Raw genomic sequence first — 53,823 nt, forward strand, 5'->3', positions numbered from 1 at the left:
CGGGGTCGGGACCCTCTGCGTGGGCGAAGTGGATGGCAAGATGCCCGCCGGCTTCGATTTCGGCAACTCGCCCCATGAGCTGTCAGACGCCGACATCGCCGGCAAGACGCTGATCCAGTCGACCCGCGCCGGCACGGTCGGGGTGACCTCCGTGACGAAGGCCGAGGCGATCTTCACCGCCGCCCTCATCAACGCGCGCGCCACGGCCGACGCCCTCCTCGCGATGAATCCGCCGCTGGTGACCCTCGTGGCCATGGGCTATCAGGGGCGCTATCGGACCGACGAGGACGAACAGTGCGCCCTCTACCTGCGCGCGCTGCTCGAAGGCCGCCAGCCCGAGCGCGACGCGGTGCGCTCCCTGCTCCTGACCGGCAACGAAACCGACAAATTCCGGGATCCCTCCAAGCCCTATCTCCACTGGGAAGATGTCGATCACGCGCTGCGCATCGACGAGGTGCCCGTTGCGATTCGGGTGCGCGACGAGGCGGGGCTGCTGGTGGCGCGACGGGTCTGAATCGGGAGGACGCTCAGATCTCCTTGAATCGCCCCTCCTTCTCCGAGTACGCGTACAGGCGCGAGACGCGTTCGGCGTACGAATCCATGTAGGTGATACGGAACTGGAGCATCCGGAGCGAGGCGGCGGCGTCCCGGATGTCGATGCGTCCGGTCTCCCCGTTTTTCAACTGGTCCCGGGGGGAGATGGTGGCCTTGAAAGGGCCGATGGGGGTGACCTCCAGCGCTTTCGCGGTGCCGCCGTCGTTGATGAAGAGGCAGGTGGTTTCATGGTCTGCGCGGCCGGCGCGCAGCATGCGGATCTGCGGCGCGCGCATGGCGACGTCGCGTTTGATCCGGTCCAGTTCGTGTTCGTTGCGGACGAACTGATCGTAGAGTTCTGCTGCGCGTTCCTCGGCCTGTTTTCGATTGGATTTTTGCGCCTTCCGCATCATGGGCAGCAGGATCTCGAGCCCGAAATAAAGCGCAAAGAGGCCGGCGGCGATCACGCCGATGAGCGCGACCAGGTTGTTGCCTGCGGCGAAGTCCATGTCGGGTTTCGGTGCTGATCGTCAGAATCAGCCGGCAAGATAGGCAATCGGGTCGAACCCGTGCGGCGGTACGTCAGGGCGTGTAGACGTAGTGCGGGTAGGTCTGGGCGAGGACGGAGTCGACCATGACGCGGTGGAACTGCTCGGGCTTCTCGAACTCGGGCATGTGGGCGGCGTCCTCGAACCAGATGAGGTGTTTGCCTGCCGGCGCGTCGAGTTGATCGAAATATTTCCTGACGAGTTCCGACGGCGTGTTGTAGTCGTGGCGGCCGGCGATAAAATAGACGGGCACGTTGACGCGCGGCACGTCCTCGAAGAGGTTGATCTGGCCCAGGTCGTCCCACAGCGTGCGCACGGCGAAGTTGGGATCGGAGCTGATTTCAAGGATTTCGAGCAGGGTGTACTCCGGGCTCAGCAGCATCCGGCCCATGAAATCCGACAGGAAACTGCCGGGCGCCTCGCGTTCCTTGTAGATCGTTCCGCCGAACCGGCGCAGCCACTTGCGCTGCTTGTTCATGGTCCGGTAGTCCCAGGGCGGCGGGCCCATCTCCTCGAGCTCCCGGATGGCCTCCCGGTTGCTGGTGTTGCGCGCCTCGCGCAGCGTGAATTCGTACGACAGCGCCTCGGAGCGGGCCGTATTCACCAGCTGGCCGGTTCCGACGAACGCGTAGAAGGATTCGGGGTAGCGCTCGGCCACGAGCATCCCGAGCGCCGAGCCCCACGAGTTGCCGGCGAGGTAGATCTTGGGCACGTTGAAGCGCCGCTTCAGGACCTCGACGAGTTCATGGGTGTCTGCGATGAATCGCTCGATATCCATCGACTCGGCGGAGAGGCCGGGCCGGTAAGATTTTCCGGAGCCGCGCTGATCCCAGTAGACCACGACAAAATCTTCCTCCAGCGGAAGACCGAAATCGCGCGCCCGCGGGATGACGAACGAACCGGGGCCTCCGTGAAGATAGAGGAGGACGGGATTGGTTTGCTTCTGACCGCGGATCAGGACCCACTGTTCTTCTTCGCCGAGCGGCACATTGCCCAGGAGGTCGATGCCTCCGGGCGTCGAGATTTTGGTGAGCTGGGTAACCCGGTTTTGCTCGTACATGCGGTAGAGCAGTCCCGTGGATACGAGCGCAACCAGCGCCAGGAGCGACAGGAGAAAAAACTTCAGAACCGATGTTATCGGATGTTCTTCCATGGCCTGCGCGCGTACTAAGCTTGGGCTGTTGGGGGAATCAAGGTGCTAACCATGGCCTTCGTTCACTACGAGGACGGTCATGCCCAGAAAAATGGGCCTCGATAATTTATCTAAACGGCAATTGGATGCGAGCGATGGCGCGACGGACGTGGATCGATCAAGCGCAACGGACGCGACGAAATGCGCGGTTTCATGCGGACGCTATCAACGTCCTCTTGATCACGCGGCGTATAAAATGTTCCTGATTACTTAAAAATGCACGGGTACGCCGGCTCAACAGAACAAATATAATGCCCTTCTGGATTCGCCGCCGAGATAGCGGGAATCGTTCGCGAACCTTCCGCGTACGATCCAGGGCATTCGCTTTCCATCCGATCAAACAGACCACCATGAAACGTTCGCTTTCCGTGTTCGCTCTCCTCGCCGCCGTGGCGCTCGGAGCCCCCGCCCTCTTCGCGCAGGCGCCGGCGCATTTCGCCGAAGCGTTTCTTCCCAAGTTCGGGTATTCATCGCAACGGCTCGTATCGCTCGCGGAGGCCATCCCCGCGGACAAGTTTTCCTGGAGCCCGGGCGAGGGGGTGATGTCGGTCGAGCAGGTGTTCACGCACATCGCGCACTACAACTACATGTATCCGGTCGAGAACATGGGCGCCGAGGCGCCGGCCGGGCTCGACCTGAACGCCATCGAATCCATCACCGGCAAGGAGGCCGTCGTCGACATGCTCAAGGCGTCGATCGCCTTCACGACCCGTCTGGCGGAAACCATCACCGCGGAGGAACTCGCCATGACGACGACCCTCTACGGCCAGACCACCCAGAAGTGGGATGTGCTCTTCCAGCTCCAGTCGCACCTCGGCGAACACATGGGTCAATTGATCGCCTACGCGCGCATGAACGACATCGTGCCGCCCTGGTCGCGGTAACGAGGTATTCAAGGCTAAGAAACGGTTGGGATTTTCAAAAATCCTTCTCGGTACGTCATCCTGAACCGCCCTCCGCTTGCGGTGGGCGTGATGAATGCCCGTCCGCGCGAACGCGGGGAGACCTCTCGAACCACCGTGAGACGCTCATGCGAGCCATGCGCGAGTGATTCGGGAGGTCCCCCCGCGTTCGCGGGGGCAGGCTTTCGACAACCCCGTCGCAAGCGCCGGGGGCTCAGGAAGACAACTCTTTTTTATTTCTCAACAGTTTCTAAACGCGCCATCGTCCAGATAAGCCTTCATTGGACCTGAAACCGGCAACCTGAAGCGGCAAAGTCCAGCATTCTGCGGAATGCTGGGCTTTGCCTCTACCCATCCACCTCGTGGCCGGCGTTTCGCAGCGTCGCGATGGCTGCGTCGAGGCGATCGGACCGGACGAGCAGGTAATCGGTGTCGAAGGTGGAGACCACAAAAACCGGCAGGCCGGCGTCGGCGAGCGGCACGGTGAGGCCGGCGACCACGCCGGTGAGCTCGAAATCCATCGGGCCGGCGACCTTGAACATGCGCCAGCCGAGCTCGGCTTTCCAGCCGGCTTGCGCCCTACGGGCCTCCAGCACGATGGATAGCTCGTCCGTCGTGCGGGTTACGCTGCAAAAGGGGGCGTCGAGCACGCCGGCCGGCAACGGGGCATCCGGGGGGAGCCGGCATACGGCCATGGGTTCAGGCAGAAGGGTCAGGTGCATGCGTCGGGTGCGTGTTCAGGGCTGCGGCGGGCGTTCGGCTTCGCGGATGGCTTTGAATTCGGTGCCGTCGTTCCAGGTAGGCCAGTGGTCGGTGTTGGCCACCCGGTACCCGACCGTCAGCAGCAGCCTCAGGTCCTGGACGGCGCCGGAAAAGTCCCAGTTCGGGTCGAATTCGTCGGCCGGCTTGTGGTACCGGTTCGCCGTATAGTCTTCGCGCATCTGGATCCCGTAGGCTTCCCCTCGCGCCACATCGTCGATGCCCGGGTCGGTGTACAGGGCCGGCACCCCCTTTTTGGCGAAGCTGAAGTGGTCGGACCGGTAGAAGAACCCCTTCTGCGGCTCCGGATCGGGGCGCACCACGCGGCCCTGCGCCTCGGCGGCCTCCGTGAGATACCGGTCCAGCTCCGAGTTGCCGTAGCCGACCACGGTGAGGTCTCGGGTCGGACCGGTGAGGTTCACCCCGTCGATATTGATCGCGGCGGCGGTCTGGGCGGTGGGGATGATGGGATACTCGGCGTAATAGCGGCCGCCGAGCAGGCCCTGTTCCTCGGCCGTGACCGCGAGAAACGCGACCGACCGTTCCGGCCGTTGCGGAAGCGCGGCGAAGCCCCGGGCGATTTCGAGCAGGCCGGCCGTGCCGGAGGCGTTGTCGACGGCGCCGTTATAGATCTGGTCCCCTTCGAGGCTCGGATCGATCCCGAAATGATCCCAGTGGGCCATGTAGATGACGTATTCGTCGGGACGCGTACGCCCGGGCAGGGTGGCGATGACGTTGCGCGACTCGGAGCGGCGGATGGTGTTGGCGATGTCCATCGACGCGGTGAGGCGGAGCGAGACCGGCGAAAATGCGCGGGTCCGCGCGCGCGCCTTCTCGGCGTCGAAGTCGAGGCCGGCGCGCTGGAACAGGGCGCGCGCCGTGTCGATATGCAGCCACCCCTCGGCCGTGACGCGCGACATGTTGTTGTCTTCCGGCACGAGGTCGAACTGCGGTCCCGACCAGCTGCCGCTGACGACCTCCCAGGGATACGAGGCCGGCTCGGTCTCGTGCACGATGAACGCCGCCGCGGCGCCCTGGCGGGCGGCCTCCTCGAATTTGTAGGTCCACCGCCCGTAATACGTCATGGCGTTGCCGTTGAACAGCGACGGGTCGCCCGAGCCGAAGCCGGGGTCGTTGATCAGCATCACCACGGTCTTGCCGCGGACGTCGAGGCCGGCATAGTCGTTCCAGTCGTATTCCGGCGCCACGACGCCGAAGCCGACAAACACCATCTCCGAGGCGTCGAGGTGGACGGATTCCACGATGCGCGTCGTCCAGGCCATGAAGTCGTCGCCGTAGGCGTACGTCGAGCGCCCCGACTCGTCGGCTACGCTGAGCTGCATGTCGGGGTTGGCCGTGATGGCGACCAGCGGCACCTGCTGGAAATAGGAATCGCCGTTGCCCGGCTCCAGGCCGATCGTGCGGAACTGCGCTTCGAGGTAGGCGACCGTTTTTTCCTCTCCGGGCGAGGAAGGCGCACGCCCCTCGAAGGCGTCGGAGGCGAGGGTGGCGATGCCGTCGGACAGCCCGTCGGCGGTGATGGCATCGAGGGCGGCTTGCGGGACGTCGTCGCCAGGAGCGGCGCAGCCGGCGGACAGGACGAGGGCGGCGGAAAGCAGGATATAGCGAAGCATGTGCAGGGGTGTCATTCAGGGAACAGGGGTCGGGCATTAATCCCGATCGTATCGTAACTTAGCGTTTTCAACCGTCGTTTTCACCAACCCTACCCTCCCATGAAATCGTGGATCGCTATCGCGACATGCGCCCTCCTCATCGCCGGCTGCCAGCCGGATACTACCCCGGATACCGCCGGCGCCGAGCCCATGGCGATGTCGCACGCTGACACGCCGGTCGGCGAATGGATCAGCATCTTCGACGGCGAAACCCTCAACGGCTGGACGGCCAGCGAAGAGCCGGGCACGTTCCGGGTCGAGAACGGCGAGCTGATCGTGAAGGGACCGCGCTCGCACCTGTATTACACCGGCCCCGTCGGCGGACACACGTTCAAGAACTTCGAATGGAAAGCCGAGGTGATGACGAAGCCGGGCGCCAACTCGGGCATGTACATCCACACCGAATTTCAGGAGGACGGATGGCCGGCCAAAGGGTATGAGGTGCAGGTGAACAATTCCCACACCGACTGGCGCAGAACGGGCGGCCTGTACGCGATCGATGATGTGCGCGAGGCGCCGGCGAACGACAACGAGTGGTTCACCGAACACATCATCGTAAACGGCAAGCGCATCATCACGAAAGTGAACGACAAGACGCTGGTCGATTACACCGAGCCGGAAAACGCCGAACGCCCGGACGACATGCGGGGCCGCCGGCTTTCGAGCGGAACGGTGGCCATCCAGGGGCACGATCCGGAGAGCGAAGTGCACTACCGGAATATCATGATCAAGATTCTGCCCGATTGAGCATTCGGACTGAGAGGTAAGGAGGAGCGGGTTCGTCAGGGTGGTTTCGCCCGGACGCGCCCGTCCTTACCCTCCTGTCCGCATCTACACTGAAACCGGAAGCGACGTATGGCGACTGCGGTTCAATCGTTCATCAAGTCCGTCGCTTTCTTTTTGCTCGCCGGCTTTCTGGGGCTTTTTGCCGGGCTGGCGGTGGGTGTGCTGTTCGGCATGCCGGACGGCAGCGGGCTCACCGGCCCTCCCCTGGCGTTCGGTTACGGCTTCATCGGCCTCGCCAGCGGGATCATCCTGGGCATCGTGGCCATGAATCACCTCTCCCGGGAAGCCCTGCAGCGCATCACCATGGTGATGGGCATCGTCACGCTCGTGGTGCTCATCTGGCTCACCCACCACGTCCGCACCACCCGTCGCCACTACGCGACGCCGCCCGGCATCCCCGTGAGCGCGCCGGCCGATCGGGTGGCCCCGGCTGCCGGCCGGCTGCCCGTCTGAGCGACGATCAGGCGTCGGGCGCCGTCGTGCGCGCGCCCAGCTCGCGGTCGAGCAGGAACAGGTTGGCGCCGTCGTTGCCGACCAGCTGCAGCGTGTCGATGATCGATCGGGCATTGTCCTCTTCTTCCACCTGCTCGTCGATGAACCAGTGGAGGAGGGACTGGAGCGGGTAATCCTTGTGCTCGCGGGCGACCTCGTACAGTTCGTGGATGCGGCCGGTGATGTACCGCTCGTGTTCGAGCACCTGTTCGAAGGCTTCCGTCGGCGTCTTGAACTTGACCTTGGGTTTGGGGATCGCCTCCAGCGCGATGCCGCCATCGCGTTGCAGCGTGAAATCGAACAGCTTCATCGCGTGCGCGGTCTCTTCCTGCCACTGGAGGCGCAGCCAGTGCGCAAATCCCTTGAGGTTCAGCGCCTCGAACTGGGCCGCCATCTGGAGGTACAGGTACGCCGACTCGAATTCGGCCTGAATCTGGTCGTTGAGGGCTTTCTCGACGGCAGGGGCCATGCGGGAACGATGGGAGGGTGTTTTGGCCATGGGAGGTATCTCTGTATGGAAGCAAGATCGAAGGAGAAAGGCGGAACGTTCGATTCTGAAACCGATTAACATCCCGGCTCTTGTAGCCGTCCAGCCGGCGAGACGTTCCGTCGCGCGCCCGGCAACGACCGAACACCTCACCGCACCAACCGGTACCTTATGCCATCGCCACACATCCTCTGGGCCGACGACGAGATCGATCTGCTTCGCCCGCACATCCTGTTTCTCGAATCCAAGGGGTACCGGGTGACGAGTGTGACCAATGGCGCCGACGCCGTCGAACAGGTTCGGCGCGACCGGTGCGATGTCGTGCTGCTGGACGAGCAGATGCCCGGGATGGGCGGCCTCGAGGCGCTCTCCGAAATCAAGCGCATCGTGCCCGACATGCCGGTGGTGATCGTGACCAAGAGCGAGGAGGAGGACCTGATGGAGCAGGCCCTCGGCGACCAGATCAGCGACTATCTGACGAAGCCCGTCAACCCCAGCCAGATCCTGCTGACGATCAAACGGCTGCTGGAGCGCTCGCGCCTTCGCCATGAGAAGATGTCGCAGCAGTACCTCCAGTCTTTCGGGCAGATCAGCGCCATGCTGGCCGACGCCCGATCGCACCAGGAGTGGGTCGATCTCTATCTGCGGCTGATGGCGTACGACCTCTCGCTCGGCAGCGACGAAGGCGTCCGGCAGGTGCTCGTGGATCAATACCAGGAAGCCAACCGCGAATTCGGGCGGTTCGTGGAGGAGTCGTACCGCGGATGGGTTTCGCAGCTGGGCAGCGCCCCGAACGACGCGCGCCCGATGCTGTCGCACGAGGTCGTGCCCCGGACCGTGCTGCCGGAAGTGGGCAAGGGCCGGCCGGTCGTCTTTTTTGTGATCGACTGCATGCGTTATGACCAGTGGCTCGAATTCGAGCACCTCCTCGCTCCGTTGTTCTCGATCGAGAAGTCGTTTTATTATTCCATCCTGCCCACCGCGACGCCCTATGCCCGCAACGCCATCTTCAGCGGGTTGATGCCAAACGATCTGGAGCGTCGGTACCCGGCCCTGTGGTCGGAGGGCGAGGAAGACGAGCACAGCCGCAACCGCAACGAGGAGGCCTTTCTGGGCGATTTGATCGAACGGAAGAAGCCCGGGTTGCGCATGCGCTACGAGAAGCTGGTGAGCACCCAGCACGGCCGGGACTTCGCGCAGAACATCGTCGAATACACCCAGAGCGACCTGAGCGCGATCGTGGTGAACTTCGTCGACATTCTCGCGCACAGCCGTTCGGACTCGGCGGTGCTGAAGGAGATCGCGCCCGACGTGCCGGCGTATCGCTCGCTCACGCGCACCTGGTTTCAGCACTCGTGGCTCTTTCAGGCCTTTCAGACCCTCGCCGAACGGGAATGCACGATCGTCGTCACGAGCGACCACGGCGCGGTCCGCAGCCTCCGGCCCACCAAGGTCCTCGGCGACCGCGAGACCTCCACCGCGCTGCGCTACAAATACGGCCGCAACCTCAAGTGCGACAGCAAACACGCGATCTTCGTAAAGAACCCCCAGGAGTTCGGCCTGCCTGGGCGGGGCATCAACACGAACTATATCATCGCCAAGGAAGACTACTATTTCGTCTATCCGACGAACTACCACCACTACGTCAATTTCTACCGCGACACCATGCAACACGGCGGCGCGTCGATGGAGGAGATGATCCTGCCCATCGTGAAACTGCAGCCGAAATAACCCCGGGACGCGCCGGCCCGATGCCGTGACCGCGCGAACCCGGAACCGCGAACGTCTTACGCCACATGCCCTCCAAAACCACGATAGGACCCGCCGAAGCCTCCTTCGATGCCCTGGACGCCATCGAGACGATCAGTCGGATGCTGCTCGCCTCCCATTTCGATCCGGAGGCGCTGCTGAAGGCGATCACGGACGTCACCGTGCGCAAGATGAAGGTGAAGGGATGCGTCCTCCGTATGCTCAACGCCGATACGGGCGAACTGAGCATCCGCTCGGTGACGGGGCTGAGCGAACGGTTTTTGTTTTCGGCGCCGGTGATCGACATCAAGAACCGATTCCAGTCGCTGATCCAGCAAGAGGGCGTGTATTCGCTGTACGACGTGCGGGCCGGGAGCGACCTGCAGTTTTCCGAGGCGGCGCTCGAGGAAGGCATCTCGTCCCTGCTCGCGGTCGGGTTGTTCGAGGGGAAAAAGGTCGTCGGGAGTCTGTCGATCTATACCGATCGCCCGGTTCGGTTTACCCGGACGCACACGCAGACGCTGCGCGTCCTGGCGCGGTACGCCGTCATGGCGCTCGAACTGGCGCGCCTGCATCGGAGCGAGCTCCAGCTCAAGCTCCAGTCGCGCGACCTGGCCATCGCGGCAAGCATCCAGCAGCGGATGCTGCCCTCGGTGATACCGGATGCGGACGACATCCAGCTCGCCGTCCGGATGAGTTCGTGGTATGAAGTGGGCGGCGACTTTTACGATGTGTCGAAGATCGACCGGGACACGATCGGGCTCGCGATCGGCGAAGTGGCCGGCAAGGGGATGCCGGCGGCCCTCCTGATGTCGGGCGCGTTGATGGCCTACCGCTCCCAGATGGGCAACAGCCGCCAGCTCCCCGAAATCGTCGGCGCTGTCAACGACCTGCTGACCCGCGACACCCGCACCGAGGAGTACGCCTCCCTTATTTGCTGCCGGCTGGATCTCGACGAGTTCATCCTCTGTTATGTGAACGCGGGCCATATGGCTCCGCTCCTGTTCCGGAAAGGCCGCGTGACGACCCTCACGACCGGCGGCATGACGCTCGGCATCTGCGCCGGCCTCACCTACGAACAGGGGGTGCTCCAGCTCGAAAAGGACGATGTGGTCGTCTTCCGTACGGACGGCTGCACCCGGGCGACCCGCGCCGACGGCCAGGTGTTCGGCGAACGGCGTTTCCGCCGCGCGATCCGCAGCCAGCTCGACGCGAGTGCGGCGCGCATCGCGGACTCCGTCCAGGCCGCGCTGCGCAGCTTCGTCGGAGACGCCGGCCTGCGCGACGACCAGACGGTGATTGTTCTGCGGGTCGAGTGATTCCCATTCGGCGCGCCACCCACCCAAACTCCCAATTCCACCATGGCGACGTTCCTGTTTCTTGCAGGAGGGTTGCTCCTCCTCTACTTCGGCGCTGAATTCCTCGTTCGAGGCGGCGCGGCGCTGGCGCTCAAACTCGGTATCGCTCCGCTCATCGTCGGGCTGACCGTCGTGGCATTCGGGACCAGCGCGCCCGAAATGGTGGTGAGCGTGAGCGCGGCGGTACACGACGCCGGCGGGATCGCGCTCGGCAACATCATCGGCTCCAACATCTGCAACATCGCCCTGATCCTCGGGCTGGCCGCGGTCATTCGGCCGATGAAGGTGCAGGTTCAGCTCGTCCGCCTCGATGTGCCCATCATGATCGGCGCGTCCCTCGCGCTGGTGGTCATGCTGGCCGATGGCCAGCTCGGGCGGATCGACGGAACGCTCCTCGCGGCCGCGATGGCGACCTACCTCTGGTTCTTGATCTCGGCCGCTCGCCGCGACCGGGAAGCGCTGGCGGCCAGCATGGAGGACACCGTCCATGCGACGCGGGTGCCGACGTTGAATGCCGTGCTGATGGTAGGCGCCGGCCTCGCGCTGCTGGTCGTAGGCGGTAATCTGTTCGTGCAGGGCGCCGTGGCGTTGGCGGAACGCCTCGGCATGAGTCAACGCGTCATCGGGCTGACCATCATCGCCGTTGGGACCAGCCTGCCTGAACTGGCCACCTCGCTGGTGGCGTCGTGGAAAGGCGAGGGCGACCTCTCGATCGGCAATGTGGTGGGGTCGAACATCTTTAATGTCCTGGCCATCCTCGGGGTGAGCGCAACCGTGCACCCCCTCGCCGGCGCGGGGTTCACGACGCTCGATTACGGGGCGATGCTACTCGCCGCCGCCGCGCTGCTGCCGCTGGCGTGGACCGGCTTTCGGATCAGCCGCTGGGAGGGGGGCCTGCTGCTGGCCGGGTACGCCGTCTATGTGGCGGTCCTGATCCAGCCGTAACGCGCTCGCGTCTCCTCCCTGCGATCAGCGCGGCTGGGCCCGTGCGTTCTTGACCAGTTGAACGGTCCATGCCACGGCGTCTTCCGTCGAGTCGAAAAGCGCGATTTTCAGGTATCTGATGGCGATCTTGCGCTCCAGCTCACCGATCCTGTAGGGATCTCCTTTGGGATGAACGACGGCGAGGCTGGCCAGCACATGTGTATACTCCGACAGGATGCGGTAAGCGGACAGGTCGCGGCTGTGATCGTGTGTTCGAACCGAGATGTATCCGAAAGGCTCGCGGTAGTGGGGCTGGGCCCAGGTCAGGGTCGCACGCAGTTCCGCTTCGCCGAAATGCACCCCGAAATGGGCTTCGCCAATCAGGTAGAGGTCGTAAAGGGTAACATGGCCAAAATCAAACGCATGCTCGATACGCATAGTGAATGTGAGGAAGGACCACGGGCACCGCGGGCTGCCGAGAAGAGGGCTCTGAGGCCTGTGAGCCGTAACTGGACAGGTCGCGGTATCCACGAACGTCGCATCGATCAGTAAGCCAATCGACCGAGTACGCCTCAACGTAACGCCGTTTTACCGAATTTCAAACGGCTCTTCGCGCGCGTTCCACCTGCTCCTCCGTCCAGGCCACGGCGGAGGCGAGGTCGGCGAAAATCTCCACCGGCACCGACCGATTCCCTACGCGCTGTTCGATTCGCGCCATCGCGCGCGCATGCGGCCTGTCTATGACGAGGGCGATACAGGCCAGGTTCGGCGCTTTTTCCTTGATGAGGCGATACAGACCGTAGTCGCGCGAATAGTCGTTTATCCGATTGGAGATGTAGCCGAACGGCTGCTGGTACCGCGCGGCGATCAGCTCGATGCCGGCTTCGCTGTTCGCCGGGTCCAGATGAACGCCATAGGCCACTTTGGCTATGACGTACCGCTCGTGGAATTCGAGGCCGGCCACGTCCATTTCATGGGTGATCGTCATCCTGGGGCCCGGTTGAGTGAAAGGAAAAACCGCCGGCGCGACCCGTCGTGCTTCGGGTCGCGCGCGGCGGCTTATGGAGGTTGATGCCGAATGGGCTACGGAGAGGCGATCAGATAAAGATGATATGGGTGTTCTTGCCTTCGGCGAGGGCGTACATTTCGCCGACGGTGATGATGTCGTCCAGCTGATCGATGAAGTCTTCCCGTTTCAGCTTGAACATGTCGACGGCGAGCCGGCACGCATGGAGCTTGCCGCCGCTTTCGGAGATGATTTCCAGGAATTCGGAGACGGGCGGGATATCCAGCTTTTCCATCTCCTTTTTCATCATCGTCGAGACCAGCGCCTCGAAGCCGGGCAGGCCGGCGAGGAGGGTCGGCATCTGCCGCATCAGGGCCGGGTTGCCCACGGTGGCGGTGTGCAGATGATCCTGGGCGTCTTTTTTGATCGCCTCCAGGCCGAAGAACGTGAAGAACATCTCCGCTTCAATCCCTTCCATCAGGGCGCCGTTGGCCATGATGAGGGCGGCGTACACATCTTCCAGGGTGCCTTTCGAGCAGATGATGAGCACCTTCTGGATCGGATTCTTTTCCGCTTTCGGGGTGGTCATCGATTTGGCGAGTTCAGAGGTGGCTTCCATGGCGGTAGCGCGGTTTGCGTGAACGTAGGGGGGAGCGGGATCGGCGTGTGGGGAGGCAGGAGTACGGGGTTTTCGACGCCCATACTCCCCTCCCACATCGTCCGTCACACACAGCTGACCGGTTTCGGGATGCCGGCGATGCGGCTGGCTTTCTTCAGCGGTCCGCCGGGGAAAAGGTCGTAGAACTCCTTGATCGTCACGAGGCCGGATTTGCCGACGCGGCGGATGGTGAGTTTTTCTCCCGAGGCGTTCTGTTCGCGGAGGTAGTTGAGGACGTCGAAATGCCGGTCGGTCAGGACGATGCCTTCTTCGCGTGCGATTTCGTTCGCCAGTTCGGGCGTCCACTGGGAGGGATCGGCGAGGTAGCCTTCGTTGTCGAGGTCGACGGACACGCCGGCGAGTACGGTGCTTGTCATGGTCGTGGTCGGTTTAGGTCAGGCGATGGCTTCTTCTTCGAGTTCCTTGCCGGCGAGCGACATATGCGCCGGGACGGGGAGCTCCTTGCCGGTCAGCAGCATGTGCCAGTAGACCCAGCGGAAGAAGAGTTTGCCCATGTGATTGAGACGCGATTCCTTCAGGAGGCTCATCGGGCCCAGGTGCGGCAGGGGGAATTTGCCCGGCAGCGGCTCGGTGCTGTAGTTGAAATCGATCAGCGTGGCCTTGCCGAAACCCGTTTCGATGAAGCAGTTGGCATGGCCGTCGAAAGACGGTTCGAGCGCTTCGCCGTTGATGTAGTGCATCACGTTTTCGATCAGCGTTTCGCTCATGAAATGCACCACGGAGCCGGCTTTGGACGTCGGCACGTTGGTCGCGTCGCCGATGATGAACATATTCTCGAAGGTCTTGGACTGGAGCGTATGTTTATCGGTCGGGATGAAATTCAGGTCGTCGTCGTCGCCCATGTCGCTGGCATCCACGAAGTCGGCGCCCATGTTGACGGGGATGGAGACGAGCAGGTCGAACGGCACTTCCTTGCCGTCGTACGAAACGAGCTTTTTCTCGTCCTCATCGACGTGTTCGAGGTAGAAGTCCGGGATGACGTTGATGCCTTTTTTCTCAAGCAGGCCGCTGAGGACTTCCGTAGCTTTCGGTTTCGTGAAGGCGCCGGCGAGCGGGGTGACGTAGAAGATATCCACCTTGTCCCGCATCCCCTTTTCCGTGAAGTAGGCGTCGGACAGGAACGCAAACTCGAGGGGCGCCACGGGGCACTTGATGATCGTTTCGGCCAGGTTGATGACCAGCCGGCCGCCTTCCCAGTGTTCGAGCTTCCGGGCGAGGCGCGAGGCGCCGTCGTGCGTGTAGAAGTCGAAAATATCCGTGTACCAGAGTTTCCCCTTGAGCCCCGGCGTTTCTTCCGGGCGCGGGGTGGTGCCCGTCGCGACGATCAGGACGTCGTAGGAAAGGGTGTCGCCATTGGTGAGTCGGACGAGGTTTTCGTCGCCCTTGACCTCCTCGACCTCGCCCCAGACGACGTTCATGCCCTCGGGGAAAAAGTCGGTCTTGGCGCGCATCACTTCGTCGGGCTTGTAGATGCCGAACGGGATGAAGAGGAAGCCCGGCTGGTAGTAGTGAACGTGTTCTTTATCGACAATGGTGAGTTCCCATGCCGTGAGGTCGAGCCGGTGGTGCAGCTTATTGAGCATCATCGTGCCGGCGGTCCCTGCGCCGAGGATAAGCAGCTTTTTCATGCCCGTTACCGATTGAGTGGATGGTTGTCCGGTGCGCTTGCAGTCGCAGATCTATAGTAGCCCGCGCCATGCCGGGGCTGTGAAGGGGCGGCTTGTCATGACAGGTAATGGGAGTGCGGCGCGGCGTGTGAGGGGTGTCCCTACGCGGGCGTAGGCAAAAAGAGAAGGGCTGCCCGCGCGATGCAGGCAGCCCTTCCAAACCGGGTGTCGGTGTCGGTCAGTGCGCCAGGGGATCCGGGCGCAGCTGGAATTTCATGACCTTGCTGGACGTGCCTTTGCCGCCTTCCATGTGGAAGGGGGCCCGGGTGCTGATGGTGGTCCACAACCCGCGCCCTTTCCAGCCGGCGTTCGGGTCGTCGATGCGGCCGTCCATCCATTTGGTATAGAAGCCCAGCGGATACGGAACGCGCAGCACGACCCAATTCCCATCCTGGAGAGCCAGCAGCGCTTCGGCGCCGTTGCCGGTGTTGATCGGGGTGTTGGCGCCCAGGCCGAAGGTGTTGAACTGATCCACCCAAGTGTAATAGCTCCCGCCGGCGCTGCCTTCGTAGTCGACGCCTTCGAGCTGCGGGAGCGGTTCCGTGTAGAACGCCCACCCTTCCGGACAGTGCTGACCGGTCGCCTCCGGGCCGTTGAGCGGTCCGGTGCACTTGCGCCGGTCGAAGCTGGCCAGATGCCCGCTGGCGAGCGCCACCCAGGCGACGCCGTTGCGGTCGATGTCCATCCCGCGCGGCGACCAGCCGTGCACGGGCTCGCCGCCGGCATCGAGCGGCGGTTCGAACCGCTCGGCCAGGGCCGTATGCGTGGGGTCGTCGCCGGGTGTCAGCCGGACGACCGAGCCCGGGAATCCGAGCGACGAGGCCCAGACCGATCCGTCGGGCGCCGGCGCGACGGCGTAGAAGCCCGACGTGATACGCATGTCCTTGTTCGGGTCCATCGGCTCGCCCGGTTCGGTCCACGCGTCCCGCCGGCCGTTGCCGTTGGTGTCGAGGATGAGCGGCGTCCAGCCCTGCGCGGCTTCTTCGTCGCCCGTCTCGTCGTACAGCTTCCGATTCAGCCAGCCGACGACGGGTCCGCCGCCGCTTGTCCACAGCGTGTGGTTTTCGTCCTCGGCAAACATGAGGTGGTGCGTGCTGAAGCAGGTGCCGACGGGCGTATAGACATCGGTGGCCGGGTCGTAAAAGCCCAGATGCCGGTACGAACGGTTGAGTGGGAAAACCTGGGCCGAGGGATGGTCCGACCCTTCCTTGCAGAAGTCAGGGTTTTCCGAGGGCCGAATGGCCGCCGTCAGCCAGACACGTCCGCGCTCGTCGAGCATCGGGTTGTGGACGTTGGTCTTGCTGTCCCAGAGCACCTCGTCGCCCCAGTACATCGAAGGTTCGAGCATCTCGGGGCCGGACGCCGGCTGGGTGTTCGGGTCGCGGACGGTGAGCGGGATCCGGCGGGACGCGTTCTGCACCGGGTCGACGACGGGGATGTAGTCGGAACTCAGCTCGAGCGCGCCGTACACGGGGCCGTTCGCGTTGACGGTGGGGTCGCGGCGGTCGGTGGAGACGACGTCGTGGAGGTAGTGTTTCGGATCGGCCCAGTCCCACTGGGTGATGACGACGTTGCGTTCGAGGCCTTCGGGCCGGCGCGGCGCCTCCGGGTACTCGCCGGCGGCGATGCGGTCGGTCCAGTCGGCGAACATCTCATACACGCGCTTGCCGCCCAGCCCGGCGATGGCGCCGGTCATCTGGCCGCCGGCCTGTCCGGATTTCAGCCGGCGCTCCCAGGCTTCCTCGGTGCTCGGGTACTCGGGAAACGCCGGATGGAAGGTGCGCGTGCCGATGCTGCCGAGCGCATGGCAGGCCGTGCACGTGCCTGATTTGATGGTGCGGAGAAAGTCGGCCTGGTTTTTTACGTTGGGCGAGAGCCCGTTGCCCGTGGGGCCCGTGCCGGGGAAGTCGCTCCTTGGCGGCACCCGGAGCAGCGAATACCAGTGGCCGGCGGGGTAATAAAAGGCCGCCGCCCGTTCGTCGGGCGCCGGGACGGCCTCGAGGTCGAGCGTGGCGCCCGGCTCGGCGCGCGTCTTCGGCGAATCGACCAGGCCGTAGCCGCGCACCCAGACGTCGTACGTGGCCGCCGGCAGCTCGGGCAGGAGGTAGCGCCCCGCGTCGTCGGTGACGACGATCTTGACGTATTGCGTGGCCAGATCCTGGGTCTCGGCGATGACCCAGACGCCGGCCTCCGGCCCGTCAGGACCGGTAACGACGCCCTGGATGATATCGGACGATGTCGTGCCGCCCGGCTGGCAGGAGGCGAAGAGGATGGCGGAAAAACAGAGTGCGAGGTAGTGTCGTGCGGGCATGACGGTTCTCGGACACGGGTTGCGGCGACGCGGCTCCCGCCCGGGTGGAGGCGGCGCGCGGCGCGACGAGGACAACACCAAAGTAGCCGATCGCTTACATACTCTCAAGCGCACGCCGGCGCGTCACCGGTTCACAGGCCTCAAAATACGCTGTACAACGTGGCGGGCCAGTGCGCGTCCCTGCCGTTTGCCGGCCTCTGTCGCGAACCGGAAATGGAAGCCGTTGTAGATGCGCGAGTCTGCACAATCGTCGGCGGCGGCGTCGAGGCTGGCGTACGTCCGGTTCGGCTGCCCCTCCGGCGCCGTGACGGAGGCCATCGTGAAACCGACCATCGGCGTTCCATAAACTGCCGCGACGATCTCCGCGCCGCCGGCGCCGACCGCCGCATGGGCTGACGGGTACTCCGGCCAGGGGGGCGTGACCATCTCGGGCTGCCAGTCCGGATCCTTCTCGGTGGCGGGGTTGCCGTCCTCGTCGGCCTGGCGAATGGCCGTGTACGGGCGCCAGGTGTCGTACGCGTATTTGCTCTCGAAGGACACCAGGTAGAGGTCGTACAGATTGACGTTGATCAGGGCGAACATCCGCACGGTTTCCCAGAGCGGCAGGTTGCGTTCCTGCGCGGTGATGCGGCCGATCCGGTTCCAACCGTGCTCGCCGAACTCGGCCCACCAGTGCGCGATGTGGGTTTGATCGGCCGACCGGACCGTGCTGCCGGCTTTCCCGTACGCCTTCACTTCGTTCAGGGATCGGGCGTACGCCTCGGAGGTGAGCGGCGGGGGCGGCGGGGCGTGAAATTGGGTGAGGGAGTCGAGCGTGAAAGGCCTGGCGTAGGAAAAATCCGGCTTCCAGACGTAATCGAAACCGGGCGTGTACTGATAATCGCCCGGCTTGGTCATCGGGGTGTAGTCGCCGTTTTTTTCGTGGCCGTCGCCGTCGCGCAGGCGGATCAGGGCCGCGGCCGTCTCGTGACCCAGCGCGACCCCGCGCGCTCGTGCGCCGGCGTCGTCGACCGTGCCCAGCCAGCGTTCGAGTTCGCCGCGCAAGGTGTCCTTCCGCGCCGGATAGGCCGCGGCGAGCACGTCGTACGCGGCCTGAGAGATGGCTGCTATGGGGTCGGCGTCGGGCGCGTCGGTGCGCGTGGCATACGGCTCGAACCGCCGATCGATGCCGTTGAGGGCGTCGTGCATCGCGAGCGACGACATGGCGAGCGCGCGGACGCCGATGAAGGAATTAAACTGATCGTGCTGATGGGCGATCGTATAGGCCGTCCGGTTCCAGGCGATGGCGGCTTCGTTGGTTGGATCGGGCTTCACGGCGTGGATGGCGAAGCCGGGCACGAGGTTGAGGATGAGCAGGATGCAGGGTATGAGCGGGAAGATCATGTTTCGTTCGGGGCTGATGCGCGCGCGTCGCGGACGCTGCGGATGGTGGGTGCGGCGATGCTCCACGCGAACCAGGACGGGAAATCGCGGCGGTACGCCGGCAAGGCATCCAGCCGGATCAGGCCGGCGCCGACCGCTGCTTCGTAGTCCAGCCATCCCATCCAGACCTTGTAGTAGATGGCCAGGTCCGCTTCCACGAACACATCGACATCGAACCCGGGGTGTTGAACGCACAGAGACACATCGCCGGGTTTGACGACAAGCCAGTAAAGATCGCGCGACGCGGTGCGGAAGTTGAATTCGATCACGATGCGGTCCGCAGGAAGCCGATCGGTGTGGACCCGGTCGTGCATCCACCACATTAAAAGCAGCGGATCGAGCGCTTTGGGGTCAGGCTCACCGAAACTCCAGTTGGCGCCCCAGACCATGAGCGCCCCGATGACGGGGCGCAAGGCGAGGCCGGCTTCCGTCAGCACGTACGTGGTCGCGGTTCGTCCGCCCGCCGATTCCTCTTTTTCCAGCAGCCCGGTATCCTGCAGGCGCTGCAGACGACTTGCCAGCAGACCGCGCGATATCCCGGGCAGGCCGCGGGCGAGATGATTGAAGTGCCGCGTTCCACTCAGGAGGTCGCGAACGATCAGCAGGGTCCATCGGTCGCCGAGGATCTCGAGCGCCTGCGCTACGGGGCAATACTGGCCATACTTGAACATGCGTGGAGGCGGTTGTTTACGACTGCAATCGCATGATAAACATAGCCGGTCGGTTTGTCGCCGACAAGTTCAAAAAACGAACTGCCTCCATCGCTGAATTGTCGGAAAGAGCGGCCGATACTACTTCAAAACGTCCAATTCCCTGGCATTTCGAGTACTGAACGCCTTATGGCCCGTCCAACGGTTACGCCTCTCAACGAGGAACGCCTTTTCGAATTCCACGAGCTGTTCTTTTCCGTAACGGACAAGCGCGGGGTCATCGAGTTCGGCAACGACGTGTTTGCCCGTATCGCCGGCTACTCCCTCGACGAGATGGTCGGCGAGCCGCACAACATCATCCGGCACCCCGACATGCCGCGCGCCGTGTTCAAGGTGTTGTGGGATTACCTCGACGCCGGCCGCACGATCGTCGCCTACGTCAAGAACATGGCGGCTGACGGGCGCTACTACTGGGTGCTCGCCCTGGTCCTGCCCTCGGGAGACCGGTACGTTTCCATCCGGCTCAAACCGTCGAGCGAGCTGTTTGCGGCCGTCCAGGAGGTGTACCAGAAGGTGCTCGCGTTCGAAAAACAGCGCGAGCAGGAAACGGGCAGCCGGAAGATCGCGCTCGAGGAGAGTATGCCATACCTCGTGAGCCTGATCGAGGAAGCCGGCTTCAACTCGTACGACGAATTGATGTGGTCGGCCCTGCACCAGGAGATGGATGCCCGCCGCGCTGCGCTCAAGAACATCGTCGTCAAGAAAAAAGGCCGCATCGCGGTGTCGACGTCGTCGCCGCTGTGGAAACTCGCAGCCAACTGCAAGAGCATGGCGGAGCATCTCGACGCGCTTTTTGCTTCGCTGGGCGGGTTTACGGATCTCAACAAGAGCCTTGCCGGCCAGGCCACGTTCCTCAAGCGCCTGGCCGAGTCCATCCGGCGTTCGTCGCTCAACGCGGAGATCGCGTCGAGCCATCTGGGCGAACGCGGGCTGGCGCTCGCGGAGATCGCCGGCCAGATGAGCGCGCAGACCGCGGCGAGCATCGGGCTCATCGCGTCGCTCCATACGTCGATATCCGACCTGCAAGGCCCGCTGCTCCGGCTCGTGTTCGACGTGCTCGTGGCGACGCTCGATATCGAGATGGCCAGCCTTTTCATCGATGAAGTCACCGCCGTCGGTAGCGAGGTGGAGGAGGTGGCGGAAGAAGACCAGGTCATGACCGAATACATTACCGCGCTGGTCAGTCTCTTCGAGGAACGCGCCACCACGCTCATCCCCAACCTGTTCGATATCAGCGGAAAACTGCAAACCATCCGCGATCTGCTCGTGCGCCTCCAGCGCTACATGCGCATGCTCAGTGTGGTGCAGTTCTCGGGCCAGGTGGAAGCCGTGCGCATTCCCGATTCGCTCAACTTCCTGGCCATCTTCGAAGAGGTGCTCGAACAGCTCAACGAAGCGAACCGGCAGGTGAGCGGGTTCGGCAAGCTGGTCGGAGACCGGCTGCAGGAGAACGCAGCGCTGCAGGCGTCCGCCCAGGGGATCAGCTCGCTGCTCGAACAGACGCACGAACACATGACGGCCCTCGCGCAGACCGAAGCCGCCTGATCGAGGCTTGCTTTCCGGCCTGGCGGTGTTGAAGTTTAGGGGGTTATCCGGTACACCATCCGATGCCTCCCATGCGCTCCTTCACCGTACCGCGGCGCGTCGTGCGCTGCTGCGTCGCGTTGCTCGTTGCCCTGTCGATTCTCGTCTGTGGCACCCCGTCCGTCCTCGCTCAATCCGCCGGCGATGCCCTGCGGGCGGGCTTTGAATCTCCGCCCGACGCCGCCCGACCGCGCGTCTGGTGGCACTGGATGAACGGCAACGTCACCCGGGAAGGGGTTCGGCTGGATTTCGAGTGGATGAAACGCGCCGGCATCGCCGGCATCCAGAACTTCGACGCATCGCTCGCCACCCCCCGCGTCGTCGACACCCCGCTCATCTACATGACGCCGGCGTGGAAGGACGTCTTTGCCTATACGGCCTCGCTGGCGGACAAGAAAGGCCTGGAAATGGCGATCGCCGGTTCGCCGGGCTGGAGCGAAACCGGGGGGCCGTGGGTGATGCCCGAGGACGGGATGAAGAAATACGTCTGGTCCGAAACCGGCGTCGCCGGCGGCCGGCGGTTTGCCGGCGTCCTCCCCGCACCGCCCCAGACCACCGGGCCCTTTCAGGATGCGCCGTTCACCGATGAACTCGCCGCGCTCGGGGGAGCCACCGAAGAGGCCGGCGAGGGGCCTCATTTTTATGCGGATGCCCGCGTCATCGCGTTCCGCCTGCCGGACGGCACCCGGCTGCCGGCCCCGGCGGTGACCTCCAGCTCCGGCGCCATCGATGCCGGCCTGCTTTCGGACAACCGGGTTTCGGAGGGGGTCGTGCTGCCCGTCGCCGAGGACGGCGAGGCCTCCTGGATCGCCTTCGACTACGGCCGGCCGGTCGTCGTTAACGGCGTCACGTACGGCCTCGCCGGCGCCGCGAAGCCGTTTTTCGGCCAGGAGGCCGCGCCGCGTCACCACCTCGTGATCCAGGCCAGCGATGACGGCCTCACCTGGCGGGATGTCGGCGAGCCCGCTACCGGCTTTCCGCAGCGCACGACGGCGCTGCCGCCAACCCGGGCCCGCTATTTCCGCTTTGTCGCCACGCTGCTCGCCAACCAGCCGCCGCCGGCCGAGCTGATCCCGGGCGTCCCCATTCCGCCTCCCCCGACGGATCTTCGCATCGGCGAACTGGCCCTTCGCGGCGTCGCGACGGTCCATCGCTTCGAGGAGAAGACGGCGTTCGCGCTGAATGCCGATTATTTCAGCATCGCCACGACCGCCTCCGCGCCGGGCGCCGCGATCGCTCCGGGCGATGTGGTCGATCTCACCGACCGGCTCCAGCCGGACGGCACCCTGCGCGACTGGACGCCGCCGGCCGGCGACTGGCAGGTTCTTCGTTTCGGCTACTCCCTCCAGGGCACCACCAACCACCCGGCCTCGCCGGAGGCGACCGGCCTGGAGGTCGACAAGCTCGACGCCGGCGCCGTCCGCCGCTACATCGACAACTACCTCGACCAGTACAAGAGCGCCACGAAAGGCCTCATGGGCGCCCGCGGTCTCCGTGCGATGATCTTCGACAGCTACGAAGCCGGCACCGGCAACTGGTCGCCCCATCTGCTCGACCTGTTCCGCGAACGGCGCGGGTACGACCCGACGCCCTATCTCCCGACCCTCGCCGGCTATGTCGTCGGCAGCGCCGCCGCCAGCGACCGCTTCCTCTGGGATTTCCGGAAGACGATCATGGACGCGCTCCAGGAAAACCACTACGGCGTGCTCGCCGACGCGCTGCACGAACGCGGGATGATCGCGTACGTGGAGGGCCACGAATCCCTGCATGCGACCCTCGGCGACGGGATGGAGATGAAGATGCACGGCGACATCCCGATGGCGGCGATGTGGACCAAGGCGGATCCCGGCGTCATCGCCACCGATTTTTTCAGCGACATCAGGGAATCGGCGTCCGTGGCGCATCTCTACGGCCAGAACATCGTCGCCTGCGAGAGCATGACCGCCTTCGGCCCCGTCTTCGCCTACTCCCCCTGGATGCTCAAGCCGACGGCCGACGCCATCCTGCTGGCCGGCGTGAACCGGTTCGTCATCCACACGTCGGTCCATCAGCCGCTCGTCGATCAGGGGCCCGGACTCACGCTCGGTCCCTTCGGGCAGTACTTCTCGCGCCACGAAACGTGGGCCGAACAGGCGCGGCCCTGGATCGACTATCTTGCGCGCTCGTCGCACCTGCTCCAGCAGGGGCGCGCCGTCAGCGACATCCTGCTGTTCTACGGCGAGGGCAACCCGGTCATCACCCGGAACTACGCCATCACGGCCCCGGGCGCGCCGGCCGGGTATCAGCACGACTTCGTGAACAGCCACGCGCTCACCCACCGCCTTTCCGTGGAAGACGGCCGCCTCGTCACACCCGACGGCACGAGCTACCGCGTGATCTACCTGGCCGGCCATCGCGACCGCGTCACCCTCGCGACCCTCGAACGCTTGCGCGAACTGGTGGAGGCCGGCGCTGTGGTGGTCGGCAAGCGCCCCGTCGCATCGCCCAGCCTGTCCGACGACCCGGCCGCGATCCAGGCCCTCCTCGACGCACTCTGGCCCGGCGACGGCGTCACGTCCGTCGGACGCGGGCGCGTGTATACCGACGGCGACATCGCCGCCGCCCTCGCCGCCGAAGCCATCGCGCCCGACTTTACCTATACCGGCGGACAGGCCGGCAGCCAGGTGCTCTTTCTTCACCGCACGATGACCGACGGCGATCTCTACTTCCTCAGCAACCGGAAGGAACGCGCCGAGACGATCGAGGCCACGTTCCGCGTCGAGGGCAAAACCCCCGAATTGTGGGATCCCGCCACGGGTACGTCGCGCCCCGCCAGCTACCGGATCGTCGATGGCGCCACGATGGTCACCGTACCGCTCGATCCGTACGGGTCGGTTTTCGTCGTCTTCCGCACGCCGGCGACCGAGCCGGCGCGGCTGCTCCCCGCCGAATCGCGCAACGTCGTCGCCACCCTCGACGGGTCGTGGGAAGTCGCCTTCCAGAAAGGCCGCGGCGCGCCGGCGAAGGCGACATTCGACGCCCTGACCGACTGGAGCGCCCACGCCGACGCCGGCATCAAGTATTTCTCGGGCACCGCGACCTATGCGAAGACCTTCCAGGCGGACGCCGGCTGGAAAGCCGCCGGCACACGGGTCTGGCTGGACCTCGGCGACGTGAAGGATCTGGCGGAAGTCACGGTCAACGGTCGTTCGCTGGGCATTCTATGGAAGGAGCCGTTCCGGGTGGACATCACGGATGCGCTCAAGACGGGCCGGAATACGCTGCGGATCGCCGTGACCAACCTCTGGGTGAACCGGCTGATTGGCGACGTGCAGCCCGGCGCCGAGCGGATCGGATGGACGACGGCGGACGTGCCCGGCGGAAACGTCGGCTTTGGCTTCCGGCGCTACCCGCCCGACGCGCCGCTGCGGCCTTCGGGGCTGATGGGGCCGATGCGGGTCGTCACGGTGACGGAAGGGCGATAACGACGCCCGGGGCACGTCTCCGCGGCTCATTCGCTGCGCAGCGTGACGACCGGGTCGGTCACCGCCATCTGGTATACTTGCGTGCCCAGGGTCATCAGCCCGGTGACGAAGACGAGCGCGTAGGCGATCAGGAAGGCCGCCGGCCCGACCCCCATGTGGTACGTGTAGATCGAATCCAGCAACGCATTCAGCAGCAGGTACCCGAGGGGCGACGCGAGGACGGCCGCGGCCGCCAGCAGAATGGCGAAGCGCCGGTTGAGGTGCGTGGCAAGCTGGGCGATCGACGCGCCGAGCACCTTCCGGATGCCGATTTCCTTCATTCGGTTGAGCGTGTTCTGGGCCGCGAGGCCGAAGAGGCCCATGCACGACAGCATCAGCGCCAGCAGCGCCGTGAAGAGAAAGATCTGGTTGATGCCCCGCGTCTCGGAAAAATGCCGGTCGAACGCGGCCTCCTGGAACGCGACTTCCACCGCGCGATCGCCCCAGAGCGCGCCGGCGCGTTCGCGCAGCGCCTGGGCCACCGCCGGGCCGGCGCCGTCTTCGACGTGCACGGCGAGGAGCCGGTAGTCCGCCGGATCGGCCAGGCGAAAGATCGTCGGCCTGATGTCGGCCATGAACCCGCGCACGTGAAAGTCGGCTACCTCCCCGATGATGTCGTACGCGACGCTGTCGATCCGAACCGTCTGCCCGACCGGATCGTCCCACCCCTGCGTGCGGGCAAACGCCTCGTTGACGACGAGTTCGTGTGCGGATTGCCGCTCCCGGTCGCTATCGAAAAACCGGCCGGCCTGCAGGCGCAACCCCATCGTCTCCGCGTAGCCGGCGCCGATCCGCAAGATGGTGGTGTTCTGTTTCTGGTCCCGCACGGTCACGTCGCGGCTCTCCTCGTCGCGGCTCACATGATGCTCGCTGCCGGCGATCGAAACGATCTGCGGGAGCGACGCCGCGTAATCGCGCATGACCTCGAAGCGATCGGTCTGCTCCAGATCTACATAGAGGACGTTTTTCGGGTTGTAGCCCCAGTCGCGCGAGCGCTCGTCGTGGGCATTCAGGAGCAGCCCGGTGCACACGATCATGGTCACGAAGGCCAGCACGAACTGCAGGGTCAGGAGGCTCTGCATGAACCGGTTGCGCCGGTTCATCCGAAGCGATCCCTGGAAAATGGCGATCGGCCGGAACGAGGCCATGTATAAGGCGGGATACGCCCCCGAAGCCAGGGCGATGGCGAACAGCAGACAACCCAGAAAGAGCAGCAGGCTGGAGATCGGCGCGGTGCCGAGGGAGTTATCGCTTTCGGTGATGGTATTGAATGAGGGGATGAGCAGGAAATGCGCGATAGCGATACCGACGACGAGCGCGAGGCCGCAAAGCACCACGTTTTCCGCCAGGAACTGCCGCGCCAGCTGATGCCGGCTTCCGCCGACCACCTTCCGCATCCCGATCTCCTTGACGCGCCGCACGGCGGTCGACAGGGAGATGTTCACATAATTGATGCACGAGAGCGTGAGCAGGAAAAGCGCGATCAGACTGAGCGCGATGATGGGCGGCCAAGGAATGCTGTGTACGAAGGTGCTCCCGATGTCGTCGATGTGCTGCCCGAGGTCGACCAGGTTTTCAAACCGGTACGCCTGAACGGGCAGGTCGGGCACGGCGGCGCGCTGGGCGGCGATGTACCCATCCATCTGGCCGGCGAGCGCATCGGCGGCGTCGGCATCGGGCAGCTGGACGAACGTAAAGGCGCGGCTTCCCCAGTCGTCGCCGGCGGCGGTCAGATCGAGATAGGGAGGATAGGGCAGCAGGATGGTGAACGACAGGCTGGATCGCCGGTTGGTCTCGGTGACGGCGCGGACGTACACCGTCATCGCCGGTATCCCCTCCACGGAAATCGTCAGCGGCTGGCCGATGGGGTCGGCCTCGCCGAAAAACTTGGTGGCCGCCAGCTCGCTCAGGACGACGGAAGACGGATCGCCAAAGCCGCCGGCCTCGCCGGCGATGACGGGGAACGTGAAGAGATCGAGAAAGCCCGGATCGACGAAGGTGACCAGCTCGCCGAACGGCTCCTCGCCGCCGGTGTCCACCTGCCCGTAGCGGATGTGCATGCGGACCGACCGCTGCACCTGCGGAAACTCGGTCGCCAGCGCCGGCCCCATCGGCGCGGGCGTCTGGGCCGACGTCTTGCGTTCGCCCTGCACCTCGTAGACCGATTTGGCGAGGAAGATCGTGTCGCTGTGCGCATGGATCCGTTCGTTCGTCGTGTGACCCATGATGAACAAGTAGGCGACGACGGTGCACGCGATGGCGAGCGAAAGACCGATCAGGTTGATGCCCGACACGAGCGGCTTCTTGATGATATTCCGGTAGGCGAGAACCAGGTAATTTTTCAGCATGACGAGGCTCCAGTACATGTTTTGAACCAGGCGTTCCGGCACGAGCTGGAGCACCTGCCGGCGATACCAGCGCTGCGCGTGCGCCGCGCCGTATTCCTGCTCCAGTTCGTGAAAATACTCTTCGAAATCCCCGAGCGGCGTCTGCAGGTCGTCCTGCACGAGCCAGTTCAGCAGGGCTTCGGCGAAGCGGGGCGGTTTGGATGCGGACATGGGTTATCCCTCGATGGCGAGTCCGGTGACGCCGGCCCACATCTGCTGGTCGACGGCGCGCGTGTGCAGGAGCTGGCGCCGGCCCTCGAGCGTGAGCTGGTAGATGCGTTTGTGCCGGCCGCCGCGCTCGGCGGTGGCCTCCGAGAAGTAGGAGGTGAGGTAGCCGTTTTTCGTCAGCCGCTCCAGCGGCGTGAAGACGGACCCCAGCGACCACTCGTAGCCGGTGGTCTGCGTCAACTGTTTGCGGATGGGCAGGCTGTAGGCCTGGTCCTGCAGTTTCCAGACGGCCAGCAGGACGTACTCCTCGGGGCGGGACAGCAGCTTCATGCGGTCGGTCGATGTATATGTTCCAGTTTATGGAACACATCATACGGAGCTGCCGCCGTTAGTTGCAAGCGTGCGAAAGAAAAGCTGGCTGGCATACGCGCGGTTGCTCCGGCGGGGTGCGTGCCGTACGTTTCAGCGGCGATTTTTTATGCAGCAACCCGAGCCGTGACCGGTGTGGGGATGCTGAACACCGGCCGCGATGCCTCGTGGCCTTACGTGAACGATCCGATGAAATCTCGAATCCTGCTTGTTATCGCGCTGCTGGCCGGCGTTGCCGCTGCCCGGGCGCAGACGTTTTCCGTCACCCTCGATCCGGCGGTGAACGGCACGTACGCGGTCAACCCGCCCCTCCCGGCCGACGGGACGTACCCCGCCGGCACGGTCGTCACCGTGACGACGAAGCCGGCGCCGGGCTATGTGCTCGATTCCGGCTATTATTCCGTCGCGGGCCGCTGGGGGGCGATGTACCATGAGTCGATGACGCCCACCTTCGAGGTGACGATCGATCAGGAAAAACACATCGGCGCGTCGTTCATCGAGGCCTCGGCGGTCGAGCACATCAACGTGACGCAGAACGTCGTCTTCGCGAAGCCGGGCGTAAAGCCACTGAAATACGACGTCTACTCGCCGAAAGGCGCGCAGAACCTGCCCTGCATCGTCATCATCCACGGCGGCGGTTGGGCCACGAACGACGAGGACATCATGCGGGGGCTCGCCCGCGAGTTGACGAAGGGCGGCCAGTTCGTGGTCTTCAGCGTCGACTACCGCTGGGCCGGCAAACTCGACGGCGACGCGCAGGGCACGACGATGGCCAACATCATCGAGGATGTGTTCGGGGCCATCGCGCACATCATGGAGCACGCCGCGGAATACGGCGGCGACCCGACGCGCATCGGGGTGACGGGCGACAGCGCCGGCGGGCATCTCTCCGCGGCGGCCTCGCTGATGCCCGGCATGATCGGGGACGGCGGCTTCGGCAAGACGCCGGGTGTGTTCGAGTTCATGCCGTCCTACCTCCCGAAAGGCAAGACCGTCGATCAGGTGCGCGACGCGATGCTCGCGGCGATCAAGGCGGCTGCGCCGAGCTACGGCGTCTTCGGCGGGCAGCTGCTGAATCATTTTTCGGACGACCCCGCGGCCGACGATACCTGGAAGTCCGCCATCGCCCCGCTGGATCACATCCCCAGCGCCTCGGAGCGCTCGGTGCCCCAGTACCTCACCCGCGGCACCGCCGACCCGCTGATCCAGGACGCCCCCGTGAAGGAGTTCGTCGACGCGCTCGTGAAAGCCGGGCATCGCGTGCAGTACGTGCAGGTGGGCGGCGCCGGCCACGCGTTTTTCGACTGGAAGCCGGACGAGCGCACCAAAGCCACGTTCTACCGATACGGAGTCTACTACGCCGCCGAGATGAAAGCCTTCTTTGCCTCGGTGCTGCTTTAAAAGGCGCCGCCGTACGGGCTATTGATGTCGTGGTGTTCGTCGGGTCAGGCGGGCTGCGGGAATCCCGCCGTCGCCATGACGCGGCGGGCCTGATCGCGGTGCCGGCGGCCGTGCACGGCCAGGATGGTGAGGGCGTCTTCGAGGCTGTAGGTGACCAGGCCCATCAGGGGCGAGGTGACGACGGTCGACAGCGGCAGGTTGCCGGGTAGAGCCTGGATGCGGTCGATGAGTTCGGCCTGGTGCGCGAGGTAGCGGGTGATGATGCCGTCGTCGATCCGGCTGGCCGAGGGGTGGGCTTTCGCGGTCGTCTTGAGCTTTCTGGTGTTGTCCGGCTTAAGCGAGTGGACCATCAGGTTGCCGAAGAGGCCGCTCAGCGGGGAGAGGCGTTCCCACACCGTGGGTTCCGGCGCCTCGCCGGCGAGGCGTTCCAGGAGCGGGAAATAGAGGCTGTGGGAGACGATGAGGTGGTCGAAGCACTGGGCGACGCTCCAGCTGTTCGGGTCCGGTTTCCAGTTGAGCTGTTCCGAGGTCAGTTCGCCGAATTCGTGCTGGACCTCGCTCGCGAGCGAGGCGAGGTCTTTCGTGATGGCTTCGATGCGCTGGTTCATGGTCGTGGGTCGCCCTCAGGCTTTGGTGATCGCACATTCCCCCAAGCTACGTGCGTCCGGCCGGCGTTTCAACCGGTGCGCGGTTTGACGCGGCGAAACCCGACCTGATCGATACCCGAGGCGACAGATTACGTCGGGTGAATTTTTTGGAAGAGACAGATCCTGCATCGCGCATCGCTTCGATGAACCCGTAGGGTCACGCTCCAAAAAGAAAGCCCTCCGGCATCGCCGGAAGGCTTCAGTACCGCGTACGGGATTCGAACCCGTGTTACCAGCGTGAGAGGCTAGCGTCCTGGACCCCTAGACGAACGCGGCGGATACAGAGCCTCCAACCCCCGCTCCATGGGCAAGTTTCTGCTCACTCGTCCCCAAACCACTCCCCGAAAAATGCCACCACCCGGTCGAAGCTCCCGATCATCTCGATGGGGTTGTGGCCGGCGCCCGGGTAAAGGAAATATTCGAAGTCGGGCGACGTACGCCCCAGGGCGGTCATGGCGTCGATCATCGCCTGGGCCTGGCTGACGTCGACCGTCTGGTCGGCCGTGCCGTGCTGGATCTGGAGGGCGGGCATCTTGCCGGCGAAGAGGACGGGCGAGCGGCGGACGAGTTCGGGGCGGACGTCGGCGATGGTGAGCTGGCCGGCTTTCAGGGGCTGGATATAGGTGGCGTTGAGGTGGTCGAACCCCGGAAGGTCGCGCGGGGTGCCGCGGAGGGCGTCGCTGAAGATGTCCTGGACGTAGGGGCCGAAGAAATCGGTCGGGCCGAAGAAGGCCGAGATGGCGTCGATGCCCGGCCGGCGGGCGCCCATCAGCATGGCCACGCCGGCGCCGCGGCTGAAGCCGAGGAGGCCGATGCGGCTGGTGTCGGCGACGGGCGTCACGGCGGGGAGCGCGTCGAGGAGCGCGAGGGCGTCGTCGACGTCGCGGTCGAGCGGGCTGGGGGCGCCGGTCGAGGTCAGCGCGACGCCGTCGTAGATGAGCGGCTCGCCGCGAAAGGACGGGACGACGAAGATGAACTGGTCGATCAGCTGGTTGACGCCCAGGGAAAGCAGCGGGATCGTCTCGTCGATGCTGACCCCTTCGTCGCCGGCGTGGGCATACATGAACACGGGCAGCGGGTCCGTGGCGCCAACCGGGACCGCGACGGCGGCGTAGTGGGTGCCGTCCAGAACATGGGAGATCACATAGAGCACGCTCTGCGCGCCGGGCGTGATCTGGATGGTGTCCTGGCGAAGGATGGCGAGGCCGGCCGCCGCGACGTCGCGCGCGGCCCAGGTGGCCTCGGCCTCGGCGATCTCTGCCGGCGTGGCCGGCGCGAACAGCACGTCGAGGTCGACGCCGCCGATCACCCGTTCGTCGCCCGGCGACATGGTGTCGCATCCGGCGATCAGGAGCAGGGCGAGGGGGATGGCGTAGCGGATGGTCATGGCAGGACGGGGTCTATGCGCTCGCCGCGGGCGCCGCGGCGGTGCCGGCGGTCGGTTCGGGCAGAAAGTAGTGCACGATGCCGGCCATCATCAGCATGGAGAGCGCGCCCATCACGGTGTTGCTCAGGTAGCCATACTGCGTGTAAGCCGTGCCGGCGAGGCCGCTCGCGAGGCCCATCCCGATCTGGCCGATGGCGATGCTCAGGCTCATCAGGCTGCCGCGCCGCTCGGCCGGCACCAGCGAGGTGATGAGCGATTGAAACGGGCTCATGCGCATGGCGATCATGATCATCGCGAGGGCGAAGACGCCGAAGGCGACGGCTCTCCCGGTGACGACGAAGGTCGTCAGGATCATGATAAGGCTCAGTCCGAGGCACGACGAAACGATGAGCGGCTTGCGCCCGATGCGGTCGGAAAGCTGGCCGGCCATCGGGCCCGTCATCACGTTCATCAGCCCGCCGAACAGAAACAGCAACACGATATCGTTATTGGCCAGCCCGATCTCGTGCTCGAGCCAGGTGGGCAAATACACGAGGTAGATGCCCATGCTGGCGAACATCAGCACATAGGCGAGCGTCGCGGCGGAGATCTTGCGGTCGCGCAACAGGGTCGCGTAGTTCGAGAGCGCCCGCCCGATCGTGAGGCGGTCGGTGTTGCGGACGACGTCGGGCTGTGGCACGTAGCGCCATACCAGGAAGACGGCGAAAATCATCGTGATCCCGAACAGCACGAAGGGCCACTTGAAGCTGTAGAGGCCCGCGAGAAACTTGCCGAGCGGGATGCCGGCGATCTGCCCCACCGCGGCGGCGCTCATCACCCAGCCGTTGGCCCAGCCGCGTTTTTCATAGGGGAAGTAGTCGCCCACGTAGGATACCGCGGAGCCGCTGAGCATCCCGCCGGCGACGCCGGATAACCCGCGCACGATCAACAGCGAGCCGAACGAGGTCGCCGCGGCGTGCAGCATGAGGGTGATGGACATCGCGCTGCAGCCGAACAGAATGATGCGCCGCCGGCCGATTTTGTCCGATATCGGCCCCACGATGAGCGCGAAAACGCCGAGCATCGCCGCATAGATCGTCACCAGCCAGCCCAGGTGCGCCTCGGGGATGCTGAGCTCCCGCGCGATGTTGGGTAAGATGGGCGAAACGATGATCACCTGGCTGCTCGCCGAGAACATCATAAGCCACAACGCGGCGAGCACGAGGCGAGGGCTGGACGACGAAGCAGAGGATGACATACGGTGGATTATGGGGGGCGCGCGGTAAGAAAGGAAGAATCGTAGCGGCGAAACGCGGCGAAGGCTGCATATGTTGCGACACACATCATTTTTGGGGGAAAGACGGGGTTGCGCTCATCTGTTAGCCTGCGCACGGGCGACAGACGAGATCGGGGCCGCCGCGCCGCATTAACGAGCCTTAATGCTGAGGTAATACAACGGTAACACGCCTGATCTACCATTGCCGCCGACAACGAGAGAACGGCGTGCTACGCATCCACGCTTCGTTATCGCGTATGCCCTAACCAACCAACCTGTATGAACGTGCGCATCAACGCCCATCGATTCCCGATCCTGTTCGGGCTCTTATTACTCATCGCTGCGCCGGCAGCCGCCCAGAAGGGCGCCATCGCCGGCGTCGTCGTCGATACCGAAACCGGCGAAACGCTGATCGGCGCCAACGTCCTCATCGACGGCACGATGAACGGCGCCACGACCGACTTCGACGGCCACTACGAAATCAAGGGTATCGACGCCGGCCGCTACACCGTCGTCTTTTCCTATATCGGGTACAGCCCGGTCACGGTGACGGACGTCGAGGTGATCGCCGGCCAGACCGTACGCCTGGACATGACCCTCAGCGCCGAGACCATCGGGCTCGACGAAGTGGTCGTCGAGGCCCGGGCCCTCAAGAACACCGAAGCGTCGCTGCTTCGCGAGCGCCAGAAGGCCACCGCCGTCAGCGACGCCATCAGCGCCGAGGCCATCTCGCGGTCCGGCAGCGGCGATGCCGCCGGCGCCATGACCAAGGTGACCGGCGCGTCCGTCGTGGGCGGCAAATACGTCTACATCCGCGGCCTCGGCGAACGCTACTCGAGCACGCAGCTCAACGGCAGCTCGCTGCCCAGCGCGGACCCCGACAAGCAGGCGTTTCAGCTGGACCTCTTCCCGGCCAGCCTGCTCGACAACATCGTGACCACCAAGACCTTCACGCCCGACAAACCCGGCGCCTTCACCGGCGGCCTGGTCAACGTCGGCACGAAGAACTTCCCGGATGCCTTTACGCTCCAGTTCACGACCTCCTCGTCGTACAACGACCAGTCGAGCCTCGCGGATAACTTCATCAGCTACGATCTGGGCAACCTCGACTGGCTGGGATACGACGACGGCGACCGCGACATCCCGGCGATCTTCAACGATCCCAACCTCGTGATCCCGACGGAGATCGAGGCCCGGTTCGACCCGGCCAAGGCCGAGCTGCTCGACAACGTCTCGCGCGCCTTCCGCCCCGAGATGGAGCCCACCGTCGCCCGCGCCCCGGTCAACAGCGGGTTCTCGATGGCCTTCGGCAACCAGATTCCGCTCGCCGGCCGGCCGCTCGGCTTCACCGCCAGCCTGACCTACAACCGGTCGACTTCCTTCTACAACAACGGCAATGCCGGCCGCTACGAACTCGTCGGCGGCACCGTCCAGCAGATCGACCAGCTGACCGCGCTGCGCGACCTCTCGGATACCCGCGGCTCGCAGGAAGCGAACTGGGGCGGCGTGGCCACGCTGGCCTACAAGATCCACCCGAAACACGAGCTTTCGGCCACGTACCTGCGCACGCAGAACGGCACGTCGGACACCCGCTACCTCGAAGGCTTCTGGCAGGACCTGTCCGGCAACTCCACGTTCCAGACCCGCGTCCTCGGCTACCAGGAACGGAGCCTCAACTCGCTCCAGCTCAAGGGCCAGCATGCGATGGGCCCGATGCAGGCCGAGTGGCGCGCCTCGTTCTCGAAGAACGAGCAGAACGAGCCCGATCTCCGGTATTTCTCGAATCACTACACGGTGAACGGGACGGACACCACGTTCCAGAAGCCGGCCTCGCTCTACCCCTCGCCGGCGCGCTTCTTCCGCAAGCTCGATGAGCAGAACAACGAGTTCGGACTCGACCTCACCGTGCCCTTCCGGCTCGCCGGCCTGAGCAGCAAGGTCAAGTTCGGCGGTTCGTATGGCGACGTGAGCCGCGCGTTCAGCGAACGCCGCTTCGAATACCGCACCGGTTCGGGCTTTTCGTACGGCTCGTTCGCGGGCGACAACAACGCCTTCTTCTCGTCGGTCGGCATCATCGGCACCTCGACCGCCGGCCGGCCGCAGTTCGGCAACTACATCACCGACGCGTCGGCCCTGAAGAGCAACTACACGGGCGACCAGACGGTGGCCGCCGGCTACCTCATGACGGACCTCCTGCTGACGCGCAAGCTGCGCTTCATCGGCGGGGTGCGCCTCGAGTCGACCCGGATGACCACGCAGAGCGCGGACACGACGCTGGCCGTGGGCCGGCTGAGCAACGACGACGTCCTGCCGTCGGTCAACCTCGTCTATGCGCTGACCGACAACATGAACCTCCGCGCCGCCGTCACGCAGACGCTGGCTCGCCCGACCTTCCGCGAACTCGCTCCGTATTCGACGTTCGACTTCGTCGGCGACTTCGTCTTCTCGGGCAGCTCGACGCTGAAGCGGACGCTGATCACGAACTATGACCTCCGCTGGGAGTGGTTTACGCGCCCGGGCGAGATCATCGCCGTGAGCGGCTTCTACAAGGCCTTCGAGAACCCGATCGAGCGCGTCATTCTGACGAGCGTCGGCAACAACTCGATGTCGATCCAGAACGTGCCCACCGGCCGCGTGGTCGGGGCCGAATTCGAACTCCGCCGCCGGCTCGACGCCCTCGTGCCGGCGCTCGAAAACGTCGAGATCGGCGGCAACCTCGCCCTGGTCCACTCGGAAGTGGACATCCCGGAGGAAGAACTCGTCGTCATCCGCGCGGCCGACGCCAACCCGTCGACCACGCGCCCGCTGGAAGGCCAGTCGCCGTACGTCGTCAACGTCGACCTCACCTACCAGAAGCCGGAGTGGGGCTCGGTGGCCAGCATCTACTACAACCTCTTCGGCGACCGCCTCCGCGTGGTGTCGGAAGGCGCCGCCCCCGACATCTTCGAGCGGGCCCGCGGCACGGTGGACTTCATCTACGCCCAGCGCATCTGGCGCGGCGTCAGCCTGAAGTTCGCGGTCAAGAACCTCACCGACAGCGACGCGCTCATGAGCCAGTCGTTCAAGGACGTCGACTACATCTACCAGAAATACGAATCCGGCCGGACGTATTCGCTCAGCTTCACCTACAAGGTGGAATAACGCCGGCATACGACCTGCCTGTTCTTTCGGACAGCGCGACGGGGTGGCTCATACGAGCCGCCCCGACGTGTTTCCGGGCCATGTTAACGCAGCATTATCGAATCGTTGCGGCAGTGTTACGACCCACACGGCGCTCCGTCGCCGGCGAACATCGCCGCAGTCATTATCTGTACATCAACCCGCCTACATTCATGCAACGGCTACTGCTTATCGCATTTTTTCTGCTGATGCCCCTCGCGGCGCAGGCGCAAACCGAAATCCGCGTAACGGACGCGGACATCCCCGACGGGGCCACGGTGACGTGGACGTCGGATAACACATACATTCTGGATGGTATCGTCTTCGTGAACCCGGGGGCGACGCTGATCATCGAGCCGGGCACGGTGATCAAGGGCGAAGTGGGCCAGGGCAACGAGGCCTCGGCGCTGGTGGTGACGAGCGGCGGCACGATCCTGGCCGAAGGGACGGCGACGAACCCGATCATCTTCACGTCGGTTCAGGACCCGCTCGACGGCAGCCTGACGTACCAGGACCGCGGCCTCTGGGGCGGCGTGGTAATCCTGGGCCAGGCCTCGACGAACAACCCGACGGATGGGGGGATCAAGGAAGTGGAAGGGATCAACGAGGTGGTGGCCGAAGGGGACACGCGGGCCCAGTACGGCGGCGAGAACGACGCGCACAGCTCGGGGATCTTCCGCTACGTGTCGATCCGCCACACGGGGATCAACGTGGGCGACCAGGCGGGCAACGAGATCCAGGGCCTGACGCTCGGCGGCGTGGGCTCGGGGACGGTGATCGAATACGTGGAGTCGTTCGCGAGCGCGGACGACGGGTTCGAGTTTTTCGGCGGCACGGTGAACACGAAGTACCTGGTGTCGGCCTTCAACGAGGACGACTCGTTCGACTGGGACGAAGGCTTCCGCGGCAAGGCGCAGTTCTGGTTTGCGATCCAGGCGAACGACGTCGGTGGCCGCACGGCGGAGCAGGACGGGGCGACGGGCAACGAGTTTTTCGAGCCGTACGCGATCCCGCAGCTTTCGAACGTGACGTACATCGGTCCGGACGCCGGGACGGCGGAAGGGGACGGCGCCGAGATGCTGATCTTCCGCGACAACAGCGGCGGTAAGTACTGGAACTCGATCTTCACGGAATACAGCTCGGCGACGGGCGCGCAGGGTATCACGGTGGAAGTGGTGGACGGGGACGCGAACAAGCCGGCGGACAGCGAAGACCGCATGGCGAACGGGGACCTGGTGCTGGCGAACAACCTGTGGTGGGGCTTCGGGGATAACTCGCTGGGAGCGATCGCCCCGCAGGACTTCGTGCAGGCGCACCTTGCGGCGAACAACAACCGGATCTCGGACCCGCAGCTTCGGGGCATCAGCCGTGAGGCGGATGGCGGTCTGGATCCGCGGCCGGCGGTGGGCAGCCCGGCGTGGGATGCGGCCGAAGTGGCCGACACCGGCGACGCGTTCTTCACCCCCGTGGCCTATACCGGCGCCTTCGGCCTCGGCAACTGGCTCGACGGCTGGACCGCCCTCGGCAATCTCGGCTTCACGGTAGGCACGGCCATCGAACCGATCGCCGGTGAAGTGCCGACGTTCTTCTCGCTCGAGCAGAACTACCCGAACCCGTTCAACCCGACCACCACGATCGAATTCAAGCTGGCCAGCGCCGGCCCGGTCCGCCTCGCCGTCTACGACGTGCTGGGCCGTCAGGTAGCGCTGCTGGCCGACGGAGTGCAGCCCGCCGGCACCTACAGCGTCCAGTTCGACGCGAAGGAGCTCGCCTCCGGCATGTACTTCTACAAGCTGGAAGGGTATGGCGCGAGCGCCGTCCGTAAGATGCTGCTCGTGAAATAAGGCGAGCGATCCTCCGTACGGGATCCGGGATGCTGGATGCAGGACGCGTGGATGGCAACATCCAGCGTCGTGCATCCAGCATCTTTTTTTATGCCTCAATCAAAGCGGCCAACAATTCCCTAACGCACCGCTAATACCTGCATAACGGTCGATCCCTATCTACAAGGCACGACCCCTCGCATCCACTGGATGCGCCTCTCGGACGAACCCCGGGCTACGGCACCTATGATCGGCGGACCGAATCGATACAGAAGTATCTGGATTTCGGATTTCCATCTGGGCACGCGTCACATGAAGGCGGACGCCCTGCTCGCGTTTCTGCGCTGCAACGAGTCGGACTACCTCTACCTCGTCGGCGATATCTTCGACGGCTGGGCGCTGGGTAAATCGTGGTACTGGCCGCAATCGCATAACGACATCGTCCAGAAAATCCTGCGAAAGGCCCGGAAAGGCACGCGGGTCATCTATATCCCGGGGAATCACGACGAGTTCGCTCGGCAGTTCGCCGGTCAGCATTTCGGCGGCATCGCGACGCGGCTCAATGCCATCCACACGACGGAAGATGGCCGTCAATTTCTCGTCATGCACGGCGACGAATTCGACGGAGTGATCCAGTACGCCCGATGGCTGTCGGTCCTGGGCGCCCGCGCCTATCAACTGACGCTGAGCGCCAACTACTGGTACAACCGGCTGCGCAAAGGGCTGAACCTCCCCTACTGGTCGCTTTCGAGCTACCTGAAGTACAAAACCAAGCGCGCGGTGCAGCATATCGCGCATTTTGAGCAGACCGTGGCCCGGGAAGCGCACACGTATGAAGTCGACGGCGTCATCTGCGGCCATATCCATCACGCGGAGATGCGCGCGATAGAGGGCGTCCAGTATTGCAACAGCGGCGACTGGGTGGAGAGCTGCACCGCGCTCGTCGAGCATGTGGACGGCGCCCTGGAGATCGTCCACTGGCCGCATGCCGGCGTAGACTTCGCGCCGGACGATCTCGCGGCGGAGGAGGAAAAAGACGATCCGGACCCGATGCCGGGACTTCCATCCGTGTTGAATGGTATCTTACAGCACTGAGCGTTTGCATCCTTCAGAAACACCCCCCACCGTCCCGTTTTCCGGACCTATGCATCCATTAAATTGCCTTTTTGTCGTTCAGGGCGAGGGGCGCGGGCATATGACCCAGGCGCTGGCGCTGAAGGCGATCCTGGAGGACGCCGGCCATGGCGTCGCCGCCGTGCTGCTGGGCCGGAGCAGCAACCGGCGCGTGCCGGCGTTTTTCACCGAGAAAATCGGCGCCCCGATCATCCCGTTCGATAGCCCCACCTTCGCGCTCGACGAGAAGCAGCAATCGGTGGACATGGGCGCCACCATCCTCCAAAACATCAGAAAGGGGGGCGCCTTTCGGGCCAGTCTGGACGCGATTCACGACGCCATCGAGACGCACCGGCCGGACGTGATCGTGAACTTCTTCGAGCCGCTCTTCGGCGCCTACGCGCTGCTCTATCGGCCGGCCCCGCCGATCGTGTGCATCGGCCATCAGTACATGTACCATCATCCAGTCTATCCTTTCCCCGCCGGCATGTGGGCGCAACGCCTGGGCGCGCGGAATTTTACGCGGCTCTCCTCGTTCGGCGCGACGCGCCGGCTCGCGCTCTCCTACTACCCGGCGCCGGCCCGGCCCCGCCTCGCCGTCGTGCCGCCGCTCCTCCGCCCCGAAGTGTTCGCCCAGCCCCTGGACATCACGGATGAGGATGCCTTCTACCTCATCTACCTGCTCAATCGGGGCTATGCGGACGAGGTGATCGCCTGGCACCGCGAGCACCCGCATCGCCGGCTGCACTGTTTCTGGGACAACCCGGATGCGCCCGCTGAGTGGCACTATGCGAGCAACCTGACCTTCCACGCCCTGAGCGACGTCAAATTCCTGAGTATGATGGCGCGATGCGCCGGCCTGATATGCACCGCGGGATTCGAGTCGACCTGCGAGGCCATGTATTTCGGCAAACCGGTGCTTGCCGTCCCCGTGCGGGGCCACGTCGAACAGTACTGGAATGCGCAGGACCTGGCCGGCTTCGGCGGCGGGGTCTACGCCGCCTCCTTCGAGATCGACGGACTGGAGGAAGCCACCCGCGCCCTTCTGCCCCCCACGCACATCTTCCGGGCCTGGGTCGATCAGGCTCCCGAGCGCTTCCTGCGCGAGATCGAGCAGGTCGCCGCCGCGCGGCGCGCGCCGGCGTTCCCGTAACGCGAAAAGCCCGACATCCTACGAGATATCGGGCTTTCGCGTACGAATGCTACGCATCAGCATCCCTAACCAGCGCCCAAGGTACGGCCCGTGTCCCCCTGCCGATGAAAGGAACTGTTAAGGCCGCATTACCGAATCGTGAAGGACGCGCATAACCCCCGGTGCGCCGGCGTGCCGCGGCCTCAGGTTTTCCCCCACGCACGGTATCTCCCGCCGCCCTGTTCTCGTAGGGCGAAAGAGTGCGTTAATTGATCCGTGCGCATTATTTGGGGACGTGAGTCCCGGCAAGCCAACGGAGGTGACGCCATGAGACCATCATTCCTGTACGGATCGTTTCTCACCGGCCACTCGGCCAGCTACGGGCATCTATCGAATAAGTCGGACTGGGCCGCGCAGCATGAGCTGGAATTTCTCGGCAAACGGTTTTCCGAGCGCGCTATCCGGTTTAGCGGATATAATCTGACCTACGGTCTGGCGCTTCCCGCCGGCCTCATCCTGGCGCTCGGCATCGTGCTGATCGCGTTCCGCATCCCCTACAACCCGACCGGCGGCTACACCATCGTGGAGGTCCGGCAGGAGCTGGTGGCGCTCGAAGAAATCCAGCAGACGCGCCAGGAGCTGCCGCCGCCGGCGCCGCCCCGACCCCCGGTGCCCATCGAGGTGCCGAACGACGTGCTGCTGGAGAGCGAAGACCTGTCGCTCGACGCCGCGCTCGATCTGGATGAGGCCCTGCTCGACGTGCAGCCGCCACTGCCGGCTCCGCCGCCTGCGGAGGTCGTCGAAGAGGAGCCTGAAATCTTTGTCGCGGTCGAGCAGATGCCCGAAATGATCGGCGGCGTCGCCAGCCTGATGAAAGACGTGACCTACCCCGAGATGGCCCGCAAGGCCAGCGTCGAAGGGAGCGTCATCGTCCAGATCGTCGTCGACGAAGAAGGCATGCCGCGCGATCCGGTGATCCTGCGCTCGGCCAGCGAACTGCTGGACGAAGCCGCCGTCAAGGCGGTGATGCTGCAGCGCTTCAAACCGGGACGTCAGCGCGGTCGCGCCGTCAAGGTCAAGATGGCGATCCCGGTCATCTTCCGTCTGAAAACACCCGAAACCAAGTAGGCCGTGTCTGAAAACCGTTCGGGTTGGCCCGGAGCATCCAAAAAAACCTTTCATACAGCGTTGGATCCTGAATCGCGGTCAGGATACGGTTCGGTCTGAACGGTTTTTCGGACACTACCTGGTCCCGCAACCGGCATCATGCGAGAAAGCCCCGGCGTCTGTCAGCACCGGGGCTTTTTCGTGCAATCAGGGAAATGGACGTGCGCGGTTGGGATAGGCATACCCAACGTACGACGCGCGCGCCCGGTCTGTGCTACCCGCAGGTTAAATCGCTGTTAGCGAAATGTTGCCCGGCGCGGTATGCCGGCGGGGCGCAACACGTCTTGAAGGTAGATGGGGATGAGAATCTGCCGAACCGTTTTATCCTGCCGACGACTGACGTATCTTCGCCCCGTCAAGTCAGAAGGAATCCCCGCCTGAGTGCTGCATGAAATACCGCTGGGTACTGCGTCCCTATGAGAAGCCGGAAATAACGGCCCGGCTCCAACGCGAACTCAACGATCTGCCCGAGGCCCTTGTCCGCGCCCTCGTGCTGCGCGGCATCGAGGACTTTGAAACGGCCCGCCATTATTTCCGCCCCTCCCTCGACCATCTGCACGATCCGTTCCTGATGAAGGATATGGATGCGGCGGTCGACCGCATCGTGCGGGCTATCGAGACCGGCGAGCCCATCCTGGTCTTCGGCGACTACGACGTGGACGGGACGACGGCTGCCGCGCTGATGACCCGGTTCCTTCGGAAGCAGGGGGCCGACGCGATCTACTTCATCCCGAATCGCATCGAACACGGCTACGGACTGAACGCCTCCGCCATCGACCTCGCCGTGGCGGAAGGGCGGACGCTCATGGTGGCGCTGGATTGCGGCATCACGGCGCACGAGGAAGCCCTCTACGCGCGCTCGCGTGGCGTCGACCTGATCGTGTGCGACCACCACAAGGCGCTCGATACCGTGCCGGAGGCGGTCGCCGTGCTCGATCCGAAGCGCAACGACTGCACGTATCCGTTCAAGGAGCTCTCGGGCTGCGGCATCGGGTTCAAGGTGGCCCAGGCCGTGCTGGCGCGGCGCGGCCGGCCCGCCGAGGACGCATACGCCTACCTCGACCTCGTCGCCATCTCCACCGCCAGCGACATCGTGCCGCTCGAAGGGGAGAACCGCATCCTGATGATCGAAGGGCTGAAGCGGTTGCAAACCGAGCCGAGCCTGGGCGTGCGGGTGCTGGCCCGCTGCGCCGGCGTGGAGCTGAAAACCTGCACCACATCCGACATCGTCTTCGGTCTCGGGCCCCGGATCAACGCCGCCGGCAGGCTCGGCGATGCGAGCCGGGCGGTGGCTCTGTTTCTGGCCGAGACCGAGGCGGAAGCCCAGCCGCTGGCCGACGCGCTCGAAAAGGTCAACCTCGAACGACGCACCCTGGATCAGGAGACGGCGCGCGAGGCGGCGCTCCTGGCCGAACGCCAGCTCGGCGGGCGGTTTCCACATGCCGTCGTGGTGCACCGGGATACGTGGCATCCCGGGGTGATCGGCATCGTCGCCAGCCGGCTCGTCGAGCGTTTCTATCGCCCGGCCGTGATGCTGGCCACCGTCAACGACCAGATCAAGGGCTCCGCCCGATCGATCAGCGGCATCAACATCTACGACGCCCTCAAGGGCTGCGAGGATCTGCTGAAGACGTTCGGCGGGCACGACTTCGCGGCGGGCCTCGCGCTCGAACCCGCCAACCTCGAAGCGTTCCAGGCCCGGTTCAACGAGGTCGTCGGCTCCATGATCACGGCCGACATGCTGAACCCCGCGATCCAGATCGACGCGACGCTGGACCTCCGGCAGGTCGACGGCGTCCGGGGCCGGTTCTGGTCCGTCCTCAAGCAATTCGCCCCGTTCGGGCCGGCGAACCACAAACCGGTCTTCCACGCCCGCGACGTCGTCCTCGCCGGCGATCCCCGGCGCATCGGGCGCGACGGCAACCACGTCAAGTTCAGCGTGCGCGGAAAGGCCGCAAACGGGATGCCTCTGGACTCGATCGGATTCGACATGCGCGATCACTTCGACACGCTCCTCACCAGCCGCCGCCAGGGCAAACCCATCGAAATGCTGTTCTCCCTCGAAGAGAACACCTGGAACGGATCCACCTCCCTCCAGCTCAAGACGCGCGATCTGCGGCTGCAGGAATAGGGGCTGAGAGTTCAAGGGTTGAGGTTTAAGGTTTAAGGACGCGGCCGGTCGAAGCCCCCAATTCCCTTAAACCTTGAACCTCAAACCTCGAACCATCACCCTTAACCTTTTCTTCACGCTGACCGATACCCTCCCAGAGCCGGCTTGACCCAGCGGGTGGCAGCACACTCGGGGCCGGCTGTTTTCGAATTCTCTTATGCGATTGCCCGTGAGATCCGGGCCCTGGAACGACGTAATGTTGAGCATCTGATCGCCTGTCACACCCATCCTCGACCGGCGCCTCGCCGGCTGATGGCGTGCCCCTCTACGCAGTCAGGACGCCCCTCTGGATTGCGGATCACCCCCTCCCGCATGTAATCCCCTTCAATTACGACGAAAGACCAGCCATGGCTACTCCGATCGCTACGATCCGTGGGCGGCGGTGTGTGTGTTGGAACGGGCGACGTGCCTCCTCCGCGTCGCTGGGATTTGCCGCACTCTTGTTACTTCTGCCCTCCCCGGCCCTCGCGCAGAGCGCCGCTTCGTTTGAAAAACACCCCGTCGCTCTCGGGTTCGACGGGATGCACGCCGTAGAGGCCGCCGATCTGGATGGCGACGGCGATGTCGATCTCCTCGGCGCGGCAATGAACGCCAGCGACATCGTCTGGTGGGAAAACGCCAGCGGCGATGGAGAAACCTGGAGCCTGCACCTCGTGGCCGATGCCTTCGCCAGCGCCCGCTATGTCTTCGCGACGGATCTGGACACGGACGGCGATCTCGACCTCGTCGGCGCGGCGGCCATCGCGGATGCCATCGCCTGGTGGGAGAATACCGACGGCGTCGCCGGCGCGTGGACGATGCACACGGTCACGGACAGCTTCGACTTCGCGATGCACGTGCGCTCGGCCGACATGGATGGCGACGGCGATCCCGACCTGGTGGCCGCGGCGCTCAAGGCCGATGCCATCGCCTGGTGGGAAAATACCGACGGCGCGGCCGGCGCCTGGGTCGAACATGCCATCGATACCGCCTTCAACGGCGCGCGGCACGTGGCGCCGGTCGATCTCGATGGCGACGGCGACATGGATGTGCTCGCCGCGGCAGACGTCGGCGACGAGGTGGCGTGGTGGGAGAATACGGACGGCGCCGGCACGGCATGGAGCAAACACGGCATCGAGGCCGGCTTCGACGGGGCGAATTCCGCGCACCCGGTCGATGTCGACAACGACGGCGACCTCGACATCATCGGATCGGCCGATGCGGCGGATCAGGTCGTGTGGTGGGAGAACGACGGCAACGCACAGGGTTGGGCGCGCCACGTCATCGACCCGGCGTTCAACGGCGCGTTTTCGACCTTCCCGGTCGACCTCGACGGCGACGAGGATGTCGATGTCGTGGCCGCGGCGGCGGAAGGCGATCTGATTTCGTGGTGGGAAAATGTGCTGGGCGACGGCACGGAGTGGGTGGAGCACCCCATCGAGTCGGTATTCGATTTTGCCACGCACGTCTGCGCGGTCGACATGGACGGCGACGGCGACCGGGATGTGATCGGCGGGCGTTTCGGGGGAGAGGTCAACTGGTGGGAGAACACATCGGACGTGCCCGTGCTGCCGGTCGAGCTCACCCGGTTCGACGCGGTGGCCTCCGGCGACCGGGTGACGCTCCAGTGGGAGACGGCCTCCGAGACGGGCAACGCCGGCTTTGAGGTCCAGCGGGGTCTCGACGGCCGTTTTTACCCCCTCGCCTTTGTCGACGGCGCCGGCACGAGCAGCGAGCCCCGGCGTTACGCCTTCACGGTGTCGGGCATCGAGGCCGGCCGGCATGCGTTCCGGCTCAAGCAAATCGATTTCGACGGTGGCTTCAGCTACAGCCGGGAGCAGACCGTATTCGTGGGCGTGAACGGACCGTACAAGTCGGCCTCGGTCTATCCCAACCCGTTTAATCCCAACGCCGAGTTCACGCTGACCCTGGGTTCGCCGCAGCACGTGCGGGTGGAGGTGTACAACACGATGGGCCAGCGTGTCGCGCTGCTGCATGAGGGTGCACTGGATGCCGAGCGGCCTTATGGCTTTCAGTTCGACGCGGCCGGCCTGCCCGGCGGGTTGTATCTGTTCCAGGCCTCCGGCGAACGGTTCTCCACCACCGAGACGGCCCTCCTCGTGAAGTGACGGCGTTCCAGCGCGTCTCCGATACCCCTGCGGGTTGCCCCGGAGCCGGGAACGCGTCTCCAACGCGGCGCTGATCCGGCCTGTACGAGGTTTTAGACCGCGTCTACTTCAGCAGCCTGAGCGTGCGCTGCTCCTGTTCGAGTTCCTCGCGGATCTGGCCGCTGAGCAGCAGGCAGATGCCCTGCAGCGATGCATCGCGGATCGCATAATACACGAACAACCCGCTTTTCGACCGGCTGAGCAGGCCTTCCCGGGCCATGAGGTTGAGGTGCTTGCTGGCGTTCGCCTGGTGGATGCCCGTGGCTTCGACCAGCTCCTGGACGTTCATTTCCCCGTTCTCGGCGAGCGTATTGAGCAGATGCAGCCGCGCCGGCTCGCCGAGCACGCGGAGTCGCTGGGCTATACGGTCGGTGAGGGCGTCAGGAAACAGTTTGCGGTCGGTGGAAGACATGGAAACGTGGCGGGGCGGTCAGGAGACCGGCACCATGAAACACCGGCAGAGGAGGATGTTCTCGAAGGAGCCTTTGGGGTCGCCGGGGTAATCGATCTTTTCATCCGAGACCAGGAACGAGTCGTAGAGCCCGACTTCCTGGCGTTCGACCAGCTGGTGCGCGCGGCGGACTTTCTCGTCGCGCTGCGTGATCCAGCATTTGCGGTCCACCTTGCCCGTGCTTTTGAAGTTCTCGAGGCGCGTCTTGTTTTCGGCCGTGTGGAGGAACGTGTCGGTGACGAGCCAGGCGATGACGAAGGCCTCGAGCCGGCTGTAACCGCGGCACGTGGAGGCGATGCCGTCGGTGATGCGGTCGATGGCCGGCCCGTAATCCAGCATGCGGGTCTGCGCGTAGGGCCCGAGGTGGATGGGGTCGATCTTCGGCGGACGATTGAGGAAGCGGGTCGTCCGTTTCAGAAAGCCGAGCGAGTCTTCTTCATCCGGGTCGAGTTCGTCGTTCGGATCGTAATCCAGCGGAAGACACCGGCTGATGACGCGGTGCACATCCATCTTGAGGATGAGCTTGAGCTTGTCGATCAACTGCCGCAACGCTTCTTCGTTGCCGCGGTTGATGACGATCTTGACGTTGTAGACTTCCGTGTAGATGCTGTAATCGAACGCGCCCGTCTCCATGCCGTTGAGCAGGAACGCGCTGATCTGAGGGTCGATCTTGTCTCCCAGACCACGTAGCAGCAGTGAAAGTTCGTGACGCATGGGCGTCCAGATAGCGGGCTATAATCAAAAGTGCCGTGCGCGCTGCAGCCGGCAAGAAGTGGATCGAATCGGCTTCGTCGCGCACGGTCGTATGGCGCGCTTCATCACGGGCGGCGCAGGAGCCCTCCGGTCAGTCTCGACACGCACCATCGGAGAGTAGAATAGGTCCATATCCTGATCGGCACGATGACGCGGCGCGAGAGCCTGCGTCACAACCAGGATAATGTACTCCCTGACAGGGTGGCGAAAGGTAAGGTATCGCCGGCTTTGCAAAAACTGTAAGTCTGTTCTTTATCGTAATCTTTACGAAATACGCCCTTTCCGGATAATGCGGCCAAAAGGGATGCAATTATCGGTATAATCGTCGTCGCGTGCGCGCCGGATCGCGCGCCGTTCCCGTCCATCCATTCCGAACTTCGCCTGGGTCCGGTCTCGAAGCGGCGGCGGGGCGCGTTGCTTATCGTCGAAATAATTTGTAAATCCGGGAAGTTTTGGGCGATTACGGCCGTCCGGCGTGCTGCATAGTCGAGGCTGAGCAGCGCCGAGACCTTCCCGTCGTCGTCGTGCCTTGCTTTCTTTCCCACCAGGCGTCACCCCTATGAACGTCGTCTTTACCTGGCTCGATTGGTTCTGGGTCGTCATGTTCCTGTTGCTCATGATCGGCAGCGGGATCCTGTTCTACCGGCTCGGCAAGCGATCGGAGTCGGACTTCTTCCTCGCCGGCCGCGGGTTGCCGTGGTGGCTGCCCGCTTCGTCGGTCTATGCCACACACACCGCCACCGACACGCCGATGTGGATCACCGGGGTGATCTACAAATACGGGATGGCCGGCATCTGGTACACCTTTTTCTCCGCCTGGGCCGCCATCAGTTCGTTCGTGTCGACGCGCATCTTCCGGCGATCGCTCGCCTACACGCAGGCGGAGTGGAACGTCATCCGCTTCACGGGGCTCGGCGCCGAGATGATGCGGGGCTGGATGGCCGGCTGGCAGGTGTTCATGAACATGTTCATCCTGGGCTGGGTCGGCATCGCGATGGGCAAGGTCTGCCACTTCCTGTTCGGCTGGGATCTGTGGATCGGCCTGGTGTTTTTCTCGGCGGTGTGCGCCATCTACGTGCTCGCCGCCGGCTACTGGGGGGTGGTCATGGCCGACTTCCAGCAGGGCATCATCGCGTTCCTGGTCATCATGATCGTCTCGATCTGGGGCATCGTCGAGGCCGGCGGGCCGACGGGCATCGTCGAGAAACTGACGGCCATGGGCGAGACGCAGCGCATGGACCCGTTCGCGTTCACCGGATGGTTCAGCGGCGACCTGCCGGGCGCGTGGGTGCTGACGATGATTTTCATCGCCGTCCTGGGTGGATTCGGGATGGGCACGACGATCGATTGGTACGCCGAAGCGCAGCGCATCCAGTCCGCCCGCAGCGTCCGCGACGCGAGCTACAGCATCTGGTGGGGCACGCTCGTGGGGCTCATCCGCAACTCGGTGTGGGCCGTCGCCATCCTGGCGTTTTACGTACTTTTCCCCGACATCACGGAGGTGTCCGAATACGAGTTCGGATGGTTCCGGCTGGGGTTCGACTACCTGCCGGCCGGCATGATGGGCTTCTTCTTCGCCGCCATCATCGCCATCCATCTCTCGACGATTTCCTCCCACCTGAACCTGGGCGCGCTGTACGCCACGCGCGATCTCTACCATCACTATTACAAGCCTGAAGCGAGCGAAAGCGAGCTGGTGTGGGTCGGTCGCTGGTCGACGCTGGTGCTTCTGCTCGGCTCGTTCTTTTTCGGGCTGATGATGGAGGATATCACCTCGTGGCTCATCTTCGCGATCTGGATCATGGCCGCCGGCATCTGGCTGCCGAACATCCTGCAGGTGATCTGGTGGCGCTTCAACGCCTGGGGGTATCTGTCGGCCTGGATGGCCAACCTGCTCCTCAGCTGGCTCGTCGTCTGGATCCTCCCCGAGTTCGGCGTGTTGCCGGAGTTGCCGGATTACCAGCAGTTCTGGCTGTTGATGGTGCTGGGCGCCTTCGTCTACCTCCCCGTGACGTTCCTCACGCCGGCGGAGCCCATGGACCATCTCGTCAAGTACTATGTGCAGGCCCGGCCCCTCGGATTCTGGGGACCGGTGCGGCGCGAGGCCCAGCGCCGCGGCCTGATCTGACCTCCTTCCACGCAACCCGTTTTGCCATGCCGCTAATACGACGCACCTGGACGGCCGCCGAGGCCGATGAATGGACGCGCGAGGACTGGATCACCATCGTCATCTCGCCGATCGTGTTCGTGCTCCTCATGGTGGGCGTCGCCCTCGCCTGCCTGTACCAGTGGGAGGGGTACCTCATGACGGCCGCCGGCGTGATCCTGCTCATCCTGATGCACTGGATCATCGACCCCAAACTGAAAGCCATCTCCGAGGAATACGAGAAAAAGCAAAAAGCCTATCTCGAAGATCTCGAAGCCAACGCCCGCTGGCAGGATGGCTGAGCGGTTCAAGGGGTGAGGTTCCAGGTGCAACGGGAGCGGTTGGATCCCTACCCCCGAGGCCCTACTCCAGAACCTCACGCCTTGCCTTAAACCTTGTACCTTGAACCTTAAACCCTTAACCCATGGACCAGGGACTCGCAACCGTCATCGGAATGAGCATCGCCTATTTCGTGTCGCTCCTCGGGATGGGGCTGGCGTATCGCTCGTATCGCCGGCACCACGGCGCTGACAAGACCTGACACCCTTCGCCATCGTCGTTCACAGTTCAACCGCGGCCGCTTATGGGCACTTCGTTCTGGGGGATCATCATTCCCGCCTTCGTCTTTCTGTTTTCCTTCGTCATGACGCTTCTGCTCTACCGCCATTTTGCGAACCAGCAGGAGCACTGATCCGATGATGCACGGCGTGCGACTGGTTCGGGTCATGGCCCTCGCGCTCCTTCTCGGTGCGGCGCGGAGCGCCGGCGCGCAGGCGCCGGCGATCGATCCGGTGCTCCAGCAGCGCATCGCCGAACGCGTCGCCCCGTTCCGCGGAGACGTCGGCGTCTATGTGCGGCACCTGCCCACAGGGCGAGAAGTGCGCATCAACGCCGACTCGCTGTTCCCCACGGCGAGTATGATCAAGGTCCCGATCCTGCTCAACCCGTTCGATGCGATCGAACACGGCCAGCTGCTCTATCACCAGCCGCTCGTCTATCGCGACTCCCTCCTGTACGAAGGCGAGGACATCCTCGGGTCGTTCAAGGATGGCGAGACCATCCTGCTGAGCAAGGTGATCATGCTGATGATCACGATGAGCGACAACACGGCGAGCCTGTGGCTCCAGCATCTCAGCGGCACCGGCACGGCGATCAACGAATGGCTCGCGAACGCCGGCTTCACCGCTACGCGGATGAACTCGCGCACGCCGGGCCGGCGGGCCGACTGGGAGCGGTACGGCTGGGGGCAAACCTCGCCCCGCGAGATGGCCGAGTTGCTGGTGATGATCCGCGAAGGACGCGCCGTGAGCGCCGCCGCCAGCGACGAGATGTACCGCGCGCTGACGCGCATCTACTGGAACGACGAGGCGCTGTCCCAGATACCGCCCTACGTCCAGGCCGCCTCCAAACAGGGCGCCGTAAATCGGTCGCGCTCGGAGGTCGTCCTGGTCAATGCGCCCCACGGCGACTATGTATTTTGCGTGATTACGAAGAACCAGGTGGACGAAAGCTGGGCGGAAGACAACGAAGGATTCGTATTGTTACGCGATGTTTCGAGGATCCTGTGGGAGTACTTCGAACGTTAGACGACCCATTCCATTCTCTCTGAGTCTACCCCGGTTCCGTTATGACGCCCCCCCAGGCGATGCTCCGGTTGTTGGCGCTGTGCCTCGGCATGGTCTTCCTCGCGGCGTGCGGCGGCCGGGAAGCGTCCGTCGTAAAGCCGGCCTCCACCGCCGCCATGGCGTTGCGCCATTCGCGGGGCGAGCTGGACGATCCGCGCATCCGGGAGGCGTCCGGGCTCGCCGCGAGCCGGCTGCATCGGGGCGTCCTCTGGCTCCACAACGATTCCGGCGACACGACGCGCGTCTTCGCCATCAATACCCAGGCCCGGTTGCTGGGCACCTACTATCTCTCCGACGCCCGCGCGCGGGACTGGGAAGACATCGCGATCGGCCCGGGCCCCGACCCCGACCTCGACTACCTCTACGTGGGCGATATCGGCGACAACCAGATGCGGCGCAAGTACATCGTCGTATACCGCGTGCCGGAGCCGGACGTGCGTCCGCACCAGGAGGCCGTGGAAGCCTCGCTCGACGGCGTCGAAACGCTGGCCTTCGCCTTTCCGGACGGACCGCACAACAGCGAGACCCTGATGGTCGACCCCGCCACCGGCGACATCTACATCGTCACCAAGGCGCTGGGGCGGCAGTCGGTCTACCGCGCGGCGTATCCGCAGCGCCGCGATACCCTGACCGTGCTCGAAAAGGTGACCGAGCTGCGGTTGCAGGGCAGCGGAGCGCTGACGCAGCTCGCCGTGGGCGGCGACATTTCTCCCTCCGGCCGCTGGACGCTCATCAAGAGCTACGATGTCGTCTATCAGTGGGATAACGGGACGGCGCCGTGGTACCGGTCCGATCCCATCGCGTTGCCCTACGTGCCCGAGCCGCAGGGCGAGGCCATCGCGTGGGCGGCCGACGAGTCGGGCTACTTCACGATCAGCGAAGAGGCCGGCGGCGTGCCGGCCGTGCTCTATTATTACGCCCTGTCGCCCCGAGAGGGCACGTTTCGCAGCACGCGGCTGCGCGACTGACGTCCGGTTGGATCATCCAGAGGCCCGTCCCTATCTTGGGTCCGTCGCGCGCAGGCCACCGCGCGGTCGATCTTTCATCATCCCATCCCTACTCCCATGCGACTGCAAAAGCTTTACGCGTGCCTGATCCTGGCATGCGCACTCGTGGTGTCCGTCCGTCCGGCGTCCGGCCAACAGAATTTCGACAACGTCCAGATCGAGACCATCCCGGTCTCGGACAACGTCTACATGCTCGTCGGCTCGGGCGGCAACATCGGGGTCTCCATCGGCGACGACGGGACGTTCATCATCGACGACCAGTTCGCGCCGCTCACCGAAAAGATCAAGGCGGCCATCGCGGCGATCACGCCGAATCCGGTGCGGTTCGTGATGAACACGCACTGGCATGGCGACCATACCGGCGGCAACGAGAACATGGGCAACGGGGGGGCGCTGATCGTCGCGCACGACAACGTGTACGAGCGGATGAGCACCGAGCAGTTCCGCGACGCAAACAACACCACGCCGCCCTCGCCGAAAGCCGCCCTGCCGGTGGTCACCTTCGCCGAAGACGTCAGCTTCCATATCAACGGCGGCACGATTCACGGCATCCACGTCCCGCACGCGCATACCGATGGCGATGCGCTGATCCATTTCCAGGAGGCCAATGTGATCCATATGGGCGACACGTTTTTCGCCGGCCGCTTCCCCTACATCGATCTCGGATCGGGCGGGTCGATCGACGGCGTGATCTCGGCGGTGAACCGCGCGCTCGCCATCGTCAACGACGATACGAAGATCATCCCGGGCCACGGCCCGCTGTCGACGCCGGCCGATCTGCGGACCTATCGCGACATGCTCACGAAAACGCGCGCCTCCATCATGCAGCTCGTCGCCGAAGGCAAGACGCTGGAAGACGTGCAGGCGGCCAAACCCGTGGCCGACTATGAGTCCTGGGGCGCCGGCTTCATCAACATGGAGCGTTACGTCGAGATCGTCTACACCGACCTGTCCTCGCGATAAGGCGGCGCGCGGCGCTGGTGGCTGAGCGGCGTTCGGGAGCAGGAGTGAAAGAGCGGCGCAGCCCTGCTCCCGAACCGCATCCCCGCTCGCGCGATTGGTTCATGGGCGATGGCACCCTACATTACCGCCCTCGTTCCTCGATCCCGGCAAACCAACGCCCTCCTGCGGAGTAGCAGCCGTATGTTCGCATTTTCTACCCTGCGCCGTCGTAGGTGCGCTGCGTGTCCGGACATGCGGTTCGCTGGCCTTTTGCTCTTCCTCGCGTTTTGCGTCACGTTGTTCTGGGTTCGTCCGTCGATGGCGCAGACGGCGACGGTGCGCGGCTTTGTCACGGATCAGGAAAACGGCGAGGCGATGCCGGGCGTCAACGTGCTGCTCGACAACGAGAACGGCGCGTTCTTCGGCACGGTGACGGATAATGACGGCGTCTACACGGTGTCCAGGGTGCCGGCCGGCCGGTATCTGATGAGCGTCTCCTACATCGGCTACGCCCCCTATCGGGATACCCTGCTGCTGCGGCCGGGGAGCATTCACACGATCAACGTGTCGCTGACCTACGGCGAGACCGAGATGGAGGAGGTGCTCGTCGAGGCCGAGCGCGTGGGCGGGTCGGCCCGGGTGACCGCGGGGCTGCAGACGGTGCGCCCGGAGGACATCAAACTCGTGCCGGCGCCCGACGTCTCGCGCGACCTGGCCACCTATCTGGGCACCATGCCGGGGGTCGTATCCATCGGCGACCGGGGCGGGCAGTTCTTCATCCGGGGCGGCGAGCCTTCCCACAACATGGTGCTGCTCGACGGGATGTATGTGCACCAGCCGTTTCACATCCTCGGATTCTATTCGGCCTTTCCGTCGGACATCATCAACCGCGCCGACGTCTACGCCGGCGGGTTCGGCAGCCAGTTCAGCGGACGCATCTCGTCGGTGCTGGACATCTACTCGCGCAACGGCAACAAGAAGCGGGCCGCCGGCTCGGTGTCGATCGCCCCGTTCGTCAGCGGCGCGACCTTCGAGGCGCCGCTGAAGCGCGACAGGGTGTCCATTCTCGGGTCGTTCCGGCAGTCGGTGATCGAACAGGGCGCCGATCGTTATCTCGGGCAGCCGCTGCCGTACAACTTCGGCGACGCCTTCGGCAAGCTGCACATGGTGCTCAACGAGAACCAGCAGCTCTCGTTCAGCATCCTCACAACCCACGATGCCGGCACCCTCGGCGAGCCGAGCGTCGATCGCGTACTCGACGAGGTCCGGTGGCACAACACGGCCTACGGGATGCGGTACCTCTTCCTGTCCGGGTCGAAGCCTTTTCTCGGGGAACTCCTGTTTTCGATCTCGCGGATGAGCAACGAACTCGGCCCCGTGGAGGACCCGGTTCGCGTCTCCTCCTTCAACAGCTTCAACTACGCCGTCAACTTCACCAATTTCATCGGCCGCACCGAGTGGAAGTACGGCGTTTTCGCCCGCGCGCCGTCGCTCGAGGCGCAGCTCGGGGGCCTCTATCAGGATCTGGAGCTGGGCATCGGCCGGCGCCACAAGATCGGCATCTTCCTCGAGCCCGACATCCACATCTCGTCCACCCTCCGCGCCCGCGTCGGGGTGGTGGCGCAGCTGTTCACCGGCAATGAAATCAACCGCTTCTTCGAGCCGCGCGCCCGCGTCGTCTGGGAACGCGGCAACCACGAGGTCAGCGCCGCCGCCGGCAAGTACCACCAGGAAGTGATCGGCCTCACCGACCGGCGCGACGCCACCAACGTCTTTACCGCCTGGGTCAGCGCGCCGTCCGTGGACCTCACCGAGGCCTATCACTCGGTGGCCGGCTACCGCTACCATCCGAACGACTGGCTGGAGATCTCCACCGAGACCTTCTACAAGTACTTCACGAATATCTGGATCGCGGAATGGACCTCCTTCCCGCGCTTTACCTCGCGCATGCAGCGCGCGGACGGACGGGCCTTCGGGTCGGACATCCGGATCGAGGTGCGCCGGCCCCGGCTGTACGCGTATTTCAACTACGGACTGTCTTCCGTGCGGTATAACGCCAAACAGGCGACGCTACCGATCTGGTACGGCGTGGAGCGGCTCCGCTTCCGGCCCCCGCACGACCGCCGGCATCAGCTCAACGTGCTCGTCAGCACCAAGATCAAATCGTTCGACGTGAGCGCCCGCTGGAATTTTGGATCCGGCCTCCCGTACAACCAGATCATCGGGTTCGACGGTTTTCTGCTCATGAACGGCATCCAGGACATCTTCAATACCGTCGACAGCCGGCG

The 53,823-nt window shown here is 64.4% G+C and carries 44 protein-coding genes and 1 tRNA gene (1 of these 45 cut by a window edge); 23 read left to right on the forward strand and 22 right to left on the reverse strand.

The features are described 5' to 3' along the window. Positions 1-514, forward strand: the 3' portion of a protein-coding gene (locus R2834_13165) for a 2-phosphosulfolactate phosphatase (protein MEZ4701280.1). It extends 170 nt beyond the left edge of the window; 514 of the gene's 684 nt are visible here — the last part of the coding sequence; the start codon falls outside the window, past its left edge; its stop codon occupies positions 512-514. Positions 515-527: 13 nt separating this feature from the next. On the opposite strand, the gene R2834_13170 is transcribed toward R2834_13165, so the two are convergent. Both R2834_13170 and R2834_13175 read right to left on the reverse strand, forming a co-directional pair. Next, on the reverse strand, positions 528-1,043 hold the full coding sequence (locus R2834_13170; GenBank protein MEZ4701281.1) for a hypothetical protein: 516 nt from the start codon (positions 1,041-1,043) through the stop codon (positions 528-530). A 73-nt stretch (positions 1,044-1,116) separates the two neighbouring features. Further along, positions 1,117-2,235: an alpha/beta hydrolase gene (locus R2834_13175; protein ID MEZ4701282.1), complete on the reverse strand. Its 1,119-nt coding sequence runs from the start codon at positions 2,233-2,235 to the stop codon at positions 1,117-1,119. A gap of 389 nt (positions 2,236-2,624) precedes the next feature. Here R2834_13175 and R2834_13180 point away from each other — a divergent pair, with 389 nt between their 5' ends. Next, on the forward strand, positions 2,625-3,158 hold the full coding sequence (locus tag R2834_13180; GenBank protein ID MEZ4701283.1) for a DinB family protein: 534 nt from the start codon (positions 2,625-2,627) through the stop codon (positions 3,156-3,158). A gap of 365 nt (positions 3,159-3,523) precedes the next feature. On the opposite strand, the gene R2834_13185 is transcribed toward R2834_13180, so the two are convergent. Then, the gene (locus tag R2834_13185) at positions 3,524-3,898 is read right to left on the reverse strand and encodes an ACT domain-containing protein (protein MEZ4701284.1); all 375 of its coding nucleotides are present in this window, start codon (positions 3,896-3,898) and stop codon (positions 3,524-3,526) included. A gap of 15 nt (positions 3,899-3,913) precedes the next feature. Further along, positions 3,914-5,569: a M28 family metallopeptidase gene (locus tag R2834_13190; GenBank protein MEZ4701285.1), complete on the reverse strand. Its 1,656-nt coding sequence runs from the start codon at positions 5,567-5,569 to the stop codon at positions 3,914-3,916. A gap of 99 nt (positions 5,570-5,668) precedes the next feature. On the opposite strand from R2834_13190, the gene R2834_13195 reads away from it, so the two are divergent. Both R2834_13195 and R2834_13200 read left to right on the forward strand, forming a co-directional pair. Then, positions 5,669-6,355: a DUF1080 domain-containing protein gene (locus tag R2834_13195; protein MEZ4701286.1), complete on the forward strand. Its 687-nt coding sequence runs from the start codon at positions 5,669-5,671 to the stop codon at positions 6,353-6,355. Positions 6,356-6,463: 108 nt separating this feature from the next. Beyond that, positions 6,464-6,847, forward strand: a complete 384-nt coding sequence (locus tag R2834_13200; protein ID MEZ4701287.1) for a hypothetical protein — start codon at positions 6,464-6,466, stop codon at positions 6,845-6,847. A 7-nt stretch (positions 6,848-6,854) separates the two neighbouring features. Here R2834_13200 and R2834_13205 read toward each other — a convergent pair whose 3' ends face one another. After that, a complete protein-coding gene (locus R2834_13205; protein ID MEZ4701288.1) occupies positions 6,855-7,385 on the reverse strand; it encodes a ferritin in 531 nt (176 codons plus the stop codon). A gap of 159 nt (positions 7,386-7,544) precedes the next feature. Between R2834_13205 and R2834_13210 the strand changes: the two genes are divergently transcribed. The 3 genes from R2834_13210 (at position 7,545) to R2834_13220 (ending at position 11,425) form a co-directional block, all read left to right on the forward strand. After that, on the forward strand, positions 7,545-9,104 hold the full coding sequence (locus R2834_13210; protein ID MEZ4701289.1) for a response regulator: 1,560 nt from the start codon (positions 7,545-7,547) through the stop codon (positions 9,102-9,104). 65 nt (positions 9,105-9,169) lie between these two features. Continuing rightward, complete coding sequence (locus R2834_13215; GenBank protein ID MEZ4701290.1) at positions 9,170-10,441, forward strand: SpoIIE family protein phosphatase; 1,272 nt, start codon at positions 9,170-9,172, stop codon at positions 10,439-10,441. 42 nt (positions 10,442-10,483) lie between these two features. Further along, positions 10,484-11,425, forward strand: a complete 942-nt coding sequence (locus tag R2834_13220) for a calcium/sodium antiporter (GenBank protein ID MEZ4701291.1) — start codon at positions 10,484-10,486, stop codon at positions 11,423-11,425. A 24-nt stretch (positions 11,426-11,449) separates the two neighbouring features. On the opposite strand, the gene R2834_13225 is transcribed toward R2834_13220, so the two are convergent. The 8 genes from R2834_13225 to R2834_13260 form a co-directional block, all read right to left on the reverse strand. Beyond that, positions 11,450-11,842, reverse strand: a complete 393-nt coding sequence (locus tag R2834_13225; protein MEZ4701292.1) for a hypothetical protein — start codon at positions 11,840-11,842, stop codon at positions 11,450-11,452. A 160-nt stretch (positions 11,843-12,002) separates the two neighbouring features. Then, entirely contained in the window at positions 12,003-12,392 is a 390-nt protein-coding gene (locus R2834_13230; protein ID MEZ4701293.1) for a hypothetical protein, read from the reverse strand. Positions 12,393-12,501: 109 nt separating this feature from the next. Next, entirely contained in the window at positions 12,502-13,029 is a 528-nt protein-coding gene (locus tag R2834_13235; protein ID MEZ4701294.1) for a DsrE/DsrF/DrsH-like family protein, read from the reverse strand. Positions 13,030-13,133: 104 nt separating this feature from the next. Beyond that, positions 13,134-13,445 (reverse strand): TusE/DsrC/DsvC family sulfur relay protein, encoded by a 312-nt coding sequence (locus tag R2834_13240; protein MEZ4701295.1) that lies wholly within the window; start codon positions 13,443-13,445, stop codon positions 13,134-13,136. Positions 13,446-13,463: 18 nt separating this feature from the next. After that, positions 13,464-14,717, reverse strand: coding sequence for an FAD/NAD(P)-binding oxidoreductase (locus R2834_13245; GenBank protein MEZ4701296.1), 1,254 nt, complete (start codon positions 14,715-14,717; stop codon positions 13,464-13,466). A gap of 217 nt (positions 14,718-14,934) precedes the next feature. Further along, positions 14,935-17,067 (reverse strand): carboxypeptidase-like regulatory domain-containing protein, encoded by a 2,133-nt coding sequence (locus R2834_13250; protein ID MEZ4701297.1) that lies wholly within the window; start codon positions 17,065-17,067, stop codon positions 14,935-14,937. A gap of 123 nt (positions 17,068-17,190) precedes the next feature. After that, positions 17,191-18,450: a vanadium-dependent haloperoxidase gene (locus R2834_13255; protein MEZ4701298.1), complete on the reverse strand. Its 1,260-nt coding sequence runs from the start codon at positions 18,448-18,450 to the stop codon at positions 17,191-17,193. Continuing rightward, on the reverse strand, positions 18,447-19,160 hold the full coding sequence (locus R2834_13260; protein ID MEZ4701299.1) for a helix-turn-helix domain-containing protein: 714 nt from the start codon (positions 19,158-19,160) through the stop codon (positions 18,447-18,449). The genes R2834_13255 and R2834_13260 overlap by 4 nt, the downstream gene beginning before the upstream one ends. Before the next feature lie 168 nt (positions 19,161-19,328). Here R2834_13260 and R2834_13265 point away from each other — a divergent pair, with 168 nt between their 5' ends. Next, positions 19,329-20,744, forward strand: a complete 1,416-nt coding sequence (locus R2834_13265; GenBank protein ID MEZ4701300.1) for a PAS domain-containing protein — start codon at positions 19,329-19,331, stop codon at positions 20,742-20,744. Between the two features lie 71 nt (positions 20,745-20,815). Continuing rightward, positions 20,816-24,247, forward strand: a complete 3,432-nt coding sequence (locus tag R2834_13270) for a glycosyl hydrolase (GenBank protein ID MEZ4701301.1) — start codon at positions 20,816-20,818, stop codon at positions 24,245-24,247. Positions 24,248-24,273: 26 nt separating this feature from the next. Here R2834_13270 and R2834_13275 read toward each other — a convergent pair whose 3' ends face one another. Together R2834_13275 and R2834_13280 are read right to left on the reverse strand one after the other, a co-directional pair. After that, positions 24,274-26,844, reverse strand: coding sequence for an ABC transporter permease (locus R2834_13275; protein ID MEZ4701302.1), 2,571 nt, complete (start codon positions 26,842-26,844; stop codon positions 24,274-24,276). A gap of 3 nt (positions 26,845-26,847) precedes the next feature. Next, the gene (locus R2834_13280) at positions 26,848-27,171 is read right to left on the reverse strand and encodes a PadR family transcriptional regulator (protein MEZ4701303.1); all 324 of its coding nucleotides are present in this window, start codon (positions 27,169-27,171) and stop codon (positions 26,848-26,850) included. Between the two features lie 228 nt (positions 27,172-27,399). Between R2834_13280 and R2834_13285 the strand changes: the two genes are divergently transcribed. Continuing rightward, a complete protein-coding gene (locus tag R2834_13285) occupies positions 27,400-28,611 on the forward strand; it encodes an alpha/beta hydrolase (protein MEZ4701304.1) in 1,212 nt (403 codons plus the stop codon). Between the two features lie 44 nt (positions 28,612-28,655). Here R2834_13285 and R2834_13290 read toward each other — a convergent pair whose 3' ends face one another. The 4 genes from R2834_13290 to R2834_13305 form a co-directional block, all read right to left on the reverse strand. Beyond that, positions 28,656-29,219, reverse strand: coding sequence for a DinB family protein (locus R2834_13290; protein MEZ4701305.1), 564 nt, complete (start codon positions 29,217-29,219; stop codon positions 28,656-28,658). 242 nt (positions 29,220-29,461) lie between these two features. Then, positions 29,462-29,534 (reverse strand) — tRNA-Glu (locus tag R2834_13295). 43 nt (positions 29,535-29,577) lie between these two features. Then, positions 29,578-30,645, reverse strand: a complete 1,068-nt coding sequence (locus R2834_13300; GenBank protein ID MEZ4701306.1) for a prolyl oligopeptidase family serine peptidase — start codon at positions 30,643-30,645, stop codon at positions 29,578-29,580. A gap of 13 nt (positions 30,646-30,658) precedes the next feature. Then, a complete protein-coding gene (locus R2834_13305; protein MEZ4701307.1) occupies positions 30,659-31,882 on the reverse strand; it encodes an MFS transporter in 1,224 nt (407 codons plus the stop codon). Positions 31,883-32,179: 297 nt separating this feature from the next. Here R2834_13305 and R2834_13310 point away from each other — a divergent pair, with 297 nt between their 5' ends. From R2834_13310 to R2834_13340, 7 genes are all read left to right on the forward strand, one after another. Further along, positions 32,180-35,041: a TonB-dependent receptor gene (locus tag R2834_13310; GenBank protein MEZ4701308.1), complete on the forward strand. Its 2,862-nt coding sequence runs from the start codon at positions 32,180-32,182 to the stop codon at positions 35,039-35,041. A 191-nt stretch (positions 35,042-35,232) separates the two neighbouring features. Then, the gene (locus R2834_13315; GenBank protein ID MEZ4701309.1) at positions 35,233-36,903 is read left to right on the forward strand and encodes a T9SS type A sorting domain-containing protein; all 1,671 of its coding nucleotides are present in this window, start codon (positions 35,233-35,235) and stop codon (positions 36,901-36,903) included. A 225-nt stretch (positions 36,904-37,128) separates the two neighbouring features. Next, positions 37,129-37,977, forward strand: a complete 849-nt coding sequence (locus R2834_13320) for a UDP-2,3-diacylglucosamine diphosphatase (protein MEZ4701310.1) — start codon at positions 37,129-37,131, stop codon at positions 37,975-37,977. A gap of 49 nt (positions 37,978-38,026) precedes the next feature. Then, positions 38,027-39,148 carry a glycosyltransferase family protein gene (locus R2834_13325; protein ID MEZ4701311.1) on the forward strand — a complete coding sequence of 374 codons (1,122 nt, stop codon included), beginning with the start codon at positions 38,027-38,029 and terminating at the stop codon, positions 39,146-39,148. Positions 39,149-39,454: 306 nt separating this feature from the next. After that, entirely contained in the window at positions 39,455-40,255 is an 801-nt protein-coding gene (locus R2834_13330) for a TonB family protein (protein MEZ4701312.1), read from the forward strand. A 427-nt stretch (positions 40,256-40,682) separates the two neighbouring features. Further along, on the forward strand, positions 40,683-42,425 hold the full coding sequence (gene recJ, locus R2834_13335; protein ID MEZ4701313.1) for a single-stranded-DNA-specific exonuclease RecJ: 1,743 nt from the start codon (positions 40,683-40,685) through the stop codon (positions 42,423-42,425). Between the two features lie 479 nt (positions 42,426-42,904). Continuing rightward, positions 42,905-44,572 (forward strand): FG-GAP-like repeat-containing protein, encoded by a 1,668-nt coding sequence (locus R2834_13340; GenBank protein MEZ4701314.1) that lies wholly within the window; start codon positions 42,905-42,907, stop codon positions 44,570-44,572. Between the two features lie 103 nt (positions 44,573-44,675). On the opposite strand, the gene R2834_13345 is transcribed toward R2834_13340, so the two are convergent. From R2834_13345 to R2834_13355, 3 genes are all read right to left on the reverse strand, one after another. Beyond that, positions 44,676-45,023, reverse strand: coding sequence for a metalloregulator ArsR/SmtB family transcription factor (locus tag R2834_13345; GenBank protein MEZ4701315.1), 348 nt, complete (start codon positions 45,021-45,023; stop codon positions 44,676-44,678). Between the two features lie 18 nt (positions 45,024-45,041). Continuing rightward, positions 45,042-45,776: a hypothetical protein gene (locus R2834_13350; GenBank protein ID MEZ4701316.1), complete on the reverse strand. Its 735-nt coding sequence runs from the start codon at positions 45,774-45,776 to the stop codon at positions 45,042-45,044. Positions 45,777-45,985: 209 nt separating this feature from the next. After that, the gene (locus R2834_13355; GenBank protein ID MEZ4701317.1) at positions 45,986-46,360 is read right to left on the reverse strand and encodes a hypothetical protein; all 375 of its coding nucleotides are present in this window, start codon (positions 46,358-46,360) and stop codon (positions 45,986-45,988) included. A 14-nt stretch (positions 46,361-46,374) separates the two neighbouring features. On the opposite strand from R2834_13355, the gene R2834_13360 reads away from it, so the two are divergent. The 6 genes from R2834_13360 to R2834_13385 all read left to right on the forward strand — a co-directional run. Then, positions 46,375-47,943, forward strand: coding sequence for a sodium:solute symporter family protein (locus tag R2834_13360; GenBank protein MEZ4701318.1), 1,569 nt, complete (start codon positions 46,375-46,377; stop codon positions 47,941-47,943). Between the two features lie 26 nt (positions 47,944-47,969). After that, positions 47,970-48,263, forward strand: a complete 294-nt coding sequence (locus R2834_13365; GenBank protein MEZ4701319.1) for a hypothetical protein — start codon at positions 47,970-47,972, stop codon at positions 48,261-48,263. A gap of 393 nt (positions 48,264-48,656) precedes the next feature. After that, positions 48,657-49,547, forward strand: coding sequence for a serine hydrolase (locus R2834_13370; protein ID MEZ4701320.1), 891 nt, complete (start codon positions 48,657-48,659; stop codon positions 49,545-49,547). 41 nt (positions 49,548-49,588) lie between these two features. Next, positions 49,589-50,554 (forward strand): hypothetical protein, encoded by a 966-nt coding sequence (locus tag R2834_13375; protein ID MEZ4701321.1) that lies wholly within the window; start codon positions 49,589-49,591, stop codon positions 50,552-50,554. A gap of 96 nt (positions 50,555-50,650) precedes the next feature. Next, on the forward strand, positions 50,651-51,556 hold the full coding sequence (locus R2834_13380) for an MBL fold metallo-hydrolase (protein MEZ4701322.1): 906 nt from the start codon (positions 50,651-50,653) through the stop codon (positions 51,554-51,556). A 231-nt stretch (positions 51,557-51,787) separates the two neighbouring features. Continuing rightward, positions 51,788-53,823 (forward strand): carboxypeptidase regulatory-like domain-containing protein (locus R2834_13385; protein MEZ4701323.1); only part of this gene is annotated, 2,036 nt, incomplete at its 3' end.

The sequence above is a fragment of the Rhodothermales bacterium genome, assembly GCA_041391505.1.
Taxonomy (GTDB): Bacteria; Bacteroidota; Rhodothermia; order Rhodothermales; family JAHQVL01; genus JAWKNW01.

What these genes read in the sequence shown, in the direction of transcription:
- R2834_13170 (MEZ4701281.1), bottom strand. Translation starts at nt 1,043, where the DNA reads ATGGACTTCGCCGCAGGCAACAACCTGGTCGCGCTCATCGGCGTGATC.
- R2834_13175 (MEZ4701282.1), bottom strand. Translation starts at nt 2,235, where the DNA reads ATGGAAGAACATCCGATAACATCGGTTCTGAAGTTTTTTCTCCTGTCG.
- R2834_13180 (MEZ4701283.1), top strand. Translation starts at nt 2,625, where the DNA reads ATGAAACGTTCGCTTTCCGTGTTCGCTCTCCTCGCCGCCGTGGCGCTC.
- R2834_13185 (MEZ4701284.1), bottom strand. Translation starts at nt 3,898, where the DNA reads ATGCACCTGACCCTTCTGCCTGAACCCATGGCCGTATGCCGGCTCCCC.
- R2834_13190 (MEZ4701285.1), bottom strand. Translation starts at nt 5,569, where the DNA reads ATGCTTCGCTATATCCTGCTTTCCGCCGCCCTCGTCCTGTCCGCCGGC.
- R2834_13195 (MEZ4701286.1), top strand. Translation starts at nt 5,669, where the DNA reads ATGAAATCGTGGATCGCTATCGCGACATGCGCCCTCCTCATCGCCGGC.
- R2834_13200 (MEZ4701287.1), top strand. Translation starts at nt 6,464, where the DNA reads ATGGCGACTGCGGTTCAATCGTTCATCAAGTCCGTCGCTTTCTTTTTG.
- R2834_13205 (MEZ4701288.1), bottom strand. Translation starts at nt 7,385, where the DNA reads ATGGCCAAAACACCCTCCCATCGTTCCCGCATGGCCCCTGCCGTCGAG.
- R2834_13210 (MEZ4701289.1), top strand. Translation starts at nt 7,545, where the DNA reads ATGCCATCGCCACACATCCTCTGGGCCGACGACGAGATCGATCTGCTT.
- R2834_13215 (MEZ4701290.1), top strand. Translation starts at nt 9,170, where the DNA reads ATGCCCTCCAAAACCACGATAGGACCCGCCGAAGCCTCCTTCGATGCC.
- R2834_13220 (MEZ4701291.1), top strand. Translation starts at nt 10,484, where the DNA reads ATGGCGACGTTCCTGTTTCTTGCAGGAGGGTTGCTCCTCCTCTACTTC.
- R2834_13225 (MEZ4701292.1), bottom strand. Translation starts at nt 11,842, where the DNA reads ATGCGTATCGAGCATGCGTTTGATTTTGGCCATGTTACCCTTTACGAC.
- R2834_13230 (MEZ4701293.1), bottom strand. Translation starts at nt 12,392, where the DNA reads ATGACGATCACCCATGAAATGGACGTGGCCGGCCTCGAATTCCACGAG.
- R2834_13235 (MEZ4701294.1), bottom strand. Translation starts at nt 13,029, where the DNA reads ATGGAAGCCACCTCTGAACTCGCCAAATCGATGACCACCCCGAAAGCG.
- R2834_13240 (MEZ4701295.1), bottom strand. Translation starts at nt 13,445, where the DNA reads ATGACAAGCACCGTACTCGCCGGCGTGTCCGTCGACCTCGACAACGAA.
- R2834_13245 (MEZ4701296.1), bottom strand. Translation starts at nt 14,717, where the DNA reads ATGAAAAAGCTGCTTATCCTCGGCGCAGGGACCGCCGGCACGATGATG.
- R2834_13250 (MEZ4701297.1), bottom strand. Translation starts at nt 17,067, where the DNA reads ATGCCCGCACGACACTACCTCGCACTCTGTTTTTCCGCCATCCTCTTC.
- R2834_13255 (MEZ4701298.1), bottom strand. Translation starts at nt 18,450, where the DNA reads ATGATCTTCCCGCTCATACCCTGCATCCTGCTCATCCTCAACCTCGTG.
- R2834_13260 (MEZ4701299.1), bottom strand. Translation starts at nt 19,160, where the DNA reads ATGTTCAAGTATGGCCAGTATTGCCCCGTAGCGCAGGCGCTCGAGATC.
- R2834_13265 (MEZ4701300.1), top strand. Translation starts at nt 19,329, where the DNA reads ATGGCCCGTCCAACGGTTACGCCTCTCAACGAGGAACGCCTTTTCGAA.
- R2834_13270 (MEZ4701301.1), top strand. Translation starts at nt 20,816, where the DNA reads ATGCGCTCCTTCACCGTACCGCGGCGCGTCGTGCGCTGCTGCGTCGCG.
- R2834_13275 (MEZ4701302.1), bottom strand. Translation starts at nt 26,844, where the DNA reads ATGTCCGCATCCAAACCGCCCCGCTTCGCCGAAGCCCTGCTGAACTGG.
- R2834_13280 (MEZ4701303.1), bottom strand. Translation starts at nt 27,171, where the DNA reads ATGAAGCTGCTGTCCCGCCCCGAGGAGTACGTCCTGCTGGCCGTCTGG.
- R2834_13285 (MEZ4701304.1), top strand. Translation starts at nt 27,400, where the DNA reads ATGAAATCTCGAATCCTGCTTGTTATCGCGCTGCTGGCCGGCGTTGCC.
- R2834_13290 (MEZ4701305.1), bottom strand. Translation starts at nt 29,219, where the DNA reads ATGAACCAGCGCATCGAAGCCATCACGAAAGACCTCGCCTCGCTCGCG.
- R2834_13300 (MEZ4701306.1), bottom strand. Translation starts at nt 30,645, where the DNA reads ATGACCATCCGCTACGCCATCCCCCTCGCCCTGCTCCTGATCGCCGGA.
- R2834_13305 (MEZ4701307.1), bottom strand. Translation starts at nt 31,882, where the DNA reads ATGTCATCCTCTGCTTCGTCGTCCAGCCCTCGCCTCGTGCTCGCCGCG.
- R2834_13310 (MEZ4701308.1), top strand. Translation starts at nt 32,180, where the DNA reads ATGAACGTGCGCATCAACGCCCATCGATTCCCGATCCTGTTCGGGCTC.
- R2834_13315 (MEZ4701309.1), top strand. Translation starts at nt 35,233, where the DNA reads ATGCAACGGCTACTGCTTATCGCATTTTTTCTGCTGATGCCCCTCGCG.
- R2834_13320 (MEZ4701310.1), top strand. Translation starts at nt 37,129, where the DNA reads ATGATCGGCGGACCGAATCGATACAGAAGTATCTGGATTTCGGATTTC.
- R2834_13325 (MEZ4701311.1), top strand. Translation starts at nt 38,027, where the DNA reads ATGCATCCATTAAATTGCCTTTTTGTCGTTCAGGGCGAGGGGCGCGGG.
- R2834_13330 (MEZ4701312.1), top strand. Translation starts at nt 39,455, where the DNA reads ATGAGACCATCATTCCTGTACGGATCGTTTCTCACCGGCCACTCGGCC.
- recJ (MEZ4701313.1), top strand. Translation starts at nt 40,683, where the DNA reads ATGAAATACCGCTGGGTACTGCGTCCCTATGAGAAGCCGGAAATAACG.
- R2834_13345 (MEZ4701315.1), bottom strand. Translation starts at nt 45,023, where the DNA reads ATGTCTTCCACCGACCGCAAACTGTTTCCTGACGCCCTCACCGACCGT.
- R2834_13350 (MEZ4701316.1), bottom strand. Translation starts at nt 45,776, where the DNA reads ATGCGTCACGAACTTTCACTGCTGCTACGTGGTCTGGGAGACAAGATC.
- R2834_13360 (MEZ4701318.1), top strand. Translation starts at nt 46,375, where the DNA reads ATGAACGTCGTCTTTACCTGGCTCGATTGGTTCTGGGTCGTCATGTTC.
- R2834_13365 (MEZ4701319.1), top strand. Translation starts at nt 47,970, where the DNA reads ATGCCGCTAATACGACGCACCTGGACGGCCGCCGAGGCCGATGAATGG.
- R2834_13370 (MEZ4701320.1), top strand. Translation starts at nt 48,657, where the DNA reads ATGATGCACGGCGTGCGACTGGTTCGGGTCATGGCCCTCGCGCTCCTT.
- R2834_13375 (MEZ4701321.1), top strand. Translation starts at nt 49,589, where the DNA reads ATGACGCCCCCCCAGGCGATGCTCCGGTTGTTGGCGCTGTGCCTCGGC.
- R2834_13380 (MEZ4701322.1), top strand. Translation starts at nt 50,651, where the DNA reads ATGCGACTGCAAAAGCTTTACGCGTGCCTGATCCTGGCATGCGCACTC.